Below are 56,003 nucleotides of genomic sequence, written 5' to 3'. Positions count from 1 at the left end.
CAGCCGGCCGGCGCCGGACAGCAGGGTCAGCGGCAGCCCGTCGCGCAGCCGCAGGCCGAGCATGACGGCCTCCAGCGCGCGGTCGTCGACGTCGAGCAGCTCGGACCCGGCGGCCGGGCTCTCGCCCGCGGCGACCCGGGCGGCGTGCGCGGCCGGGTGCTTGAGGTTCCACCAGCGCAGCCCGCCGACGTGGCTGTGCGCGCCCGGGCCGATCCCCCACCAGTTGGCGTTCGCCCAGTACAGCTCGTTGTGCCGGCAGCGCGCCGCCGGGCCGGCCGCCCAGTTGGACACCTCGTACCACTCCAGGCCGGCGCGGCGCAGGGCCGCGTCGGCCTGCTCGTAGCGGTCGGCGAGGACGTCGTCATCGGGCATCGGCAGCTCGCCGCGGGCGATCCGGCGGGCCAGCCGGGTGCCCTCCTCCACGATGAGCGCGTAGGCGCTGACGTGGTCGACCGGCGCGGCCAGGACGGCGTCGAGCGAGGCCGCCCAGTCGGCGTCGGTCTCCCCCGGCGTGCCGTAGATCAGGTCGAGGTTGACGTGCCCGAAGCCCGCCACCCGGGCCTCGCGGGCGGCCTCGACCGCGCGCCCGGGGGTGTGCCGGCGGTCCAGCACGGCGAGCACGTGCTCGGCCGCGGACTGCATGCCGAGGCTGAGCCGGGTGAAGCCGCCCTCCCGCAGCCGGGCCAGCGACCGCGGCGTCACCGACTCGGGGTTGGCCTCGGTGGTCACCTCGACGTCGGCGGCCACCGGGAACAGCTCGCGGACGGCGGCGAGGACGGCGGCCAGGTCCTCGGCCGGCAGCAGGGTCGGGGTGCCGCCGCCGACGAACACGGTGGACACCTCCGGCCGGTCCGGGCCCAGCACCTCGGCGGCCCGCCGCAGCTCGGCGACCACGGTGCCGGCGTACTCGGCGCGGTTGGCCCCGGGGCCGAGCTCGTCGGAGGTGTAGGTGTTGAAGTCGCAGTAGCCGCACCGCGTCGCGCAGAACGGCACGTGGACGTAGAGGCCGAACGGGGTCGTCGTCAGCCCCTCGCGCGCCGCCTCGGGCAGCTCGAAGGGGGCGGCCGGCGGGGCGGGCAGCAGGGGCAGGGCGGCGTCCATCTGCTCCCAGTGTGCCGCGCCGCCGGCGGGTGACCGGCAGGATCGCGCTGTGACTCCCGACCCCGTGCTGCAGGTGTCGGTCGACCGGGGCGTCGCCCGGCTGACCCTGGACTCCCCCGCCAACCGCAACGCGCTGTCCCGGGCGATGCTCGCCGGCCTGCGCCGCGCGGTCGACGACGCCCTGGCCGACGACGAGGTGCGGGTGCTCGTGCTCGACCACACCGGCCGGGTGTTCTGCTCGGGGATGGACCTGTCGGAGGCCGCGGGCGCCGGCGCGGAGGACCAGGGCGTGCTCGCCTTCCCCGAGCTGCTGACCGCGCTGTGGGAGGCCCCGAAGCCGGTGCTCGCCGCCGTCCGGGGGCCCGCGCGGGCCGGCGGCATCGGCCTGATGGCGGCCTGCGACGTCGTCGTCGCCGGGGCCTCGGCGACGTTTGCGATCAGCGAGGTGCGGGTCGGACTGGTGCCGGCGGTCATCTCGGCGGTGCTCGCGCCGCGGATGGCGCCGCACCGGCTGCACCGGCTGGCGCTGACCGGGGAGGTGTTCGGCCCCGACCTCGCGGTGGACGCCGGGCTGGTCGACCTCGCGGTGCCCGACGAGGAGGTCGACGCGACCGTGGACGCGCAGGTGGCGGCGCTGGCGTCGGGAGCTCCGGCGGCGCTGGCCGAGACCAAGCGCCTGCTGCGCTCGGGCGGGATGCGGGGCTCGTTCGAGGAGCTCCAGCGGGTCTCGGCCCGCTTCTTCGCCGGCGAGGAGGGGCAGGAGGGCATCGCCGCGTTCCGCGAGAAGCGCCCGGCCCGCTGGGTGCCCTGAGCGCCGGACGGGCAGCGACCACGTCGTCCGCTCACGGCCGCCACGCAGGTCTTGCCCGGTCGCCGGGCGGCGCGGACCCTGCGGGCATGACCGACCCGGAGGACCCGCGCGCCCGGTTCCGGACGCTGCCCGAGCCGGTGTCCCCCGAGGACACCGTCGAGTCCCTCGACACCTCGACGCTGCCCGAGTCCGATGAGTCGGAGGACCGCGCCCGCATGCTGCGCGAGGCCGGCGGCGCGTAGGCCGGCGGGTCCATCGACCCTGCCGACCCGGGGACGACGCAACTAGGTTGCGCGACATGGGTGCCCGGCTGGCGGCGTATCTCAGCTACCGCGACGCACCCGCCGCCCTGGGGTGGCTGCAGGCGCTCGGCTTCGACGTGGTCCGCCGGGCCGACGGTCCGGACGGCGGGGTGGCGCACGCCGAGCTGCGCTGGGACGACGTCGTCCTGATGGTGGCCGGCTACGACGCCGACTACCGCCGCCCGCCGCTGGTGGGCCGCTCGACCGGGGGCGGGCTCTACCTCGTCCTCGACGACGCCGCCGCGGTGGACGACGGCTACCGGCGCGGGATCGAGGCCGGCGGGCGACCGGTGATCGCGCCCGAGGATACCGAGTGGGGGACCCGCCGGGCCCGGCTGCTCGACCCCGAGGGCGGCGAGTGGAGCCTGGGCAGCTACGCCCCGGGTCTCCCCGGCGAGGGCTGGTAGCCGCCCTCCCCCGCGGTGCTGCGCCGGTGCCCACCCGGGGTGGGCACCGGCGCGGCGCTCACGGGGAGGGACGCAGCCGGCGGGTGGCGTCGGGCAGCCGCTCGGTGACCCCCCGCGCGTCCAGCCACTCCATGAGCGGGACGGCGACCCGGCGGCTGGTCCCCCACGCGCCGCGGGCCTGGCTGAGCGTGAACGGCGCCGGGAGCCCGGCGAGCCGGCGGCGGGCCTCCGCCTCGACCCCCGGCGCGAGCACGACGCCGTCCGCCACGCGCACCAGCTGACCGGCCCGCACCGCGGCGGCGAGCTCGCGCGGACCGAGCCCCGCGGCGGCGAGGTCCCCGGCCTCGGGGGCGGCGAAGGGGTCCGCGGCGAGGCGGGCGCGCACCGCGTCCACGGCGCGCTGCACCGCCGGCGGCAGCCCGGCCGCCGCCTCGGCGACCCGGCCGCCGGCCAGGGTCAGCGGCGGCCGCACCACCGCCCGCACCAGCTCGTCGTCGGGCAGGTCCAGCTCCCGCCGGACGACGGCCACCGGCGGGCCGGGCTCCAGCGGGTGCGCCGACCGGTACGCCGCGACCACCGCGGGCAGCGCCACGGCCAGCTCGTCGAGCAGGCCGGGCGCGACCAGCCACGGCCCGAGCCGGTCCGCGCCGGGCGGCGCCGGCCAGCCCATCGCGGCGGCGTCGGCCGCCCGCACGACCCGGCGGCGGGCGAGGTCGGCCGCGGCCCCCGCCGGCCCGGCCGGCTGGGCGGCCAGGTCCGCGGCCCGCCGCCGCGCGGCGCCCCGCCGGCGCAGCTCGGGCGGGGCCACGTCGCGCACGTCGGCGCCGGCGACCCGGCGGGCACCGGGGTCGCGCAGCAGCAGGCGGTCGCCGATCCGCAGCGGCAGCGGCGCGGCCAGCCGCAGCCGCACCGCCGTGCCCCCGAGGGGCCGCACGCGGGCCGGCACCGCCGCCGACCCGACGTGGGCCACCAGTTCGGCGGGCAGCCGGTCCTCCGGCTCGGCGGCCAGCGAGACGTCGACGACGTCGGTGGGCCAGAAGGCGCCGGGGGTGAGCAGCGCGTCGCCGCGGGCGAGGTCCTCCACGGCCACGCCCCGCAGGTTCAGCGCCACCCGCGCCGTCGCGGTCGCCCGCTCCACCGGCTCCCCCAGCGACTGCAGCCCGCGCACGCCGACCTCCCGGTCGCCGAGCAGCAGCCGGTCGCCGGTGGCGATGCTGCCCGCGGCCAGGGTGCCGGTGACCACGGTGCCGGCGCCGCGGATCGGGAAGGCGCGGTCGATCCACAGCCGCACCGGCGCGGCCGGGTCGGGGGTGGGCAGGCCGGCCAGCAGGGTCTGCAGCCCGGCGGTGAGCTCCGGGACGCCGGCGCCGGTCAGCCCGCTGACCGCCACCCCGGGGACGGCGCCCATCGAGGTGCCGGCCAGCCGCGCGGCGGCGTCGGCGAGCACCGGCGCGGGGTCGGCGGCGTCGGCCTTGGTGACCGCCAGCAGCGCGTGCCGCACGCCGAGGGCGTCGAGGACGGCGACGTGCTCGGCGGTCTGCGCCGACCAGCCGTCGTCGGCGGCGACGACCACGAGCGCGGCCGGGACCGACCCGACGCCGGCCAGCATGTTGCCGACGAACCGCTCGTGGCCCGGCACGTCGACCACCGCGAGCCGGCGGCCCGAGGGCAGCGTCGTCCAGGCGAAGCCCAGGTCGATCGTCAGCCCGCGGCGGCGCTCCTCGGCCCAGCGGTCGGGCTCCATCCCGGTCAGCGCGCGGACCAGCGTGGACTTGCCGTGGTCGACGTGCCCGGCGGTGGCGACGACGTCCATGCGCGCGTCCCCCCGCGCGGCTCCGCGGGTCACCGGGCGGCCGCCGCGAGCACCGCGGCGGCCAGCGCGTCGTCGTCCCCGGGCGGGACGCTACGCAGGTCGAGCAGCGTGCGGCCGGCCTCGACGTACCCGACGACGGGCGGCGAGCCGGCGCGCAGCGGCGCGGCCAGGCCCTCGGGCAGCGAGACGGCGGCGCTGGGCAGCGGGTGCTCGGGCGCCCCGCCCCCGCCGACCCGGGCCGCGCTGTCGACCGCCACGGCGTCGAGGCCGGCGCCGGCCAGCCGCGCGGCCAGCGCCGCCGCCCGCGCCCGCAGCCCGGCGACGTCGGCGGCGAGCATCGCGCGGACCGGCGGCAGCGGGCCGCGCAGCGTGGCCTCCAGCGCGGCCAGGGTCGTCTTGTCCACCCGCAGCGCGCGGTAGAGCGGGTGCCGGCGCAGCCGCTGCACCAGGTCGGCCCGGCCGAGCACCAGCCCGGCCTGGGGGCCGCCGAGCAGCTTGTCCCCGGACGCCAGCGCCAGGTCGGCGCCGCCGGCGAGGGTGGTCTGCAGGTCGGGCTCGCCGGGCAGCGCGGGGTCGGGGGCGGGCAGGCCGGAGCCGACGTCGGCCACCAGCGGGACGCCGGTGCCGGCCAGCGCCGCGGCCAGCTCGCCGACCGGCACCGCACGGGTGAACCCGCGGACGACGAAGTTCGAGGGGTGCACCTTGAGCACCGCGCCGGTGTCCGAGCCGAGGGCGCGGGTGTAGTCCTCGGCGGTCACCCGGTTGGTCGTCCCCACCTCGCGCAGCCGCGCGCCGGTGGCCTCCAGGAGCTCGGGGATGCGGAAGCCGTCGCCGATCTCCACCAGCTCGCCGCGGGCGATGACCAGCTCGCGGCCCTGCCCGAGGGCGGTGGCGACCAGGGCCAGCGCGGCGGCGCAGTTGTTCACCACGAGCGCGGCCTCCGCGGCGGGGACGGCGGCGCGCAGGGCGGCGAGCGCGGCCTCCCCCCGGGGCCCGCGGCGGCCGGTGGCCAGGTCGAGCTCGACGTCGGTGGTGCCGGCGGCGGCGGCCACCGCGGCGACCGCGGCCGCCGACAGCGGGGCTCGGCCCAGGTTGGTGTGCACCAGCACGCCGGTCGCGTTGAGCACCGGCCGCAGGCTCGCCGCGGTGTCGGGCAGCGCGGCCAGGACGGCGGCCACCGCGTCGGCGGGCGCCACCTCGCCGGCGCGGACCCGGTCCTGCACGCTGCGTATCGCGTCCTTCACCAGGGGGCGGCCCAGCCGCGCGATCACCGGCACGAGTTGCCCGTCGGCGAGCAGCGCGTCGGTGCGGGGCACCTGCCGGCGCGGGTCGGCACTCATCGACTGCGGAGCGTAGGCGCCGGGCCGGGGATCGGCCCGGCGCCGGGACGTTGGCGGAGGCGGACGGGAATCGAACCCGCCTGACCGAGCTGCTCGGCCACGTCGGCTTTAGAGGCCGCGGGGGCCACCAGGCGCCCTGACGCCTCCGTCGACCACACTACTTGCCAACGCCTCTCCGGCGTGTCGCACGGCGTGTCGCAGACTTTCTGCGGCCACTCGGCGTCGCGCCGCGGGAACTGTCGGTGGCCGGTGTCAGCATCCCCGATGTGAGCCGCCGCACCCAGTCCCGCCACGCCGCGTCGCTGCCGCCGGTCACCCTGGCCCCCGAGGAGGCCGCCGCCGTCGCCGTCGCCCTCGCCGCCCAGCCCGACGGCGCCTACGCCGAGGCCGGGCGCGCCGCGCTGGAGAAGGTGCTCGCCGCGCTCGAGCCGGATCCGCAGCGCCGCGCGCAGATGCTGGCCACCAGCCTGTGGGTGAGCGCCGAGGCGTCGCGGTCGGCGGAGCTGCGGGCGGCGGCCGAGCAGGCGGTCACCCAGCGGCGGGTCGTCGTCGTGCACTACCGGGACGGCCGGGGCCGCGCCAGCCGCCGGGAGGTCGAGCCGCAGCTGGTGACCCGCAGCGCCGACCACTGGTACCTGGTGGGCTGGTGCCGGGAGCGGCAGGCGCCGCGCTGGTTCCGGGAGGACCGCATCGAGTCGGTGGAGCTGACCGGCGAGACCGCGCCGCGGCGCGACCCCGGGCTGTTCGGTGCCCCGTCGACCACCCACCCCGCCGGCCGCGCCCTGGGCCGGGGCGCCGCCACGGGCATCCCGGCGAGCCGGGTGCCGGCCGAGGCGCACCCGCCGCGGCTGACGGTGCTGCGGGGCGGCCGGGAGGACTGAGGGAGGACCTCCCTGCCCCCCACCGCTCGCACGCTCGCGGCGGGCCCCTGCAGGGAGGCCGTCCGACCGGCGGAGACCTAGGTTGGGGCGGTGACCAGCGCGCCCACCCGGATCCGGCTCACCCAGTACGCGCACGGCGGGGGCTGCGCCTGCAAGATCCCGCCCGGCGAGCTCGAGCAGGTGGTCGCCGGGCTGACCCTGGGCAGGCCCGCCGCCCCGGCGGCCGAGCTGGTGGTGGGCCTGGACGACGGGGACGACGCCGCCGTGGTCCGCATCCCCGGCGGCCAGGGGCTGGTGCTCACCACGGACTTCTTCACCCCCGTCGTCGACGACGCGTACACGTTCGGCCGGATCGCGGCGGCCAACGCGCTGTCCGACGTCTACGCCATGGGCGGCACCCCGGTGGTCGCCGTCAACCTGCTCGGCTGGCCGCGGGACGTGCTGCCGGCCGAGCTCGCCGCCGAGGTGCTGCGCGGCGGGCTCGAGGTGGCGCAGGAGGCCGGCTGCCACGTGGGCGGCGGGCACTCGATCGACGACCCGGAGCCCAAGTACGGCATGGCGGTCACCGGCCTGGTCGACGTCGACCGGCTGGTCACCAACGCCGCCGCCGTCCCGGGGACGGCGCTGTCGCTGTCCAAGCCGCTGGGCGTGGGCGTCCTCAACAGCCGGATGAAGGCCACCGGCGAGGCGTCGGAGGAGGCCGTCGCCTCGATGACGGCGCTCAACCGCGAGGCCGGCGCCGCCGCGGTCGCCGCCGGCATCCGCGCGGGCACCGACGTGACCGGCTTCGGGCTGCTCGGGCACCTCTACAAGATGGCCCGGGCCAGCGGGGTCACCGCGGTGGTCGACGCCGCCGCCGTCCCCTACCTGGCCGGCGCCCGCGAGGCGCTGGCCGCCGGGTTCGTCTCCGGCGGCACCCGCCGCAACCTGGACTGGGTGCGCCCGCACGCCGACCTGTCCGCGGTGTCCGAGGACGAGGCGCTGCTGCTCGCCGACGCGCAGACCTCCGGCGGCCTGCTGCTGGGCGGTGAGGTGCCGGGCGCACCGGTGATCGGCGAGTTCGTGCCGCGCGGCGAGCACGTCGTCGTCGTCCGCTGACTCCTCGGCGAGATCTGCACACTCGTCACCATCAGCGGCTGATGCCGTCGAGTGTGCAGATCTCGCCGGAGAGGGCGGAACCCCGTCGGCTAGGTTCCGGACCCATGCTGGCTGCCTTCGTCTCGACCCCGTCCCCGGAGGACCCGCTCTCCGTGCTGGAGATCGGCGACCGTCCCGAGCCCGAGCCGAAGGAGGGCTGGACGACGGTGCAGGTGAAGGCCGTCTCGCTGAACCACCACGACCTGTTCAGCCTGCGCGGCGTCGGCCTGCCGCAGGAGCGGATGCCGATGGTCCTGGGCACCGACGCGGCCGGGCTGGACGAGGACGGCAACGAGGTCGTCGTGCACGGCGTCGTCGTCGGCACCCCGGGCTGGACCGGCGACGAGACGCTGGACCCCAAGCGGACGCTGTTCTCCGAGCTGCACCAGGGCACGATGGCCGAGCGGGTCGCGGTGCCGCGGCGCAACCTGCTGCCGAAGCCGGCCGAGCTGTCGTTCGCCGAGGCCGCCTGCCTGCCCACCGCCTGGCTGACCGCCTACCGGATGCTCTTCGTGCGGTCCGGCCTGCGACCTGGCCAGACCGTGCTGGTGCAGGGCGCCAGCGGCGGGGTGGCCACCGCGCTGGTGGTGCTCGGCAAGGCCGCCGGCTTCCGGATGTGGGTGACCGGCCGCAGCGAGGACAAGCGCGCCGCCGCGCTGGCGCTCGGCGCCGACCAGGCCTTCGAGTCCGGCGCCCGGCTGCCCGAGCGGGTCGACGGCGTCATGGAGACCGTCGGCGCGGCGACCTGGTCGCACAGCGTCAAGTCGCTCAAGCCCGGCGGGGTCATCGTCACCTCCGGCGCGACCACCGGCTACGACCCCGGCGCCGAGCTCAACCGGGTGTTCTTCACCCAGCTGTCGGTGATCGGCTCGACGATGGGCACCCGCGACGAGCTGGCCGACCTCATCACCATGTGCCGGACGACCGGCATCCGGCCGCAGATCGACGTCGAGCTGCCGCTGGCCGAGGCCCGGGAGGGCTTCGCCCGCATGCTCGAGGGCCGCACCAACGGGAAGATCGTCTTCACGCTCTGACGAAGGCCCCCGTCCTCCTCCCGCCCCGCTCCGCGCGGCGCGAGCCTCGGGACGGGGCCTGAGCGGGCCGGGCTCCCCTCGGGGGGGCCCGGCCCGTCGCGCGTCCGGGATCAGCTGGCGGCCCGGGTGTAGTGGCCGGCCTGCAGCACGCCCTGCGGGTCGTAGGTGCGCACCACCTCGGCCAGCCGGGCCAGCGTCTGCGGGTCGTAGGACCGGCGGGCCGAGACCGCGTCGTGCGGGATGCCGAAGTTCGGCCACACCCCGCCGGTGTCCCAGTCGGCGAGCGCGGCGAACAACCGGTCGGCGTGGGCCAGCGCCGCGGCGGCCGCGTCGGCGTCCGCGGCGACCCCGACCGCCAGCACGCTGAACCGCGCGTCGCGGTGGCTGAACGCGTTCGGGTGCCGCGGCGGGCGGGCGTAGGCGCCGCCGAGGTGCCGGACCTCGACCATGACCTGCGGCGAGCCGGACCCCGGCCCGGCGACGGCGAACAGCCGCTGCGCCGCCTCCGCCGGGAACGCGTCCAGCAGGATCGCCGGGTCGGTGACCGGCATGGGGTCGACCGGGTCGGCGTGCACGTGGTCGATCTCCGGGTAGGGCCGCAGCATCGCGTCGTCCAGCACGACCGGCGCGAGGGCGCGGATCTCGTCGAGCAGCCGCTCCCCCTCGGCCGGGTCGCCGGTCCACAGGAAGCGGACGCCGAGGGTCATCCGGCCGGCCAGCGGCGGGGGCACCTCGGGCAGCGGCGGCAGCTGGAAGAGGACGAACGACGTCGTCGCCTGCTCGGGCAGCGCGTCGGCCCACCCCCGCCAGCGGTCGACCACGGCGGCGGCGTCGGCGCCGTCGAAGTACACCGCGCCGCCGTAGAACTCCGGCAGCCGGATCAGGTCGAACTCGATCGCGGTGACGATGCCGGCCGCGCCCTTCCCGCCGCGCAGGGCGAAGAACAGGTCGGGGTGCTCGCTGGCGGTGACCCGGCGGAACTCGCCGTCGCCGGTGACGACCTCGAAGGCGCGGACCCGGTCGGCGGCCAGCCCGTACGTGCGGGCCAGCGGGCCGACCCCGCCGCCGGTGGTGTAGCCGACGATGCCCACGTCGGTGGTGGAGCCGTTGAGCGCGGCCAGGCCGTGCGGCGCCGCCTGGGCGACCAGGGCCGACCACTTCACCCCGGCACCCACCCGCGCCCAGCCCTCGGGGTGCACGGTGATCTCGTCCAGGCCCCGGGTGGCGATCAGCAGGTGCCCGGCCAGAGAGGCCTCCGCGCCGTGCCCGGTGGCCTGCACGCCCGCGGTGAGCCCGTGCTCGCCGGCGAACCGGACGGCGGCCACGACGTCGGCGGCGGTGCGGGCCTCGACCACGGCGGCGGGCCGCATGGGCACGGCCAGGTTCCACGGGGTGGCCAGGGCGTCGTAGCCGGGGTCGCCGGGCGAGTGCACGGAGCCGGTCAGCCGCTGCGCGAGCAGCTCGTAGGGGGCGCCGGCGAGGACGGGGGCGTCGAGGGTGGTGGTCACGGTGTCCTCCGGAGGTCCGGGACGTCGGGGTGACGTCGCTGGAGGAACGGTGCGACCGGGGCCTTGCCGGGGTGTTGAGCCCGCCCTGAGCCCGGACCTTGAGGACCGCTTGACGCCTCAGGCGGCGGGGTGCGGGCTGACGAACAGGCCGGTGGGGTCGACGCGGCGCCGGATCGCCGACAGCCGGGCGTGGACGCCCGGCGGGAAGACCTTCCGGGTGTCGGTGCGGTCGTCGAGCATCGGCAGGTAGCGGCGGCCGGTCGCCCACGGCTCGAGCGCCGCGAGGAACCGCGCGGCGGCCTCCCGCTGGCGGGCCCAGTCGTCGGGCCCGCCCTCGAAGCCGAGGCCGAGGGCGAGGAACTGCCCGTCGAGGGAGGCGAGCGCGCCCCCGTCCGGGTCCGGGCGGGCCAGCACGCCGCCGAGCTGGCGCAGCTCGGCCGCGGCCAGGCCGCTGCCCGGGCCCACGGCCGCGACCACGGCGGCCAGGGCGGCGTCGGGCAGCCCGCCGAGCAGGGTGCTGCTGGCGTAGGCCGGGGTCGGCCCCTCCGGCTCCAGGTGCAGCCGGACGAGCGACGCGGCCGGCACCCGCGCGACGGTGTCGACCTCGGGGCGCAGCGCCCGCAGCGGGGCGAGGACCTCGGCGGCGGTGGCGTCGTCGCCGAGCACCGCCCCGTCGACCATCGCCAGCCGGCGGCCGCGCAGCTGCGCCGGCACGGCGTCGGAGGCGGGCAGGTCCAGCACCCGGAACGACGTCGTCGCCGCGACCGGTGCCTGCGCGCACCACCGCACCCAGGCGGGCAGCACCCGCTCGACCTCCGCGGCGTCCCAGGTCAGGTGGCCGGCGACCACGGTCTCCAGCGGGAGCAGGTCGAACTCCAGCGCCGTGACCACGCCGAGGGGGGCCGCGCCGCCGCGCAGGGCCCAGAACAGGTCGGCCTCGCGATCGGCGGTGGCACGGACCCAGGTGCCGTCGGCGAGGACCAGCTCGACCGCGGTGACGGCGTTGCACTGCAGGCCCAGCGCGCGGGCGTACCAGCCGATGCCGCCGCCCAGGCTGTAGCCGACGACGCCGACGTCCGGCGAGGACGGGTGGCGGGCGGCCAGCCCCTCCCGGCCGGCGGCGTCGGCGACGTCGCCCCAGAGCACCCCGGCGCCGACGCGGGCCGTGCGCCGCCCGTCGTCCACCGACAGCTCGGTCATCGCCGCGGTGCGCAGCAGCACGGCCTCGGCCAGGTGCCCCTGCAGCGGCGGCGCGCCGTGCCCGGTGCCCTGCGGGGCCACGGACAGGCCCGCGGCGGCGGCGGTGCGCAGCACCTCGGCGACCTCGTCGGGGAAGGCCGGGTAGGCGACGGCCGCCGGGCGGTCGGCCCCCTGCAGGTTCCACGGCGAGCGGGCCAGGTCGTAGGCCGGGTCGCCGGGCAGGTGCACCGATCCGCCGCACAGCCCGCGCAGCGCCTCGGCGCGCACGGCGGCGGGGGTGGGCATCTGCTGGGCGGTCACCGGTCGCCTCCCCTCAGCGGTGTCCCACGGTCCGTCGGCGGACTTGAGGAGAACCTGAGACGGTCCCCCTCGGCGCCGGCCAGCACGGCGTGCACGGTGCCCGGCTCCAGGAACAGCCGCTGGGCGACCTCGCGGGCGCCGAGCCCCCCGGCGGCCAGGTCGAGGATGCGCCGCTCGGTGGCCGACAGCCGCGGGCACTCCCCCGCCGGCTCGTCGGCCAGCCCGCGCGCGGTGAGCGCCGCGCGGACGCGGGCCCCGACGCCCGCGGCGCCGGCCTCGGCGGCCGCCGCGGCGGCCGCGCGCAGCAGCGGGACGGCCTCGTCGTCGGGCAGCGCCGGGTCGGCGCCCAGCGCGCAGCGGGCGCGGGCGAGCTCCACCGCCGCGGACGTCGGCGCCAGCAGCTCCACCGCCTCGCGCAGGTCGTCCAGGCCCGGCCGGCCGCGCAGCCCGCCGCGCAGCCGGAGGGCGGCGCCGAGCGCGACCGGCGCGCCCCAGCGGCGCAGCAGCCGCACCTCCTCGTCCATCAGCGCCACCGCCTCGTCCGGGCGGCCGAGGCCGGCCAGCGCCCGGGCCCCGGTGCTCCGCCACGGGTGCCAGGCCGGGTTGGGCACCGGCACCGGCGCGGGGATCCGGACGACGGCGGCCAGCGCCTCCTCGTACCGCCCCTCGGCGACCAGCAGCCGGGCGGCGGCGTGCTCGAGCAGGCGCCCGCCCTCGCCCGGGTGCGGCGCGGCCAGCCCGGCGTCGGCGCTCCGGCGCGCGGCGGCGAGGTCTCCCCGGTCGAGGTGGCAGGCGACCGCGAAGGCCCGCGTGTAGGGGTCGCCGATGTGGCCGTGGCCCCAGATCCGGCCCTGGTCGAACGCCACCCGCAGCGAGGACAGCGCCTCGTCGAGCTCGCCGCGCCGCCAGTGCCAGAAGCCCTGCCACAGGTTCACCGCGTGGACGGCGAACACCGAACCGCGCTGGTGGGCGAAGGTGCGCGCCCGCTGCCAGAAGTCCCCGAGGTCCTCGTCGGCGACGACCAGGGTGACGGCGGCGACCACCCAGAGCAGCCCGCTGTCGGCCTCCCACAGCCGGTCGCCGGCCAGCGCGGCGCGGGCGAGCGCGACGGCGCGCTCCCGGTCGTGGCCGGCCAGCATGGTCTCGAAGGCCAGCGTGGCGGCCAGCATGCGGGCGCCGTCGCCGTCCCCGGCCGGCAGCGGGTGCGGGTCGGACAGCCAGGTCGACGGGTCGATGCCGTGCATGAAGCCGCTCATCCGCTCGAGCGCGGTGAGGGCCTGCCGGCAGTCGGTCAGCTCCGGGGGCACCGCGCGGCCGGCCGCGCGGGCGAAGGCCGTGGCCACCCCGGGCGGCGCGGCGAAGATCTGGATGTGCGCGATGAGCACCGCCAGCCGGGCCCGCTCCGCCGGGTCCTCGAGCAGCGCGTGGGCCTGCAGCAGGTGCTCGCTGCTCGCGGCGCCGTCCACCCGTGACTCCACCGTGCCGAGCTCGACGAGCACCTCGGCCCGGGCGGCGGCCGGCGGCGGCTCGGCCAGCGCCCGGCGCAGCAGGGTGACGGCGCTGTCGGCGTCGCCGCGGTCGGCGGCGACGCGCGCGGCCCGGCGCAGCACGCCGGTCGTCGCCGGGTCGCCGCGCGGCGGGGCGAGCAGCAGGTGCGCGGCGACCTGCTCGTCGCCGGCGCCGGCCGCGCGCAGCAGCCGCGCCGCCTCCTCGTGCTGCAGGCCGCGCGCGGCGGCCGGCACGTCGTGGTGGACGGCGTCGCGGACCAGCGGGTGGACGAACGCCACGGGATGCGCGTCGGCGAGGACCTCGGCGCGGGCGAGCACCGCCAGGGCCGCCGCGGTGCGCCCCTCCGGCAGCCCGGCCAGCCCGGCGAGGACCGGCAGCGGCGCGCCGTCGCCGAGCACCGCGGCGGCGCGGGCCACGGTCCGCACCTCCTCGGGGAGCCGGCGCAGCCGCAGCAGCACCATGCTCGACACCGCGCGGGAGCCGACCGCCACGACGGTGTCCGCGTGCGCGGCGTCCGGCCGGACGCCGTCGACCTCCAGCCCCCGGAGCAGCTGGCGCAGCAGCAGCGGGTTGCCTGCCGTGGTGCGCTCGCAGGCGCGGGCGAACAGCGGCGAGACCGGCTGCGCCAGCCGCTGCTCCACCAGCCGGGCGACCGCCTCCGCCGACAGCGGCGCGGGGCGCAGCACGACGGCCGCCGGGTCCAGCGCCAGCTCGGCGAGCAGCTCGTCGTCCCCGGTCGGGTCGCCGGTGCGGACGGTGGCCGCGACCAGCACCGGGACGGCGTCCATGTGGCGGACCAGGTAGGCCAGGGCGCGCAGCGAGGCGGGGTCGCACCACTGCAGGTCGTCGACGGCCAGGACCAGCGGGCCGGCGGCGCTGAGCTCGACCGCCAGCCAGTACAGGCCGTGCAGGACGGCGAAGGTGCCGTCGGGGCACTCCCCCGGCGCGAGGTCGAACACCGCCCGGGCCGGTGCGGCCGCACCGCCGAGCAGCGCCTTCCGCCGCTCGGGCGCGGTCAGCAGCGGCTCGAACAGCTGCCGGACCACCCCGAACCCGAACGACCGCTCGAGCTGGCTGCCCCGCGCCGAGAGCACCCGCACCGAGCGGTCCGCGGCCAGCCGGCGGACCTCGGCCAGCAGCCGGCTCTTGCCGATGCCGGCCGGGCCCTCGACGAGCAGCAGCCCCGGCCGGCCGTCGGCGAGGTCGTCGAGGACCCCGCGGACGGCGGCCAGCTCCCGGTCCCGCTCGGCCAGGTCGTCGCCGCCCGAGCCGGTCGGCCGGGGCGCGGCGGCCGGCTGTGGCGGGGCGGGTGCCGGCGCGCGTGGCGGGGCGGTTACGGCCGCGGCCCGCGGGGCGGCGGGGAGGTCGTCGGCCGGCGGGCGCGGGGCCGGCGGCGCCCGCAGGGACGGCGCCTGGGCCAGCACGTCGTCCTCGAGCGCGCGCAGCGCGGGCCCGGGGTCGATCCCCAGCTCCTCGGCCAGCACGGCGCGGGCCCGGCGCAGCGCGGCGAGCGCGTCGGCCTGCCGGCCGCAGCGGTAGAGGGCCAGGGCCAGCAGCCGCCAGCGCTCCTCGCGCAGCGGCTCGTCGGCGACCAGCGCCTCCAGGTCCGGCACGAGCATCGCCGCCTCGCCGAGGTCCAGCCGGGCGGCGACCAGCCGCTCCCGGGCGGTGGCCCGCAGCCCGGCGAGGCGGGCGGCCTCCGGCTGGGCCCACGCCGCGTCGGCGTACTCGGCCAGCGCCGGGCCGCGCCACAGCGCCAACGCGTCCGCCAGCAGCGCGGCCGCCCGCTCCGGCGGCGCCCCGGACGCCTGCTGCAGCAGCCGCTCGAACCGCCAGGAGTCCACGGCCTCGGGCGGCAGCCGGACGGCGTACCCGGGCCGCTCCCGCACGATCACCGCCGACCGGGTGCGGGCGGCGCTGCCCGGCTCCAGGCGGCGGCGCAGGTGGGAGACGTAGGACTGCAGCGCGCCCGCCGCGTCGCCCGGCGGCCGCTCGCCCCACACGGACTCCACCAGCCGGTCGGCCGGCACGACCTCGCCGCGGGCCAGGACGAGCAGGGCGAGGACGGCGCGCTGCCGGGGCCCGCCCAGGTCGAGGGGCTCGCCGTCGCAGGTGGCGGTGAGCTGTCCCAGGAGACCGATCCGGAGCTGTGCGGTCACCACCCCTCCTCGCCGACGGCGAACGTAGACGAGCCGCGGCCCCGGGGACACCCCCACGGCCGTCAACCGGTGTTGACACGACCCGGCGACGCAACTTAGGTTGACGGCATGGCTGACACGGCAGCGGTGGCCACGGCGGCCGCCGACGACGACCCCGCGGTGGGCCTGCGCGCCGTCCGGTCGCTCCGCGTGCTGGTGGAGCGGCTGGAGGCCCTGCAGGTGGGCAAGGCCCGCGACCGCGGCTGGACCTGGGAGCAGATCGCCCAGTTGCTGGGCGTGAGCCGGCAGGCCGTCCACAAGAAGCACGCGCGCGGCCGCGGGCCGCTCCGGCGGAGGGACTGACCGATGTTCGAGCGATTCACCGCCGAGGCGCGGGAGACCGTGGTGCAGGCGCAGGCCGAGGCCCGGCGGCTGCACAGCGGCCGGATCGGCACCGAGCACCTGCTGCTGGCCCTGCTCGGGCGGCAGACGCCGACCGCCGCGGTGCTGGCGCGGCACGGGCTGACCCGGGAGACCGTCACCGCGGCGGTGACCGCGTTGGTCGGCGACGAGCTGGACGCCGACGCGCTCGGCACGCTGGGCATCGACCTCGACGCCGTGCGGGCGCGGGTCGAGGCGGCGTTCGGGGCGGGCGCGCTGGACGGCGGCCCCGCGCCCGGCCGGCCGGGTCGGCACGTCCCGTTCGGCCCGCGGGCGAAGAAGGTGCTGGAGCTGTCGCTGCGGGAGACGCTGGCGATGCGGCAGAAGACGATCACCGACGGCCACATCGCCCTCGGCCTCGTCCGCGAGGGTCAGGGGGTGGCCATGAAGGTGGTCGCCGACCTCGGCATCGACCCGGCGGCGCTGCGGCGGGACGTCACGGCGGCGATCGGCGGCTGATCCGCCCCGTTCCGTCCCCCGCCGCTGGCACGGTGGGCGGATGGAGATCCTGTTCGTCGCGAGCGTGAGCGTCATCGCGCCGGATCCACCGGCCAGCCGGCGCCTGTACGTCGACGCCCTGGGTCTGCCGCTGGAGCGGCTGGAGGGCGACTACTGGGCCAGCGAGCACGTCGAGGGCAGCCGGCACTTCGGCGTGTGGCCGCTGTCCGAGGCGGCCACGGCCTGCTTCGGGTCGGCGGCCTGGCCGGCCGGGCGCCCGGTCCCGCAGGCGAGCGTGGAGTTCGAGGTCGCCGACGCCGAGGCGGTGGCGGCCGGGGCCGAGGCGGTGGCGGCCGGGGCCGCGGAGCTGGAGGCGGCCGGCCACGCGCTGCTGCACGGGGCGCGCACCGAGCCGTGGGGGCAGACGGTGGCCCGGCTGCAGTCCCCGGAGGGGCTGGTCGTCGGGCTGTCGTACGCGCCCTGGCTGCACTGAGGCCCCGGCGTCAGCCGGCGGTGGTGAGCCGCCGCTCGATGCGGGCGGCGATCCGCGCGCGGGTCCGTTCCGGCAGGGTGGCCAGGGCCGGCGCCAGCTCGGGCAGCCGGTGCTTCTGGGTCGTGTAGGCGCGGAACGCCGTCCCCACCGTCACGCCGTGCTCGGGGCGGTCGACGACCTCGACGAGGTCGGCGGCGCCGACGTCCCCGGCCTCCAGGACCCGCAGGTAGGCCCCCGGCGCGCCCTGCACCGTGAAGCGCCGGACCAGCCGCGGCACGCCCCAGAACCGCTCGAAGTTGGCGCAGGGGATGCGGCAGTCGGTCACCTGCAGCAGCGCCGTGCCGACCCGCCAGCGCTCCCCCAGGACGGCGCCGGTGAGGTCCAGCCCGGCGGTGCGCAGGTTCTCCCCGAACCGGCCGGCGGGCAGGTCACGGTCGAGCTCGGCGGCCCACCAGTCGGCGTCCTCCTGCGCGTAGGCGTAGACCGCCTGCCCCTCGCCGCCGTGGTAGCGGCGGTTGACCTGCACGTCGCCGTCCAGGCCGAGGGCGTGGACGGCGACCCGACCGGTGGCCGGGCGCTTGTCGATGCCGGTGCGCTGCGGCTTGCGGTCGGGGACGGACGGGAGGTCGGTGCCGGACACGCAGACGGCCTCGAGCCGGCCCGTCACTTCTTGGAGGCGGTGGACTCGTTGGTGGAGAGCGCGGCGACGAAGGCCTCCTGGGGGACCTCGACGCGGCCCACCATCTTCATCCGCTTCTTGCCCTCCTTCTGCTTCTCCAGCAGCTTCCGCTTGCGGGTGATGTCACCGCCGTAGCACTTGGCGAGGACGTCCTTGCGGATGGCGCGCACCGTCTCGCGGGCGATGACCCGGGAGCCGACGGCCGCCTGGATGGGCACCTCGAACTGCTGCCGCGGGATGAGCTCGCGCAGCTTGCCGGCCATCATCACGCCGTAGCTGTACGCCTTGTCCTTGTGGACGATCGCGCTGAACGCGTCCACCGCCTCGCCCTGCAGCAGGATGTCCACCTTGACCAGCGAGGACTCCTGCTCGCCGGCCTCGGCGTAGTCGAGGCTGGCGTAGCCGCGGGTGCGCGACTTCAGGGCGTCGAAGAAGTCGAAGATGATCTCGCCGAGCGGCAGCTTGTAGCGCAGTTCGACCCGGGACTCGCTGAGGTAGTCCATGCCGCCGAGCTGACCTCGGCGGCCCTGGCAGAGCTCCATGATCGTGCCGGTGTAGTCGCTGGGCGCGATGATCGTCGCGTTGACGACGGGCTCGTAGACCGTGTCGATCTTGCCCTCGGGCCAGTCGCTGGGGTTGGTCACGGTGATCTCCGAGCGGTCCTCCATGACCACCCGGTAGACGACGTTCGGCGCGGTGGAGATGAGGCTGATCCCGGCCTCGCGCTCGAGCCGCTCGCGGACGATCTCCAGGTGCAGGAGGCCGAGGAAGCCGACGCGGAAGCCGAAACCCAGCGCCGCGGAGGTCTCCGGCTCGTAGGTCAGGGCGGCGTCGTTGAGCAGCAGCTTGTCCAGCGCCTCCCGCAGCAGCGGGTACTCGCTGCCGTCGATCGGGTACAGGCCGGAGTAGACCATCGGCTTGGGGTCGCTGTAGCCGCCGATCGGCTCGCCGGCCGGCTTGTGCTGCAGGGTGACGGTGTCGCCGACCCGGGACTGGCGGACGTCCTTCACCCCGGTGATGAAGTAGCCGACCTCGCCGACGCCGAGGCTGTCGACGGGCTTGGGCTCCGGGGAGATGACGCCGATCTCGAGCAGCTCGTGGGTGGCGCCGGTGGACATCATCTTGATCCGCTCGCGGGCGGAGATCCGGCCGTCGACGACCCGCACGTAGGTGATGACGCCGCGGTAGATGTCGTAGACCGAGTCGAAGATCATCGCCCGCGCGGGGGCCTCCGCCTCGCCCTCGGGCGCCGGGATCTGGGCGACGATGGCGTCGAGCAGGGCCGGCACGCCCTCGCCGGTCTTCCCGCTGACCCTGAGGACGTCCTCGGGCTCGCAGCCGATGATGTGCGCCAGCTCCGCGGCGTACTTCTCCGGCTGCGCGGCGGGCAGGTCGATCTTGTTGAGCACCGGGATGATCGTGAGGTCGTTCTCCAGCGCCAGGTACAGGTTGGCCAGCGTCTGGGCCTCGATGCCCTGGGCGGCGTCGACCAGCAGGACGGCGCCCTCGCAGGCGGCCAGCGAGCGGGACACCTCGTAGGTGAAGTCGACGTGGCCGGGGGTGTCGATCATGTCGAGCACGTACTCGGTGCCGTCGACGGTCCACGGCAGCCGCACGTTCTGGGCCTTGATCGTGATGCCGCGCTCGCGCTCGATGTCCATGCGGTCGAGGTACTGGGCGCGCATCTGCCGTGCCTCGATGATCCCGGTGACCTCGAGCATCCGGTCGGCCAACGTCGACTTGCCGTGGTCGATGTGGGCGATGATGCAGAAGTTCCGGATGCGGGCCGGGTCGGTGGCAGCAGGAGTCGTCACAGTGCTGCCCATCGTCCCATGCCCGGGCGGGGTCGCGAGCGCCTTCCCGGGGCGCGCCGTCCGGCGGGGCCGGTCAGCGACGTCGACCACGTGGTGTGGGACCGGCTCGTCGACGCTGGTATCTTGATAGGCCGGTCCGTGATCGCAGGCTGTGGAGCCCGTGTCCGGACGCACTGTCAGAACTCCCTCCAGCGAGACACCGAGGCTCACGCGTGGCGAACATCAAGTCCCAGATGAAGCGGATCAAGACCAACGAGAAGGCGCGGCAGCGCAACGTCGCGGTCAAGTCCGCCCTCAAGACGGCCGTCCGGCGCTTCCGCACCGCTGCCGACGCCGGGGACGCGGCGGCGGCCTCCGCGGCGCTGCAGAACGCCAGCAAGCTGCTGGACAAGGCCGCCAGCAAGGGCGTCATCCACAAGAACCAGGCCGCCAACCGGAAGTCCGGCATGGCCAAGCAGGTGGCCGGCCTCCAGGGCTGACCCGCACGCTCCCGACGAGCCCTCTCCCGCCGCGCGGGAGGGGGCTCGTCGCATGTGGGGGATGCCGGCGCCGCGCCGGGGTCCTCGCCCGGGTCCTCGCCCGGGTCCTCGCCCGGGTCCTCGCCGCCGCGCCGCAGGCCGTGGGAGGGCGCCCGGTGCCCCTGCCCGGCGGGCTCAGCGGCGGCCGGCGGTGGCGGCGCGGATGCCCACCAGGCGGCGCACCGCACGCTCCAGCGCGTAGTCCGCGCTGGCCGCCGCGCCCTTGACGTCGGCGTTGAGCGCGGCGGTGACCGCGACGGCCTGCTGCAGCCCGTCGATCGACCAGCCACGGGCGTGCTTGAGCCCGTCCTCGGCCTTCCGCTTGGGCCACTTGAAGGTCCGCATGAGCTCGCCGTAGGACCGCACGTTGACCGCCTTCGCGCGTGCCGCGGTCCGCACGGCCTCCGCCAGGGCATCGGCGATGAGGACGTGCGGCACGCCGCCGTCCAGCGCCCAACGCAGCACCTCGATCGAGCCGGCGCTGTCACCGGACATGGCCCGGTCCGCCACCGCGAACCCGTTGGCCTCCGCCTGGCCCCGGTGGAAGCGGGCGACGGCGTCGGCGTCGACGTTGCCCTCGAAGTCGGACACCAACTGGCTGGCCGCGGACGACAGCTCCCGCAGGTCGTTGCCCACCGCCTCGACCAGCGCCGTCACCGCGTCCGGCGTGATGCGCCCGCCGGCGCGCCGGACCTCGTTCCGGACGAAACCGCCGAGCTCGTTCGGCCACACCTTGGGGCACTCGTCGACGGCGGCGCCCGCCGCCTTGAACGTCTTGAGCAGCGCCTCGTTGCGCTTGCCGCCGTGGTGCACGACGACCAGCGTCAGGTCGGGATCGGGGTCCTTGGCGTAGCCGGTGAGCGCGTCGCACAGCGCCGCGGCTGCCTCGTGCACGCCGGTGACGACCACGAGCCGGTGACCGCCGAACAGCGAGGGCGCCAACACGTCGGCGAGCTCGCCCAGCGCCAACCCGGCGGCGGCGAGCTCGTGCGCCTCGACGTCGGGGTGGCGGGCGAGGACGGCGCCGCGCACGGCGGACAGTGCGCGCCCACGCAGGAGCTCCTCCTCGCCGACCACGACCCGCAGCCGGGAGGTCGGTTCGGGGGGTCGGGCGGCCACACCGGCATGGTGTCACGCCCCGCCGACCGTTCCGGCGCGCCACCGGGACCGCGCCGGTGAGCCCTGTCGCGGGCGGTCCGCTCACCGTCCCCACCCCGGCCGCCGCCCCCTCGCTGTCGACGCCGCGCGGGACCACGGCCCAGTCCTCCGCCGTCCCGGTCACCGCGACGTCGCCGGAGCGGTCGGTGCGGTAGACCCGCATGCCCTCGCGCGCGAGCCAGGTGAGCAGCCGCCGGGTGGGGTGGCCGTAGGTGTTGTCAGCGCCGACGGACACGATGGCGACCCGGGCGCCGCTGGCCGCGAGGAAGTCCGGGTCGTTGTCCGCGCTGCCGTGGTGGGGCACCTTCAGCACGTCGGCCCGCAGGTCCACGCCGCGGCCCAGGAGCCGCTGCTCCGCCTCGGCGCCGAGGTCGCCGGTGAGCAGGATCCGCAGGCCCCGCACCGTGATGCGCGCGACCACTGACAGGTCGTTCGGCTCGGCGGCGCGGGTGGCGATCTCCGGTGCCGGCGCCAGCACGTCGACCGTCGCGGGCCCGACCCGGCGCCGGTCGCCCGGCGCCAGCACCACCTGCTGGGCGCCCGTGCCGCGCAGCGTCCGCGTCAGCGTCCGGACGCGGTCGTCGGCGGGCGAGAGGGTGCCGGTCGCCACCACGCCGATCTCCCGGCCGCTGAGCGCTCCCGCCAGCCCGCCCACGTGGTCGGCGTCGAGGTGGGAGAGCAGGACCAACGGCAGCCGGTCGATGCCCAGGCGGTCCAGGCAGCGGTCCACGGGGCCGACGTCGGGGCCGGCGTCGACGAGCACCCCCTCCCCCGGTCCGGTCGGGACGACCAGCGCGTCCCCCTGCCCCACGTCGCAGGCGACCAGCACGGCGCCGCCCGGCGGCCAGCCGCGGGTGACCTGGCGCAGCGGCCAGCCGAGCACCACCACGCCCACGGCCAGCGCCAGCGCCAGGGCGCGCAGCCGCGGCCAGCGCCACAGCGCCAGGGCCCCGGCGACCAGCAGCGCCGTCAGGACCAGGGCACCGCCCGTGCCGGCCGGCCAGGCGGCGCCCGCGTCGGGCAGGCCGGCCGCCGACCGCGCCACGAGCACCAGCCACCGGACCGGCCAGCCCGCCAGCCAGGTGAGGCCGTCGGCCAGCGGCGCCGCCACCGGACCGGCCACGGCCGCCAGCAGCCCGAGCACCGTCACCGGCGCGACTGCGGGGGCCGCCACCAGGTTCGCGGGCAACGACACCAGGCTCACCAGGCCGGAGAGACCGGCGACCAGCGGCGCGGTCGCCAGGCCGGCGGCGGCGCTCACGGCGACCGCCTCGGCGAGCAGCCGGGGCCAGCCCCGGGCGCGCAGGCGCCGCGCCCACCCGGGTGCCGCCAGCACGATGGCCGCGGTGGCCGCGACGGACAGGGCGAAGCCGGCGTCCCGCGCCAGCCGCGGGTCCATGAGGACCAGTACGACCACGGACCCGCACAGCGCCGGCACGGCCGCCCGTGTCCGGCCCGACGCGAGGGCGAGCAGCGAGACCGCCCCCATCGCCGCGGCGCGCAGCACGCTAGCCGTGGGCCGGGCCAGCAGGACGAAGCCGACGAGCGCGACCACGGCGACCAGCGCCTGGATGCGGCGGTCCACGGCGCGGCGGCGCAGTGGCGCGAGCACGCCGCTGAGCAGGATCGCCACGTTGGCGCCAGACACCGCCGTCAGGTGCGCGAGACCGGCCCGCCGGAAGTCCTCCTCCAGCACCGGGTCCATCCCGCTGGTGTCGCCGACGACCAGGCCTGGCAGGAGCCCGGCCGGCAGGGGGTCCAGCACCCGCTGCGCCGACGCGGCCAGCGCCGCACGCAGGTCGCCGGCGGCGCGCTGGGTCCACGGCGGCTCGCCGCGCACGTCGGGCGGCCCGCGGGCCGACACCCGGGCCACGACCCCGTCGGCCGGATCCGCCGCGGACACGACGGCACGGACGCGGACGGCCTGACCGGGGAGCAACCGCTCCCAACCCTCCGCCGGGGCGAAGACGACCACCCGGTCGTCGACCGCGACCGTCGCCGGTCCGACGGTCAGCCGCGTGGCCGTCGCATCGAGCACCACCCGCGGTGCACCGACCCCGGGGATCCGCCGGGGATCGCTGTCGGCCTCGAGCTCGAGCTCGACGGTCCGACCGGCGAGTGCTGCCCCGGTGAGGGGCGAGCCCTCGCGGGTCCAGGACCGCACGGCTGCCGTGGCCGCCGCCAGCACCAGGGCCGCCAGGACCGCGGCGAGCACCAGCGCGCGTCCCGACCGGGACCGGCGTGCCAGGGCGACGGCCGCCGCGGCGGCCGTGCAGGCGACCGCGGCGAGCAGGGGCCACGGGACGAACGGCGCGGCCAGGGTCGTAGCCCAGACGACCACCGCGGCCGGGGCCAGCCGCAGGTCGGTCCACGTCCACCGGCGGTCGATCCGGACGGGCGCCCGGCTCACACCGCCACCAGGTCGGCGAGCTCGTCGAAGGTGGCCGGTCCGATGCCCGGGACGTCGTCCAGCTGCTCCACGGCGGTGAACGGTCCGTTGCGCGTGCGGTGGTCGACGATGCGCTGGGCCAGCACGGGGCCGATGCCGGGCAGCGCGTCCAGTTCGGCGACGGTCGCGCTGTTCAGCAGCACCCGGCCGCCCGCCGCCGGGGTGGAGCCGCCGACCGCCGCGCCTCCGGCCGACGCGCCCGCACCCGGGATGCCGACCGCGATCTGCTGCCCGTCGGTCACGACCGCCGCCAGGTTGACCGCGGCCGGGTCGGCGCCGGGCAGCAACCCGCCGGCGGCGGCCACGGCGTCGGCCACGCGGGAGCCCTCGGGCAGCGCGACGAGACCGGGCCGGGCGACCTGGCCCACCACCGACACCGTGACGGTGGGCGCGGTGTCGGCGGCGGTGCCCACCGACGGCGAGGCCGGAGCCGGAGCGCTCGTGCCCGCCGGCACGGGCTCCACCGGCTGCGCGCGGGGCCGGTCCACCCAGGTCCAGCCGACCAGGAGCAGGGCACCGAGCACCCCGGCCAGCACGAGGGCCCGGACGCTGCTCCGCCCGGGGACGACCCGCACCGCCTGTCCGGGTGCCCGGTGCCGCCCGATGCCGGTGGGGAGCCCGCCGTCGTCCTCGCGGGCCGGCTCGACGGGCAGCTGCGGTGGACGGCGGGGCACCGGGGTGCGCCCGAGGTCCTCGTCCCGCTCCTCGTCCGGGGCGTCCAGCGCGTCCGGCAGGTCGTCGGGTAGCCAGCCGCTGCCGCGTCGTCCCTCGTCGAGGAGCGCCCGCAGGCGGGCGCGGATCACGTCGGCGTCGTCGACACGACGGGAGGAGAGGCGCACCCGGCGGACGCTAGGAAGCGCTCGGCAGCGGGGACCCCGCCGCGACGGATCTGTGGATCCACCCGCTGCCTGTGGACGGCCGGCCCGGTGCCGTCGGCCGGCGGGTGCAGGGTCACGCCGTGCCGATCACCCGCTCAGCGCGTCGCGTCCTCGCCGTCCCCGTCCGTGCCGTCGTCCGTGTCCTCGGCGTCCCCGCGGCCGTCGTCCGCGGGGTCCTCGGTCTCGGGTCGCGGCGAGACGACGACGCCCACCGCGCCGGGTCCGACGTGGGCGCCGATCGCCGCGCCGAGCTCGCTCACCAGCAGGTCCCCCACCTGCGGCACGGCCTCGCGCAGGTCGGTCGCGAGCCGCTGGGCCCGGTCGGGCGCGGCCAGGTGGTGGACGGCGAGGTCGACCGGCCGCCCGGCGGCGGTCTCGGCCACCCGCTGGACGAGGCGGGACAGTGCCCGCGCCGAGGTGCGGACCTTCTCCAGCGGCAGGACCCGGCCGTCGGCGACGTGCAGGACGGGCTTCACCGCGAGCGCGGTCCCCAGCACGGAGGCCGCGGAGCCGATCCGGCCCCCGCGGCGCAGGTGCTCGAGGGTGTCGACCACGAACAGGGTGCGCGTGCCGGCCGCGGTGGTCCGGGCGGCGTCGGCGACGGCCGCCGCGTCCTCTCCCGCCTGCGCCGCGCGGACGGCGGCGAGCACGGCGAAGCCGGTCCCCATCGCGGCCGAGCGGGAGTCGATGACGGTGACCAGGTGCTCGCCCACCTGCGCAGCGGCCAGCCGGGCGGCGTCCCAGGTGCCCGACAGCTCGGCGGACAGGTGGACGGAGACGACCCGGTCGGCGCCGGCGTCCAGGCACCGCCGGTAGGCGGCGACGAAGTCTCCGGTGGTGGGCCGCGACGTCGAGACCTGCTGCCGGCGGGTGGTCAGGGCGCGCGCCACGTCCTGCGGCGAGATGTCGGCGCCCTCGCGACCGGAGCGCCCGGCCAGCACGACGTACAGCGGGACGACCTCGATGCCGTGTCGCTGCACCAGCTCGGTCGGCAGGTAGGCCGTGGAGTCGGTGACCACGGCGACTGGCATCCCGCGAGGCTAGCCCGCCCGGCGGGCAGCTCCTCCGGGTCACCGCGCGGAGCACGCGATCAGGCGACGGCGTCGGCGTCCTCGGCCGGAGGCGGCGCGTCGTCCGGGGTACCGCTGCCCGCGGCACCCGCCTGCCGCAGCACCGACTCGTCCGCGGGCGGAGTCCAGTTGTGCCGGAGCACCCGCCACCGGGGCCCCTGCGGAGCGAGCTCGCTCCAGGCACAGTTGCCCAGCGGCCCGAACACCCGGCGGTTCTCCGGGCCGAGCTCGAGCAGCGCCTCCAGCAGCCGGCCGCTCGTCCCGCCGTGGGTCACCAGCACGGCGACCCGGGCCGGCGGCAGCTCGCGCACCAGCGACAGGGCGCGGGCCGCCACCGCCGCCGGCTCCTCGCCGCCCCGGTCGCGCACCGGGCGGCCGGCGAGCCAGTCGGCGTACTGCTCGGGGTGCCGTGCGGCCACCTCGTCCCGGGTGAGCCCCTCCCAGCGCCCCAGGCCGTGCTCGCGCAGCCGGACGTCCACCGCCGGGGTCAGCCCCAGCAGCCCGGTCAGCGCGGTGGCGGTCTGCACCGCACGGCTGAGGTCGCTGGAGACCACCACCGTGTCCTCGGCGGTCAGGCCGAGGGCGGCCACGAGGTGGACGGCGGCCACGGCGGCCTGGTGCCGGCCCCGGGCGTCCAGCGGCGGGTCCTGCTGGCCCTGGAACCGTCCCTCGGCGTTCCACTCGGTGCGCCCGTGCCGCCAGAGGACGAGCCGGTCGACTTGCGCCGGCAACGCGGGCGCGGCGCTCACCGGCCGGGAGCCGCGGGCGACGCGGGGTCCTCCCCGTCGGCCGCCGGGGGCTCGGGGGCCAGCGAGGCCGGGTCGGCGCTGCCGGGGTCGACGTCGTCGGCGGAGAGCGTCCCGCCGCCCCTCGCCGCAGGCGGGGACGCCCCGTCGGGCTGCGGGGGTGCGTCGCGGTCGACGAAGGGGATCGTCGGGCAGTCCTTCCAGAGCCGCTCGAGGGCGTAGTAGGCGCGCTCCTCGGTGTGCTGGACGTGCACGACGACGTCGACGAAGTCCAGCAGCACCCAGCGCGACTCGGCCACGCCCTCGCGGCGGACGGGCTTGACGCCGTGCCGGCGCAGCCGCTCCTCGACCTCGTCGACGATCGCCTGCACCTGCCGCTCGTTCGGCGCCGACGCGAGCACGAACGCGTCGGTGATGGCCAACCGGTCGCTGACGTCGACGATGGAGACATCGGTGGCGAGCTTGTCCGCCGCGGCCTGTGCGGCCAGCTGAGCGGTCTCCCGCGCCTCGACCGAGGCGGTCATCGGGGTACCTCCTGAGTTCCGGGTGCCGGCGCTGCGCCGGCGGCAGGGGCGGCAGGTGTGCCGCCGGGTGGGGGCCGGTCGTAGGTCGGCCGGTCCCCCGACGCGGTCGGCCGCCCGTCGCCGGCCGTCCTGGCCCGCGGGGACGACCGGTACAGGCCGCGCTTCTCGATGTACTGGACGACGCCGTCGGGGACGAGGTACCAGACGGGCATGCCGCGGCCGACCCGGTCGCGGCAGTCGGTGGAGCTGATCGCCAGCGCCGGCACCTCGACCAGGCTGACGGTGCCCTGCGGCAGGTGGCCGTCGGCGAGCTGGAACCCCGGGCGGGTGACCCCGATGAAGTGGGCCAGCTCGAGGAACCGGTCGCTGTCGCGCCAGCTGAGGATCTGGGCGAGCGCGTCCGCGCCGGTGATGAAGAACAGCTCGGCGTCGGGCCGCTGCGCCTTCAGGTCGGTCAGCGTGTCGATGGTGTAGGTCGGGCCGCCGCGGTCGACGTCGACCCGGCTCACCGAGAACCGGGGATTGGAGGCGGTGGCGATGACGGTCATGAGATAGCGGTCCTCGGCGGGACTGACGACGCGCTCGCTCTTCTGCCACGGCTGCCCGGTGGGGACGAAGACGACCTCGTCCAGGCCGAAGAGTCCGGCGACCTCGCTCGCCGCCACCAGGTGACCGTGGTGGATGGGATCGAACGTCCCACCCATGACACCGACCCGACCACCCGCCACCCGATCGAGCCTAACCGGGCGCCGCCAGCCGGCGGCGTCGAGGCAGGGGAACCGGCGCGAGGAGCTGGACGGAGAGGGCGGAGCGCGGTGCCGAGGAACGACACCGGCGGCGCCGCTCGGCGGGCCGGCCGCCGGAATCGGAGGCGTCCCCCGGCGGTCCGGCCGTGGCGTCCAGCGGGTCCCGCGCGGCGGCCGGGAGGGGAGGCGGCCCGGAGGCGGGGCGGACGCGGGCGGCGTCCGGGGAGGACACGGTGCCGTCCGGAGAGGACACGGTGCCGTCCCGGGGCCGGCCGGACCCGGCCGGCCCCGGACGGAGGTGCCGGGGACCGTCCCCGGCGGGGTCGGGTCACCGCGCGACCGGCTCCCCCGTGCAGCCGGTCACGGCCGGTCCGGCCGCCGTCGCCGGCGGTGGACCGGAGCCGGGACGTCCCCGGCACCCGTGCTGCTCCAACGGCGCCCGGCGGCTGCGGTTACGGCCCGTCGGCGTGTCGTGCGGCACCCGGCACGAGCGGCCGGGTGCGGGTGTCGGGCCCCGCCGTCCGCCGCGGCGGAGCGGGGGCGCGACGGCCGGGGAGGAGTCGGGATGTCGACACGGCGACCGGTCGGCGCATCGCCAGGTCGCCAGGTCGCCAGGTCGCCACGTCGCCAGATCGCCACGTCGACACGGCACGCAACCGTCCCGCACCCCGGCCGCGGCGTACCGGCGGCGGGGGTCAGAGCGTCGTGACGAAGTCCGCCAGCTGGGCGGCGTTGCGGCACTCGACCATGTCGACGACCTCGGCGTACTTCAGCGCCGCCGAGTCCCCGCTGCCCCACAGCCGCCGCGGCTCGGGGTTGAGCCAGTGCGCCGACCGCGCCCGCTGCACCAGGTCGGCCAGCACCGGCAGGCCCGGCGGCCGGTAGTTGGTCCGGCCGTCGCCGAGCAGGATCAGCGAGGTCTTGGGCCCCACGACGGTCGGCCAGCGGTCGGCGAACACCTCGAGGGCGTTGCCGTAGTCGCTGTGCCCCTCGAAGGCCACGACGTCGGCCTCGCGGCCGATGCGGCGGATCGCGTCCGCGACATCGGCGCCCGGGGAGAAGAACCGGGTGACCTCGTCGGTGGAGTCGACGAACGCGAACGCCCGCACGCCGGAGAAGTGCTCGCGCAGCGCCTGGGTCAGCATCAGCGTGAAGTGGCTGAACCCGGCCACCGAGCCGCTGATGTCGCACAGCACGACGAGCTCGGGCTTGTGGACCTTCCGCGGCCGGTGGTGGGTCACCACGGGCACCCCGCCGGTGCCCAGCGACGCGCGCACCGTCTTGCGGAAGTCCAGCCGCCCCTCGCGGCCCATCCGCCGGCGGGCCGACAGCCGCACCGCCAGCCGCCGGGCCAGCGGCGCGACCATCCGCCGCAGCTCGGCGAGGTCGCCCTGCTGCGCGCGGAGGAAGTCGATCTGGTCGGCCAGCGGCTTCACCGCGCTCCTGGCGATCCGCTCCCGGCCCCGCTCCTCGGCCTGCCGGCGCCGGACCTCGGTGTCCACCGCCTCCTTGAACGCCGCCAGCCGCCGCTTCACCTCGCCGCGGGCGATCTGCTCGGCCATCCCGCCGTGCTCCTCGCCGCGCAGCAGCCCCTCGAGCAGCGAGGTGGTCAGCGAGTCCGGCGACAGGGCCCGCATCACCCGGTAGCTGAACCAGGACTGCCCCGACGGCGAGGGCGTCGTCTGGCCCAGCAGGGCCACGGCCCGGCGCGCGAAGCGGGCGAGCTCGGCCTCGTCGCCCTCGGCGAGCAGCCGGGCCAGCTCCTCGCGCAACCGCGCGGCCGGGTCGAGGTCGCCCTCGCCGTCCGGCGCGTCCAGCACGACCGCCTCGCCGTCGGCGTCGTCGCCGCCCTCCTCGGCCACCACGACCGGCCGGTCCCCCAGCGGCCACCACAGGTCGAACAGCGTGTCGTAGATCTGCCGCTGGTTGCCGCGCTGCAGCAGCACCGCGGCCAGCCCGTGCCGCAGCTGCTCCCGGTCGAGCAGGTCGACCACGGTGAGGATCTCGGCGGCGTCCACGGCCTGGCTGATGCCGACCGGGATGCCGGCGTCGCGCACCGCGCGGACGAACCCGTCGAGGTGCCCGGCCAGCCCCCCGGGGGCGGCCGGCGACGGGGCGGCCGGCGCCGGCGGAGGCGCGGCCATCAGTTCAGCCGCAGCTCGGCCGCGGCCCGCTCCTGGTCGCTGGCGTGCTTGAGCACCACGCCGAGCGTCTCGCCGATCGCCGCCTCGTCGAGGGTGTCCAGCCCCAGCTCCAGCAGCGTCTGCGCCCAGTCGAGCGTCTCGGAGATCGACGGCGACTTCTTCAGCTCCAGCGCCCGCAGCGCGCGGATGGTGCGCACCAGTTGCTCGGCCAGCCCGGGCGCCAGGTCGGGCACGCGGGAGAGCACGATCTCCCGCTCCCGCTCCGCGCTCGGGTAGTCCAGCGCCAGGTAGAGGCAACGGCGCTTGAGCGCCTCGGACAGCTCGCGGGTCGCGTTGGAGGTGAGCACCACGGTCGGCCGCCGGGTGGCCACCACGGTGCCGAGCTCCGGGATCGTCACCTGGAAGTCGCTGAGCACCTCCAGCAGCAGGCCCTCGACCTCGACGTCGGCCTTGTCGGTCTCGTCCACCAGCAGCACGGTCGGCTCGGTCCGCCGGATCGCGGTCAGCAGCGGCCGCGACAGGAGGAACTCCTCGCCGAAGATGTCGTCGTGGACGGACTCCCAGTCCGCGCCGTCGGGGGAGGCCTGCGACGCCTGGATCCGCAGCAGCTGCTTCTTGTAGTTCCACTCGTACAGCGCCCGGGCCTCGTCGAGCCCCTCGTAGCACTGCAGCCGGATCAGCTCCGCGTCGGTCGCGGCCGCCAGCGCCTTGGCCAGCTCGGTCTTGCCGGTGCCGGCCGGCCCCTCCACCAGCAGCGGCTTGCCCAGCCGGTCGGCGAGGAAGACGGTCGTGGCGATCTGCTTGTCCGGCAGGTAGCCCGCCGCCGACAGCCGCTTGGCGACGTCGGAGACCGAGGAGAACTGCGGCAGCTGCGTCGGCGGGCGGGGCATGGGGCTCCTGACGGGACGGGCCGGGCGGTCAGCGGGTGTGACCGTCGCCGGTGACGACGTAGGTGGTCGAGGTGAGCTCCGGCAGGCCGAGGGGCCCGCGGGCGTGCAGCTTCTGCGTGGAGATGCCGATCTCGGCGCCGAAGCCGAACTCGCCGCCGTCGGTGAACCGGGTCGAGGCGTTCACCATCACCGCGGCCGCGTCGACCCCGGCGGTGAAGTCCGCGATCGCGCGGGCGGAGTCGGCGACGATCGCCTCGGTGTGCCCGCTCCCCCACCGCGCGATGTGCTCCAGCGCGGCGGGCAGGTCGTCGACCACGCGGACGGCCATGTCCATCGACAGGTACTCGGCGGCCCAGTCCTCGTCGGTGGCGGGGACGACGGTGCCGAACGACGCCTGCACCGCGTCGTCCCCGTGCATCGTCACCCCGGCCTGCCCGAGCGCGGACAGCAGCCGCGGCAGCGCCGGGAAGTCCCGGTGCACCAGCAGCGTCTCCGCGGAGTTGCAGACGCTGACCCGGTGGGTCTTGGAGTTCAGCACGATCGCCTCGGCCATCGCCGGGTCGGCGGAGGCGTCCACGTACACGTGGCAGTTGCCGACGCCGGTCTCGATCACCGGCACCTTTGCCTCGAGCACCACCCGCTGGATCAGCGACGCGCCGCCGCGCGGGATGACCACGTCGACGAAGCCGCGGGCGGACAGCAGCTCCCCCACCGACGCCCGGTCGGCCGGCAGCAGCTCGATCGAGCCGGCCGGCAGGCCGGCCTTCTCCGCCGCCTCGGTGAGGACGGCGACCAGCGCGGTGTTGGTCCGGAACGCCGACGCCGACCCGCGCAGCAGCACCGCGTTCCCGCTCTTCAGGCACAGCCCGGCGGCGTCCACGGTCACGTTCGGGCGGGCCTCGTACACGATGCCGACCACGCCGAACGGCACCCGCACCTGGCGCAGCTGCAGGCCGTTGGGCAGCCGCGACCCGCGGACGACGTCGCCGACGGGGTCGGGCAGCGCCACCAGCTCGCGCAGGGCGGCGGCCACCCCGGCGACCCGCCCGGCGTCCAGCCGCAGCCGGTCCAGCGTGGAGTCCGGTGTCCCCTCGGCGGCCGCGGCCTCCACGTCGGCCGCGTTGGCGGCCAGGACCTCGTCGGTCCGCTCGACCAGCGCGTCGGCCATCGCGGTCAGCGCCGCGTCCTTGACGTCGGTCGGCAGCGTGCGCAGCACCCGGGAGGCGGCGCGGGCGCGCAGCGCGGCGGCCCCGATCAGCGGCAGGGAGGCGACGTCGGACACGCCCGCGAGGGTAGCGCGCAGCCGACCGCCGCCCGGCGGCTCAGCGCCACGGATCGGTGACCTCGCGCAACCGGGTGAGCGCCTCCCGCAGGTCCTTGGCGACGCCCTCGCCGAGGTGGGCGGTCCACTCCGCCTCGACCTCGGCCTCCACCCGACGCGCCACGGCGACGGCGGCCCGGCCACGCTCGGCGAAGCAGATCAGCCGGGCCCGCCCGTCGGTCGGGTCGGGCACCCGGCGCACGTACCCGGCCTTCTCCAGCTGGTCGACGAGGAAGCCCGCCGTCTGCTTGGTGACCTGCGCCTGCTCGGCCAGGTCGGTGAGGCGGGTGCCGTGCTCGCCGATCCGGGCCGCGACCCGGCCCTGCGCCAGGGTGATGTCGTCGAAGCCGGCCGCCGCGAGGGCCTCCAGGACCCGCGCCTCCATGGCCCGGTGGGGGAAGAAGCAGAGCAGCCCCAGGTTGAGCTCGGCGGTCACGCACACCCCTTGACGATGGTCAGCTTCTCTGACGAGACTGTCAGAACATCTTACCAATTCGTCCGAGGAGCGGTCATGGACGTCGACACCGTCTGGCGCACCATCGACGCCGAGCGCACGAGCCTGGCCGACCTCGTCGAGGACCTCGCGCCGGCCGAGTGGCAGACCCCGTCGCTGTGCGACGCCTGGCGGGTGGGCGACGTCGCGGTGCACCTGACCCAGGCCCACATGGGGATGTGGGACGCCACGGTGGCCGCCGTCCGCGCCCGGGGCAGCTTCGACCGGATGATCCGGGACTCCGCGCTCCGCGCGGCCGGCCTGCCGCGCGAGGAGTGCGCGCGGCGGCTGCGCGCCATGGCGGGCTCGCGGAAGATGGCGCCGTTCCTCACCCCCGCGCAGCCGCTGATCGACGTCCTCGTCCACGGGCAGGACATGGCGATCCCGCTGGGGCGCAGCCGTCCGATGCCGCCGGCGGCGGCCGCCGTCGCGGCCGAGACCGTCTGGCGGCTCAGCTTCCCCTTCCGCGCCCGCCGGAGGCTGGCGGGCTACCGGCTGACCGCGGACGACGCCGACCTCGCGCTCGGGGCCGGCGCCCCGGTGCACGGCCCCGCCGCCGCCGTCCTGCTCCTCGTGACCGGGCGGACGGCGGCGGCCCTGGAGCAGCTCGAGGGCGACGGGGCCCGCGAGCTCGAGGCGGTCGCCGGCCGCCGCGACGGGACGAGGAGGACGACATGACGTACGCAGTGACCACGGACGCCCCCGGACTGCCGGCGGAGGTCTACGACGACGTGCACCGCAGGATGCTCGAGCGGTTCGGGGACTCCCTGGACGGCCTGCTGATGCACCTGGCCCGGCAGACCGCCGACGGCATGCAGGTGATCGAGGTGTGGCGGTCGCAGGAGGACTACGAGCGCGCCGGCCGCGAGATCGTCGGGCCGGTGGTGGCCGAGGTCCTGGCCGGAGCCCAGCCGCCGGAGGTCGTCGTCACCCCGTTCGAGGTCCGCGGGCTGGTCCTCCCGGCCGCCGGGGTCACCGTCTGACGGGGCTCAGTTCAGGTTCCGCGTGCCGGGCGGGAGGACGCCGCCGGCGACGATCGCGGCGGTGGCGTCCTGCAGCGCGGTCAGGGCCACACGCTGGGTGAACGGTCCGGTGGAGACCCGGGCGACCCCCAGCTCCTGCATCTCGGCGGCGGGCAGCGAGGCGCCGGGCACGCTGATCAGCGACAGCCGCCCCCGGCCCAGGCCCTCCACGACCGCGGCGATCTCCTCGTGGGCGACCAGCCCCGGCACGAACACCACCGGGGCGCCGGCCTCCAGGTAGGCCCGGCCGCGGCGGACGGCCTCGGCGACCAGCGCGCCGCGGTCGGCGTCCCGCGGGGCGCGCAGGAACGCGTCGGTGCGGGCGTTGAGCACGAAGTCGATCCCGGCGTCGCGGCCGGCGCGCAGCACCGCCTCGACGGCGGCCACGGCCTCGTCGAGCGGCCGCATCTGGTCCTCGAGGTTGCCCCCGACCGCGCCCGCGGCGATCGCGCGGCGGGCCGTCTCCCCCGGGTCGCCGTAGCCGGCCTCCATGTCCATGCTGACCGGCAGGTCGACCGCCGAGGTGATCAGCTCGAGCATGTCCAGGTGCAGGGCCAGCGGGATGTTCTCGCCGTCCTCGTAGCCGAAGGTGGCGGCGATGCTGTGGCTGGCGGTGGCCAGGGCGCGCACGCCCGCGGTGGCGGCGACCACCCGGGCGGAGACGACGTCCCACACGTTGGCCAGGACGAGGATCTCCGGCGCGGTGTGCAGCTCGAGCAGCGTGCGGGCGCGGGTGGCGAGATCGGTCACCCGGGCCACGCTAGCGAGCGGCGCTACCGGGCGTTGAGCGCGCGGAGGGCGGCCTTGCGGGCGTCGCCGGTCAGCCGGTCGAGGAAGACCTTGCCGTCCAGGTGGTCGACCTCGTGCTGCAGGCAGCGCGCCATCAGGCCGCTGCCGGGCACCCGCACCGGCTCGCCGTGCACGTCGAAGCCCTCGACGACGGCGTGCATCGCCCGCACCGTCGGCGCCCAGATGCCGGGGACCGACAGGCAGCCCTCGTCGCCGTCCTGGGTCTCCTCCGACACCTCGACCAGCCGCGGGTTCACCACGTGGCCGATCACGCCGTCGATGTTGTAGCTGAACACCCGGGCGCTCACGCCGATCTGCGGCGCGGCCAGCCCGGCGCGGCCGGGGTGGTCCACGGTCTCCTCGAGGTCGCGGACGAGGGCGGCGAGCTCGCGGTCGAAGGCGCGCACCTCGTCGGACGGGGTGCGCAGCACCGGGTCACCGAGTTCGCGGATCGGGCGGATCGTCACGCGGTGCAGTCTCTCAGGCCGGCGCGACCGGCCTCGGGGCCCGGGGCCCGACCAGCACCATCTCGTCGCGGTGCACGACCTCGCGCCGGTACTCGGGGTCGAGCTCGCTGGTCTTGCGGCCGAACAGCGCCGGCAGCTCCCGGGCGTCGTAGGCGACCAGGCCCCGCGCGACGACGGCGCCGTCCGGTCCGACCAGCTCGACCGGGTCGTCGGCGAGGAAGTCCCCGGTCAGTCCCGTGATGCCGGCGGCCAGCAGGGACGCGTGCCGCTCGCGGACCGCCCGCACCGCGCCCTCGTCGAGGACCAGCCGGCCGCGGGGCCGGCTGGCGTAGCGCAGCCAGAACTGGCGGGCCGACGGCCGGCGGCCCGACGGCAGGAACAGCGTGCCCACCCGCTCCCCGGCCAGCGCGGCCGCGGCCTGCAGGGTGGAGGTGACGACGACCGGGACGCCGGCGCGCGCGGCGATCAGCGCGGCCTCCACCTTGGTCGCCATGCCGCCGGTGCCCACGCCGTTGCGCGACGCGGAGCCGAGGGTCACCGCGGCCAGGTCGGCGGGGTCGGTGACCGTGTCGATGAGCTGCGCGGGGCCGGTGCGCGGGTCGCCGTCGTAGACGCCGTCGACGTCGGAGAGCAGCAGCAGCGCGTCGGCCTGGGCGACGTGGGCGACCAGCGCGGCCAGCCGGTCGTTGTCGCCGAAGCGGATCTCCTCGGTGGCCACCGTGTCGTTCTCGTTGACGATCGGCAGCACGCCGAGGGTGAGCAGCCGGTCGACGGTGCGGTGGGCGTTGCGGTAGTGGCTGCGCCGGGTCAGGTCGTCGGCGGTCAGCAGCACCTGGCCCACGGTCACGCCGTGCCGGCCGAAGGCGTCGGCGTAGGTCTGCACCAGCCGCAGCTGCCCGACGCTGGCCGCCGCCTGCGCGGTGGCCAGGTCGCGGGGCCGGCCCTCCACGCCCAGCGGCGCCAGCCCGGCGGCGATCGCGCCGGAGGAGACGAGCACGACCTCGCGGCCGGCGGCCCGGACGGCGCCCAGCACGTCGACCAGCGCGGAGAGCTTGGCCGCGTCCAGCCCGCCGGGCAGCGTGGTCAGCGAGGAGGAGCCGACCTTGACCACGACCCGGCGGGCGCCGGCGATCTGCGCGCGCGCCGTCATGCGTCGTCCTCGGGCAGGTCGTCGTCCGACCACGTCTCGGTGAGCTCGTACGGCACCCGGCGGGCCTTCTTCGCGGCCAGCCGCTCGGCGGCGCGGACGCGGTGCGGCGCGTCGATGCGCGCGTCGGTGCCCCGGCCACCGAGGCCGGCGGTCTCCTCGACGGTCAGCGTGCCGGCGGGCAGGGTCGGCACGAAGTCGAAGGTGACGTCGCCGATGGTGACCGCGTCGCCCTCGACCGCGCCGGCCTCGGCGAGCGCGTCCTCCACGCCCAGCCGGTTGAGCCGGTCGGCCAGGAAGCCGACGGCCTCGTCGTTGGTGAAGTCGGTCTGGCGCACCCAGCGCTCGGGCTTGACGCCGCGCACCACGAACCCGTCCTCGTCGTCGCGCTCGACGGTGAAGCCGGAGTCGTCCACGGCCCGCGGTGCGATCGTCACCCGCACCGGCTCGGGGGCGGGCAGGGAGGCGCGGTGCTGCTCGACGGCGGCGGCCAGGGCGTAGCCGAGCTCGGGCAGCCCCTCGCCGGTGGCGGCGCTGACCGGGAAGACCTGCAGCCCGCGCTCCTCCAGGGTCGCCCGGACGAGGTCGACCAGCTCCCGGGCGTCCGGGACGTCGATCTTGTTCAGGACGGCGATCCGCAGCCGGCCCACCAGGTCGAGCTCCTCGCCGCTGTACTCCGCGAGCTCGTGCTCGAGCGCCTCGATGTCGCTCTCGGGGTCCCGGCCGGGCTCCAGCGTGGCCATGTCGACGACGTGGACCAGCACGGCGCAGCGCTCGATGTGCCGGAGGAACTCCAGGCCCAGGCCCTTGCCGGCCGAGGCGCCGGGGATGAGCCCGGGGACGTCGGCCATGGTGAACGCGACGTCGCCGGCGCGGACGACGCCCAGGTTCGGCACCAGCGTGGTGAACGGGTAGTCGGCGATCTTCGGCCGCGCCGCGGACATGGCCGCGATCAACGAGGACTTGCCGGCGGAGGGGAACCCGACCAGGCCGACGTCGGCGATGCTCTTGAGCTCGATGACGGCGTCGAAGGCCTCGCCCGGCTCGCCGAGCAGCGCGAAGCCGGGCGCCTTGCGGCGGGCATTGGCCAGCGCGGCGTTGCCGAGCCCGCCCTTGCCGCCCTGCGCCAGGACGACGCGGGTGCCGGCGCCGACCAGGTCGGCGATCACCCGGCCGTCGGGGGTGCTGACGACGCTGCCGGCCGGGACGCGCAGCACGCGGTCCTCGCCGCGGGCGCCGTGCCGGTTGCTGCCCTCGCCCGGGCGGCCGTTGCCGGCCTTCTGGTGCGGCCGGTGGTGGAAGTCCAGCAGCGTGTGCACGTTGGGGTCGACCTCGAGGACGACGTCGCCCCCGTTGCCGCCGTTGCCGCCGTCCGGGCCGCCCAGCGGCTTGAACTTCTCCCGGTGGATCGACGCCACGCCGTGCCCGCCGTTGCCGGCGGCGACGTGGACGACCACGCGGTCGACGAAAGCGGCCATGTCCGCGCCGCCTCCCCTATCTGCCTGTCAAGCGCCACGAGCGCACGGGCCGACCGGCCCGTGCGCTCGTGAGCGGAGAACTGTCGACTCAGGCCGCTGATCAGGCTTCGGTGGCCGTGATCGACACGGTCTTGCGCCCGCGCCGCGTGCCGAAGGTCACGGCGCCCGGCTCGAGGGCGAACAGCGTGTCGTCGCCGCCGCGGCCGACGCCCAGGCCCGGGTGGAAGTGGGTGCCGCGCTGGCGGACGATGATCTCGCCGGCCTTGACGACCTGGCCACCGAAGCGCTTCACGCCGAGGCGCTGGGCGTTCGAGTCGCGGCCGTTGCGGGAGGACGAGGCGCCCTTCTTGTGTGCCATGTCGTCGTCAGCCCTTCGTGATGTCGCGGACGACCACGTCGGTCAGCGGCTGACGGTGCCCCTGGCGCTTGTGGTAGCCGGTCTTGTTCTTGAACTTGTGGATGCGGATCTTCGGGCCCTTGCCGTGGCCGACGATCTCGCCGGTCACCGTGACGCCGGCCAGCGCGGCCGCGTCGGTGGTGACGGTGTCGCCGTCGACGAGCAGGACCGCGGGCAGCGTGACCTGGTCGCCCGCCTCACCGGCCAGGCGGTTGACCGTGAACCGGTCGCCCACGGCCACCTTGTGCTGCCGGCCACCGGCCTTGACGACTGCGTACACCACTGACTCCTCGATCGCGTGCTCGTGTCTGTCCTGGGCGCACCTCCGCGGGGGACGCGGGGTGCGGGACGGGCTGCGCGCCTCGTGGGCGGCACCGGATCGGCGCGCCACCCATGGCGTTGCAACCCGACCAGCGTACCCGAGCCGCCGGGACGGGGTCGAACGCGCCCCGGCGACTCGGACCGGCTAGGAGGCCGGGGGTCCGGCCGGTCGGCTGGCGGCCCGGCGGCGGCGCGGGCGGCCACCGGCGATCACCGCGGGCGCGACGGGCTCGTCGGGGCCGGCGCCGGGCGGGACGTCGTCCTCGTCGGGCTCGTCCTCCGGCGTCGCGGCCGGGCCGTCCTCCGGCGTCGCGGCCGGGCCGTCCCCCGCCGGCGCGGCCGGGCCGTCCCCCGCCGGAGCGGCCGGCGGCGGACCGTCGGGCGCCTGGGCGGCGGCGTCCTGACCGTCCGGGGACACGGCCACGACCGGTGCCCCGATCGCGGTGGGCACCTGCACGGTGTCGTCGTCCGCGGCCGCCTCGGTGACGGGGGCGGCGACGGCGGGCTCCGTCGGCTCCTCGGCGGGCGCCTCGGTCGGCGCCTCGGTGGGGACCTCGGCGGGGACCTCTCCGGCGGCCTCGCCGGCGGCGGGCGCCTCGGCGTCCTCCGGACCGGCACCGGCGAGCACCGCGGCGTCCTCGGCGGCGCGCTCCTCGCCGGCCTGCCCCCGGTTGCGCCGGCCGCGGTTGCGGCGGCCGCCCGAGCGGGCCTCGCCGCCCTCGGCGGCGGGCTCCCCCGCCGGCTCCGCGAGGGTCTCCGCGGTCGCCTCGGCGGACTCCCGGCGCTCGGCGCGGGTGTCCGGCCGGGCCTCCGAGCGGTCCTGGCCCCGGTTCTGCTCGCGCCGGCCGCCCCCGGAGCCGCTGCCGGAGCCGTTCCCGCCGCCGTTGCCGCTGCGGCGCTTCTCGTCGACCGGGTCGGTGTGCACGAGGACGCCGCGGCCCCGGCAGTGCTCGCACGGCTCGGAGAAGACCTCGAGCAGGCCCTGCCCGACGCGCTTGCGGGTCATCTGCACGAGACCCAGCGAGGTCACCTCGGCGACCTGGTGCTTGGTCCGGTCGCGGCCCAGGCACTCGGTGAGCCGGCGCAGCACCAGGTCGCGGTTGCTCTCCAGGACCATGTCGATGAAGTCGATGACGATGATCCCGCCGATGTCGCGCAGCCGGAGCTGGCGGACGATCTCCTCGGCCGCCTCCATGTTGTTGCGCGTCACCGTCTGCTCGAGGTTGCCGCCCGAGCCGGTGAACTTGCCGGTGTTGACGTCGACGACGGTCATCGCCTCGGTGCGGTCGATGACCAGCGAGCCGCCCGAGGGCAGCCACACCTTGCGGTCCAGCGCCTTGGTCAGCTGCTCGTCGATGCGCTTGTCCCGGAAGACGTCGCCCTCGCCGGTGTAGCGGGACAGCCGGCCGACCAGCTCCGGGGAGACGTGCGCGACGTAGGCCTCGACGGTGTCCCAGGCGTCGTCGCCCTGGACGACCAGCGAGGTGAAGTCCTCGTTGAAGACGTCGCGGATGACCCGGATGGCCAGGTCGGGCTCCCCGTACAGCAGCGTGGGCGCGTTCGAGGAGGTCTCGGCCTTCTTCTGGATGACGTCCCACTGCGCCTGCAGGCGGGCGACGTCGCGGGTGAGCTCCTCCTCCGAGGCGCCCTCCGCGGCGGTCCGGATGATCACGCCGGCGTCGTCGGGGACGATCTTCTTGAGGATGTCCTTGAGCCGCTGCCGCTCGGTGTCGGGCAGCTTGCGGCTGATCCCGGTCATCGAGCCGCCGGGCACGTAGACCAGGAAGCGCCCGGGCAGGTTGATCTGCTGGGTCAGGCGCGCGCCCTTGTGCCCGATCGGGTCCTTGGTGACCTGCACCAGCACCTTGTCACCGGACTTCAGGGCCTGCTCGATGGAGCGCTGCTTGCCGGACAGGCCGGCGGCGTCCCAGTTGACCTCGCCGGCGTAGAGGACGGCGTTGCGGCCCTTGCCGATGTCGACGAACGCCGCCTCCATGCTGGGCAGCACGTTCTGCACCCGGCCGAGGTAGACGTTGCCCGCGAACGAGGTGGCCGAGGCCTGGGTGACGTAGTGCTCGACGAGGACGTCGTCCTCGAGGACGGCGATCTGGGTCCGCTCGCCGCGCTGGCGGATGACCATCGCGCGGTCGACGGCCTCGCGGCGGGCGAGGAACTCGGCCTCGGTGAGGATCGGCACCCGCCGGCGGCCGCTGTCGCGCCCGTCTCGGCGGCGCTGCCGCTTGGCCTCCAGCCGGGTGGAGCCGGTGACGCCCTTGACGTCGTCGTCGCTGGTGGTGCGCCCGTCCCGGCCGGCCCGCTCCGGGCGGTCGGCGTCCGTGCTCGCCTCGGCGCCGGACTCCCCGCCGCCCCGGCGGCGCCGCCGGCGACGGCGACGGGTGCTCGACCCGGTCTCGCCCTCGTCGCCGCCTTCGTCGCCCTCGCCCTCGTCGCCGTCCTCGGCGTCGTCGGACTCGTCGGTGTCCTCGTCGTCGGCCTCGTCGGCGGCGCCGTCGCGGGGCTCCTCGCGGCGCGGCTCGTCGGCCTCGCCGTCCTCGACGGAGTCGTCGGCCTCGTCGGCGTCCTCGCCGCTGCGGCCCCGGCCGCGGCCGCGGCGGCCGCGGCGGCGCCGGCGGCTGCCGCCGGTCTCGTCGCGGTCCTCGCGGTCGTCGGTGTCGGGCTCGTCGCCGTCCTCGGCGCCGTCGGTGTCCTCGGTGTCGACCGCCGCGTCGGCCGCGGCCTCGGCGGCGCCGTCCCCGCCGCCGCGCCGCCGCGAGCGGCTCCGGCGGGAGCGGGGCGCGGGGGTCTCGTCGTCCTCGTCGGGAGCCGGGGCGCCGGTGTCCTCGGGCTCCTCCGGCGACTCGGCCAGCGGGCGGCGGCTGCGCCGCCGCGGGGCCGGGGCCTCGGCCTCGGCCGGGGCCACGAAGCTGATGAACGCGGGCACGGCCGGCGGGGCGGCCGGAGCGGCCGGGGCCGGCGCGTAGTCGCCGGGGTCGGCCGGCGCCGCCGGGCGGGTGGCCCGCCGGCGCGGCCGCGCGATCACCGCGGTGGGCTCCGGCGAGCTGAACTGGGCGCCGAACCGGGAGAACGGCTCCTCGGGCTCCGCCTCGGCGGCCGGGTCCTCCGGCGCGGGCTCGGGCTCGGCGCCCGGGGCCTCGGGTTCCTCGGCGGCGGGCTCCTCGGGCTCGGGCTCCCCGGCGTCGGGCTCCTCGGCCGGCAGCTCGGCGGCGCCGGGGGCGACCGCCGCGACGGCGTCGTCCTCGTCGCCGGCGAGCCCGGCCACCGGCTCGGCGGCCTGGGCCTGCACGCCCGGGTCGGCGCCGTGCGGCGCCTCCCCCGCACCGGCGGCGGTGTCCCCGGCGCCGGCCTCCTCGTTCGTCGTCGCGGTCGTGTCGTCGTCGTGGTCGGCCACCGAGGGCTCGCCTCCTGTGTGGTGCCCCCGGGCGCCGATCGCTACGGCGGCCGCGCAGGGGCACGGGTTGGGCGGGTCGGACGTCCCCACGGGTCTGACGCGGATCGCCCGTCCTGCGAAGTCTGTGGACGGCTCCCGCGCGACGGTTGCCGCGACGGGGAGCCGGTGGTGCGGTGGTACCGGGTGGTGCGGGTACTGGTCGTGCTGGCTCTCGGTGCGTCACGCCTGGCAGCCGTGTCGCGCGACGGCGCGGGCGCTCCGCGACTCAGACGGTCGCGCGCTCCCCCTGGCAGCGGGTTCGCGCGAGCCGGTCGGGCCCGAGCGGATCGGCCACGTTCCCGGTGTCGTCGAGCCGGCCCTGCGCCTCACGCACGGCCCGGGGGGGCGACGGCGGGCGCAGGTCGGCGACGGCAGCCAGGGCGGCCACCACGTCGTCTGGTCGAACGGCGGGCGTCACCTGCCGGACGACCACGGTCAGTATGGCACAGCCCGCCTCGCCGGCCGCCGTCGCCGCGGCCACGGCGGCGCGTGCGTCGACGTCGCGCAGGCCGTTCTTGGTGCGCCGCGCGACCTCGACGACGTCACGGGCCAGGAACGCCGCCACGGCGCTCGCCAGCTCGGCCGGCTCGACACCGGGCAGCTCCAGCCGCCACACGGCCGCGTCGATCCGGTCGGCCAGCGAGCCGGTCCCCGCCCCCGCCTCGACGCACTCCACGACGTCGATCCCCGGGGGCAGCGCGGCGTCCAGCGCCGCCCGCACCTCCTCGGGATCGCGCGCCTCGGCCAGCCCGATCTCGACGTACTCGGCCTCGCTGGCCGCGCCGGTCGGCGCCGCGCCCACGTAGCTGATCTTGGGGTGCGGGCTGAAGCCGGCGGAGAACGCCATCGGCACCGCGGCCCGGCGCAGCGCCCGCTCCAGGGCGCGGGCCAGGTCGCGGTGCGAGGCGAAGCGCAGCGGCCCGCGCTTGGTGTAGCGCAGCCGCAGCTTCTGCACCGTGGGCGGCGGGGGCGGCCCGTCCGGCTGGCGGGCCACCCTCAGCGACCCACGACGGTCAGCGGCAGCAGGCTGCGCCCGGTCGGCCCGATCTGGATCTCGGTGCCGTTGGTCGGGCAGACGCCGCAGTCGTAGCAGGGGGTCCAGCGGCAGTCGCTGACCTCCTGCTCGGCCAACGCCTCCTGCCAGTCCTCCCAGAGCCACTCCTTGTCCAGCCCGGAGTCCAGGTGGTCCCAGGGCAGCACCTCGGCCTCGCCGCGCTCGCGGGTGGTGAACCAGTCCAGGTCGACGCCGAACGGGGCGAGCTCCGCCGCCGCGGCCGCCGTCCACCGGTCGTAGGAGAAGTGCTCGCTCCAGCCGTCGAACCGCCCGCCGTCGCGCCACACCCGCTCGATGACCCGGCCGACCCGGCGGTCGCCGCGGGAGAGCAGCCCCTCGATCACGCCGGGCTTGCCGTCGTGGTAGCGCATGCCGATCGACCGGCCGATCCGCCGGTCGGCGTTGATCGCCTGGCGGAGCACCCTCAACCGGTGGTCGATGGTCTCGGCGCTGGCCTGGCCGGCCCACTGGAACGGCGTGTGCGGCTTGGGCACGAACCCGCCGATGGAGACGGTGCAGCGGATGTCCTTGCGGCCGCTGGCCTCCCGGCCGGCCCGGATCACCTCGGCGGCGAGCTCGGCGATCTCCAGCACGTCCTCGTCGGTCTCCGTGGGGAGCCCGCACATGAAGTAGAGCTTCACCTGCGTCCAGCCGTTGGCGTACGCGGTGGTGACGGTGCGGACGAGGTCCTCCTTGGACACCGTCTTGTTGATCACCCGCCGGATCCGCTCGCTGCCGCCCTCGGGGGCGAAGGTGAGGCCGCTGCGCCGGCCGTTGCGGGACAGCTCGTTGGCCAGCGTGACGTTGAAGGCGTCGACGCGGGTGCTGGGCAGCGACAGGCCGGTGTTGGTGCCCTCGTAGCGGTCGGCGAGCTCGGTGGCGAGCTGGCCGATCTCCGAGTGGTCGGCGCTGGACAGCGACAGCAGCCCGACCTCCTGGTAGCCGGTGGCGCGCAGCCCCTGGTCGACCATCGAGCCGATGCCGGTGATCGTCCGCTCGCGCACCGGGCGGGTGATCATCCCGGCCTGGCAGAAGCGGCAGCCGCGGGTGCAGCCGCGGAAGATCTCCACGCTCATCCGCTCGTGCACGCTCTCGGCGAGCGGCACCAGCGGGGTCTTCGGGTAGGGCCACTCGTCGAGGTCCATGACGGTGCGCTTGCCGACCCGCGCCGGGACGTCGTCCCGGGTGCGGGCGACCGACGCGATCGCGCCGTCGGGGCCGTAGGAGACGGCGTAGAAGCGGGGCACGTAGACGCCCTCGACGCGGGCGAGGCGGGCCAGCAGCTCGACCCGGCCGCCGGGGCGGCCCTGCTCCTTCCACGCCTTCACGACGTCGGTGATGTCGCCGACGACCTGCTCGCCGTCGCCGAGGACGGCGCAGTCGACGAAGTCGGCGATCGGCTCGGGGTTGAACGCGGCGTGCCCGCCGGCGACGACGACGGGGTGGGTCTCGTCCCGGTCGCGGGCGTGCAGCGGGACGCCGGCGAGGTCGAGCGCCTCGAGCAGGTTCGTGTAGCCCAACTCGGTGGCGAAGCTGACGCCGAGCAGGTCGAAGTCGGCGACCGCGCGGTGGCTGTCGACGGTGAACTGGCCGACGCCGTGCTCGCGCATCAGGGCGGCGAGGTCGGGCCAGACGGCGTAGGTGCGCTCGGCCAGGGCGTCGGGGCGCTCGTTGAGCACCTCGTACAGGATCATCAGGCCCTGGTTGGGCAGCCCCACCTCGTAGGCGTCGGGGTACATCAGCGCCCAGTGGACGGCGACGTCGTCCCAGGGCTTGACCTGGGCGTTGAGCTCACCGCCGACGTACTGGATGGGCTTCTGGACCTGGGCCAGCAGGGGCTCCAGGCGGGGGTACAGCGTCTTCCCAGTCATGACCCGTCCAGGGTAGACGGGGCACCCAAGCCCCCTCCCCTCGGCGAGATCTGCACAGTCGTCGGCCTCAGCAGCTGATGGTGACGAGTGTGCAGATCTCGCCGAGGACGGGGGCGGACGGGGTCAGCGGACGAGCTGCTTGTCGCCGGGCAGCCGCAGCCGGGGCAGGCCGAGCACGTGCTGGGCGATGATGTTCTTGAAGACGTCGGTCGTGCCGCCGTAGGTCGCCGTCCCCTGCGCGAACCGGTGCTGGGCCTCGATGACGCCGTCCTCGATCGCCCCCTCGCCGCCGTGCGCGACCAGCGCCTCCGGCCCGACCAGGTCGACGAGCTCGGCGACGCCGTCGATGAACGACAGCGAGGCCTTGACCCGGCCCATCGGGTCGGGGGTGACGATCGCCGCCTCCGTCTGCACGAGCAGCCGGCCGAACCGGTCGAGGAACGCCGGGTCCTCGGCCACGGGGGTGCCGTCGGGCCGGCGGGCCTGCCGGGCCCAGCGGGCGGCGGCGTCCAGGGCCCGCTCGAAGGCGCGCGTGTACCCGCGGCCCATCGAGACGTCGGACAGCCCGTCGCCGCGGCCGGCGCCGTGCTCCTCGTCGAGCGGGCCGCGCAGCACCGCCCACCCGCCGTCCACCGGACCCAGCCGGTAGCGGTCGGAGACGTGCACGTCGGTGTAGAAGACGGCGTTCGTGCGCTCGCCGCCGTAGGTGCGGATCGCCTGGATCTCCACGCCCGGGGAGTGCAGCGGCACGAGGAACATCGTCAGGCCCTTGTGCTTGGGCGCCTCGGGGTCGGTGCGGGTGATCAGGAACGCGTACTGGCAGTTGTGCGCCCCGGTGGTCCACAGCTTGGAGCCGTTGAGCACCCACTCGTCGCCGTCCCGGACCGCCCGCAGGGTCGTGCCGGCGATGTCCGAGCCGCCCTCGGGGTCGCTGTAGCCCAGGCAGAACCGCACCCGCCCCGCGGCGACCTCCGGCCGCAGCTCGGCGACCAGCGCCGGGTCGCCGTGCTGCTCGACCGACGGCCACACGCCCGCCGTGGTCCCGGACGTCACGAACGGCACCCGGTGCCGGGCCAACTCGAGGGAGAGGATCCGCTCCTCGACCCGACCGAGCCCGGCGCCGCCGTGCTCGACCGGCCAGGAGGGGAACAGCCAGCCCCGCTCCCCCAGCGCCAGGTGCACGTCCTCGTCGAAGCCGTCGCCGGTGCGCCGCTCCCGCTCGTGCACCTCCTCGGTGACGATCGCGTCGAGGACGGCGCGGACCTCCGCCTGGAAGCGCTGCTGCTCCGGCGTCAGCTCGAGGGGCGCGAAGTCCACCTCAGCGCACCCACTGCTTGCTGCCGGGCAGGGTGAGCCGCGGCAGGCCGAGGACGTGCTGGGCGATCATGCCCTTGAAGACCTCGGTCGTCCCGCCGTACGTGGCGGTGCCCTGCGCGAACCGGTGCGCCTCCTCGATGACGCCGTCCTCGATCGCGCCGTCGGCGCCGTGGGCGAGCAGCGCCTCCGGGCCGACCAGGTCGATGAGCTGCGCGATGCCGTCGATGTAGGCCAGCGACCCCTTGTTGCGGCCCATCAGGCCGGGGGTCACGTGGCTGGCCTCGGTCTCCACGACCAGCCGGCCGAGCGCGTCGAGGAAGGCCGGGTCGTCGGCGACGAGCGTCCCGTCGGGGCGGGTGGTCCGCTTGGCCCAGCGGGCGGCGGCGTCGATGGCCCGCTCGAAGAAGCGCGTGTAGCCGACCCCCTGGGCGATGTCGGCCAGGCCGTCGTCCGGGCGGCCGGCGCCGTGCTCGGCCGACAGCGGCCCCTGCAGCGTCGCCCAGCCCGCGTTGACGTCGCCCATCCGGTACAGGTCGGAGACGTGCACGTCGGTGTAGTAGACGGCGTTGGTGCGCTCGCCGCCGTAGGTGCGGATCGCCTGGATCTCCACGCCCGGGGAGTCCAGCGGCACGAGGAACATCGTCAGGCCCTTGTGCTTGGGCGCCTCGGGGTCGGTGCGGGTGATCAGGAACGCGTACTGGCAGTTGTGCGCCCCGGTGGTCCACAGCTTGGAGCCGTTGAGCACCCACTCGTCGCCGTCCCGGACCGCCCGCAGGGTCGCCCCGGCGATGTCCGAGCCACCCTCGGGATCGCTGTAGCCCAGGCAGAACCGCACCCGCCCCGCGGCCACCTCCGGCTTGAGCCGCGCCGCCAGCTCCGGGTCGGCGGACAGCTCGACGGCGGCCCACACCAGGCCGGTCGTGCTGTGGGTGACGTAGGGGACCCGGCGGCGGGCGATCTCCAGGGCGAGGATCCGCTGGCAGACGCGGTCCAGGCCGGCGCCACCCTCCTCCACCGGCCAGGCGGGGAAGAGCCAGCCCCGCTCGCCCAGCGCGAGGTGCACCCCCTCGTGGAAGCCGTCGCCGGTGACGCGCTCGTGCTCGTGCACCTCCTCGGTGACGATCTCGTCGAGGAAGGTGCGCACCTCCTTCTGGAACTGCTCCTGCTCGGGCGTCAGCTCGACGGTGCCGAAGTCCATGTCGTCGTCCCCTCTCAGACCGCGGCCAGCAGGGCGGCGGCGACGGCGCGGCGGTCCTGGCCGGGGTCTCCCCCGAGGACGCTCCAGCCCTTCGCGCGCAGGAAGAACAGGCTGATGTCGGCCTCGATCGTGAAGCCGAGACCGCCCTGGACGTGGGCGCCGATCCAGGCGGCCTCGGTGGCGGCGTGCGCGGCGTGCACGAAGGCCGCCAGCGGCAGCTCCGGCCGGGTCTGCGGCTCGTGGGTGGCGTACCAGGCGGCCTTGAGCACCAGGTTGCGGGCGCCGGCGATCTCGGTGACGACGTCGGCCAGCGGGAAGGCGACGCCCTGCAGCGCGCCGATGGCCACCCCCAGGGTGCGCCGGGTCTTGGCGAACTCGACGCCCAGGTGCAGCGCCGAGTCGGCGATGCCGACGAGCGCGGCGGCGGTGAGCAGCTTCCACTCGGCGACGGCGGCCCGGAACAGCGCCTCGGCCTCGGGGCCGGTCGCCAGCACGGTGCGCTCGCCGGCCGCGGGGTCGAACCAGGCCAGCGGCGTGGAGCCCTGGTTGGGCACGTGCGCGGCGGGCTCGGCGAGGGTGTGCAGGGCCAGGCCGTCGACCGACCAGGCCAGCACGTCGCGGGAGATCGCCGCGTCGGGCACGAGCTGCCGGTTGCCGCCGACGACGGGCTGCAGGGCGAGGGTGACGACCCGCTCGCCCTCGGCCGCCGCGGTCAGCAGCTCGCCGGCCCCCCCGGCGCGGGCGAGCAGCCGCGAGGCGACGACGTGCGAGACCAGCGGGACCGGCGCGACGACCTTGCCCAGCTCCTCGGCGACCAGCACGACATCGACGAGCGTCGCGTCGTCGCCGCCGACCGCCTCGGGCAGCGCCATCGAGGTCGCGCCCATGGCGACCAGCCGCTGCCACAGGTCGGCGTCGAAGCCGAGCGGCTCCGCGTCGCGCACCAGCGAGGAGGGGACCTCCTTGGTGAAGAAGTCGCCGAACCCCTCGCGCACCGCCTGCTGGTCCTCGTTCAGGCGGAAGTCCTGGCGCCGCAGCTCGAATCGTTCCATGTCTGTAAATGCATCACACGAGCGGCGCGGCGGACAAGAGTCCCGCGGCGGGTCGCGCGAACGACGAGGGCCCGCGTCCCGCCGGGCGGCGGGGCGCGGGCCCTCGGGGACGGTCGGGGGCTACAGGCCGGGGAAGAAGAGCGCGACCTCGCGCGCGGCCGACTCCGGGGAGTCCGAACCGTGCACGATGTTGCTCTGCACCTCGAGGGCGAAGTCGCCGCGGATGGTGCCCGGCGCGGCCTTGACCGGGTCCGTCGCGCCGGCCAGCGCGCGGAACGCCTCGATGGCCCGCGGCCCCTCGACGACCAGGGCCAGCAGCGGGCCGCCGGTGATGAACTCGACCAGCGAGGGGAAGAAGGGCCGCTCGCGGTGCTCGCCGTAGTGCTCCTCGGCGGTCTCCCGGGACAGCGTGCGCAGCTCGGCGGCGACCAGGCGCAGGCCCTTGGCCTCCAGGCGGCTGATCACCTCGCCGACCAGGCCGCGGGCGACGCCGTCGGGCTTGACGAGGACGAGGGTGCGTTCGGTCACGGAGCGGGAGCCTAGCGGGGCGCCCCCCACCGGCCCGGACGACGGCCGCCGGCACCGCCGGGGCCGTGCACATCGACGACGAGCTCGTCGCGCCGGCGAGCGAGGGCGCGGTCACCTCTTCCCGCTACGGTCGGGCCCGCCGCCGTCCGGTGGCGCCCGACGCACGTCCCGCCCCGGCCTCACGGAGGGAACCCCGCGTGCCCGTCGACCTCGCGCTCACCACCGACTCCCGCTGGACCGACGACACCGCGGACCTCGCGGCCGCCGCCGGGAAGGCCGGGTTCGCCGGGATCGGGCTGCCGCCCGACCGCGTGCTGGCCCCCGGGGTCCCGGACGCCCTGGCGGCCGCCGGGGTCCGCTGCACGGAGCTGATGGCGCTCATGGTGTCCCGCAACGCGGAGCGCACGCTGGCCTCCGCCCGGCGCCTGGCCGAGGCCGCGGCCGCGGTGGGCGCCCCCTGGGTGCTCACCGTCCCGGCCGCGCCGCCGTCGGCCGAGGCCGCGGCGCTGCTGGGGAGGTGCGCCGACGTCGTCGCCGAGGCCGGGGCCCGGCTGGCGATCGAGTTCAGCCCGCTGGGCGTCGTCACCTCGATCGCCGCGGCCCGCGAGCTCGCCGCCGCGGGCGACCCCGGGCGCACCGCCGTCATGATCGACACCTGGCACTTCTCCCGCGGCGACAGCACCTGGGCGCAGCTGGAGCGGATCCCGCTCGAGGAGATCGCCTACCTGCAGTTCAGTGACGCCCCGGAACCGGTCGGCGACGACGGATTCGCCGAGACGATGGACCGCCGCGCCTGGCCCGGCGAGGGCACCTTCGAGCTCGAGCGGTTCGCGGCCACGCTGCTCGACCGCGGCTGGGCCGGGACGGTGAGCGTCGAGGTGCTCAACGCCGAATACGCCCGGCTGCCGGTGGCCGAGTTCGCGCGCGCCGCCCACGACACCACCGCCCGGTACTGGAGCTGAGGACCCATGCTGTTCGGAGTGCACCTGGGCTCGGTCAACCCCGGGCTCTGGACCGCCGTCGCCGAGGAGGCCGACCGGCTGGGCTTCGAGTCGGTGTGGGTGCCCGAGCACCTGGTCATCCCCGTCGGCTCCACCGGCAGCCCGCACGCCGGCGCCGAGCACCCGCCGATCCCGGCCACGGTGCCGGTGTTCGACGCGATGGGCGTGCTGTGCCACCTGGCCGCCCGCACCGAGCGGATCCGGCTCGGCACGAACGTCTACAACATCGGCCTGCGGCACCCGTTCGTCACCGCCCGCGCGGCGGCGACCGTGGACGTGCTCTCCGGCGGCCGGCTGGCCTTCGGCATCGGGGCCAGCTGGCTGCGCGAGGAGTGGGAGGCCGTCGGCCTGGACTTCGACCGCCGCGGTCCCCGCGTCGACGAGGCCATCGCGGTGTGCCGCCGGCTGTGGAGCGAGGACGTCGTCGAGCACTCCGGCGAGTTCTTCTCCTTCCCGCCGGTCGCCTTCGAGCCCAAGCCGGTGCAGCGGCCCGGCCCGGCGCTGCACATCGGCGGGGACGGCGCCGCGGCGCTGCGCCGGGCGGCGACCGTGGGCACCGGGTGGATGCCGATGAACCACGCCCTCGCCGACCTGCCCGCCTCGCTCGCCCGGCTGACCGAGCTGGCCGACCGCGCCGGCCGGGAGACCCCCGTGGAGGTCACCCTCAACGGCGACCCGGCCACGCCCGCGGACGTCGAGCCCTACGCGGCGGCGGGCGGAACCCGGCTGATCGTGCGGCCGTGGCGGCGCTCCAGCCAGGCGATCGACGGGCTGCGCCGGTTCGCCGACGAGGTGCTCGGCCCCTGCGCCGACCTGTAGCGGAGTCGCTGGGGAACGGTTTCCGTTCCCGAGCGACTCCGCTCAGCCCGCGGGCGGGGCCTCGCCGTCGTCCCCGCCGGGCACCGCCGGCTCGGCGAACGGCGAGCCCAGCAGCTCCTTGCGCACCTGCAGCAGGTAGAGCCAGATCAGCAGGAAGACCCCGCCGACGACGAACATCACGCTGTTGAACAGGCCGGTGAGCAGCAGCGGGACCTGCAGCACCGTGCCGGCGACCAGTCCCCACGGCCGGCGCTGCACGCCGCTGGCCAGGATCAGCACCACGGCCAGCACCAGCAGCACGGTGAGCCGGAAGCCGGTCAGCCCCTCGCCGCTCTGCGCGATGCCGCGCGGCACGAACAGGACGGCGATGCCCTCCAGCAGCAGCACCGCCGCGGCGGACCCGCGCAGCGCCTTCGCCGCCCGGACCGGGTCGGGGGCCGTCACGACCGGCCGCCGAGCAGCGTGCGCGCCTCGCCGGCGGTGATCACGCTCCCGGTGACCAGGACGCCGGAGCCGCCGAGGGCGTCGTCCGGCCCAGCCTCGGCCAGCTCGATCGCCTCGGTGATCGCGTCGGGCAGCCGCGGCGAGACGCTCACCCGGTCGGCGCCGAAGACGTCGACGGCCAGCGCGCCGAGCTCGTCGGCCGGCATCGCCCGCGGCGAGGTGTGCTGGGTGACCACGAGCTCGGCGCACAGCGGCTCCAGCGCGGCCAGCATCCCGGCGACGTCCTTGCCGCGGACGCAGGCCACGACGCCGACCAGCCGGGTGAAGTCGAAGGACTCCCGGATCGCCTCGACCGTGGCGGCCATGCCGGCCGGGTTGTGCGCGGCGTCGACCAGCACCGTCGGCGAGGTGCGCACCCGCTCCAGCCGGCCGGGAGAGCGGACGGTGGAGAAGGCGCCGCGCACCGTCTCGACGTCGATCGGGCCGGTGCCGGCGCCCGCGCCGAGGAACGCCTCGACGGCGGCCAGCGCGGTGGCGGCGTTCTGCGCCTGGTGCGCCCCGAACAGCGGCAGGTACACGTGGTCGTACTCGCCGCCGAGGCCCTGCAGCCGCAGCTGCTGCCCGCCGACGGCGACCTTGCGCTCGAGCACCCCGAACTCGGTGCCCTCGCGGGCGACCACGGCCTCGACCTCGACCGCGCGGCGGACCAGCGCGTCGAGCGCGCCCGGCTGCTGCGCCGAGAGGACGGCGATCGAGTCCGGCTTGATGATCCCGGCCTTCTCCCCCGCGATCGTCGCGACGTCGGGGCCGAGGTACTCGGCGTGGTCCAGCGCCACCGGCGTGACGACGGCGACCCGCGCGTCGACGACGTTCGTGGCGTCCCACCGGCCGCCCATGCCCACCTCGACGACGGCGACGTCGACCGGCGCGTCGGCGAACAGCGCGTAGGCCAGGCCGACCATCACCTCGAAGAACGACATCGGGTGCTCGCTGCCGGCGTCGACCATCTGCACGTAGGGCGCGATGTCCTCGTAGGTCTCCACGAAGCGCTCGGCGCTCACCGGCTCGCCGTCGAGCACGACCCGCTCGCGCATCGACTGCAGGTGCGGGCTGGTGAACCGGCCCACCCGCAGCCCGAACCCGCGCAGCAGCTCGTCGACCATCCGCGCCGTCGTCGTCTTGCCGTTCGTGCCGGCCACCTGGACCACCGGGAACGCCCGGTGCGGCGACCCGAGCAGGTCGACGAGGGCGTTGATGCGCGTCAGGGAGGGCTCGAGCCGGGTCTCGGGCCACCGCGCGAGCAGGGCCTCCTCGACGCGGGCGAGCGCGGCTGCTGCTGCGGGTGGCACGGCGCTGCTCATCCGTCCCAGGATGCCAGCCGGGCGGTTCCTAGACTGAGCCCCATGGCCCTCGACTCCGCGATCCCCGACACCCCTGCCGCGGGAGCGACCGTCGACGTACCCGAGAAGCCGACGCTGGACGGACTCGAGGAGAAGTGGACCGCCCGCTGGGCCGCCGAGGACACCTACGCCTTCGACCGCGCGGCCGCCCTGGCCGCGCCCCGCGAGCAGGTCTACTCGATCGACACCCCGCCGCCGACCGCGAGCGGGTCGCTGCACGTGGGGCACGTGTTCAGCTACACCCACACCGACATCGTCGCCCGCTACCAGCGGATGCGCGGCAAGCACGTCTTCTACCCGATGGGCTGGGACGACAACGGCCTGCCCACCGAGCGGCGGGTGCAGAACTACTACGGCGTCCGCTGCGACCCGTCGCTGCACTACGACCCCGACTTCACCCCGCCGGAGAAGCCCGGCAAGGACCAGCGGCCGATCTCCCGGGGCAACTTCGTCGAGCTGTGCGAGCGGCTGACGGAGGAGGACGAGAAGGCCTACGAGCAGCTGTGGCGGCGGGTGGGCCTGTCGGTGGACTGGAACATCGTCTACCGGACGATCTCGGCGTCGTCCCGGGCCACCGCCCAGCGGGCGTTCCTGCACAACCTCGAGCGCGGCGAGGCCTACGCGCAGGAGGCGCCGACCCTCTGGGACATCACCTTCCGCACCGCCGTCGCCCAGGCCGAGCTCGAGGACCGGGAGCGGCCCGGCGCCTACCACCGCGTCTCCTTCTCCGGCCCCGAGGGCCCGGTGTTCATCGAGACCACCCGGCCCGAGCTGCTGCCGGCCTGCGTCGCGCTGGTCGCCCACCCCGACGACGAGCGCTACCAGCCGCTGTTCGGCCGGACCGTGCGGACGCCGCTGTTCGGCGTCGAGGTGCCCGTGGTCGCCCACCGCCTGGCCGAGCCGGACAAGGGCTCGGGCATCGCGATGATCTGCACGTTCGGCGACCTCAACGACGTCACCTGGTGGCGGGAGCTGCAGCTGCCCACCCGCGCGGTGATCGGCTGGGACGGCCGGTTCGTGGCCGAGGCGCCGGACGGCGTCCCCGCCGACGTGTACGCCGAGCTCGCCGGCAAGACGTCGTTCAGCGCCCAGCAGCGGATCGTGGAGCTGCTGCGCGAGTCCGGCGACCTGCACGGCGAGCCGAAGACGATCACCCACCCGGTGAAGTTCTACGAGAAGGGCGACCGCCCGCTCGAGATCGTGACCACGCGGCAGTGGTACATCCGCAACGGTGGCCGGGACGCCTCCCTCCGCGACGCCCTGATCGCGCGCGGCCGGGAGATCCAGTGGGTGCCCGACCACATGCGGCACCGCTACGAGAACTGGGTCGAGGGCCTCAACGGCGACTGGCTGATCAGCCGCCAGCGGTTCTTCGGTGTGCCGTTCCCGGTCTGGTACCGGCTGGACTCCGAGGGCGAGCCGGACTACTCGGCGCCGCTGCTGGCGCCCGAGTCGGCGCTGCCGGTGGACCCGACCTCGGACGTGCCGGAGGGCTTCGACGAGTCCCAGCGCGGCGTGCCCGGCGGGTTCATGGCCGACCCCGACGTGATGGACACCTGGGCGACGTCGTCGCTGTCGCCGCAGGTGGCCTCCGGCTGGGACACCGACCCCGAGCTGTTCGCGCACGTCTTCCCGATGGACCAGCGGCCGCAGGCGCACGACATCATCCGCACCTGGCTGTTCTCCACCGTGGTCCGCTCGCACTTCGAGTTCGACGCGGCGCCGTGGTCGCACGCGACGATCTCCGGCTTCGTCGTCGACCCCGACCGCAAGAAGATGTCGAAGTCCAAGGGCAACGTCGTCACGCCGATCGACGTGCTCGAGCGCTACGGCACCGACGCCGTCCGCTGGCGGGCCGCCGGTGCGCGACCGGGCGCGGACTCGCCGTTCGACGAGGCGCAGATGAAGGTCGGCCGCCGGCTGGCCATGAAGATCCTCAACGTCGGCCGGTTCGTGCTGGGCCTGGGCGCCTCGTCCGCGCAGACCGCGGACGCCGTCACCGAGCCGATCGACCGCGGGCTGCTGGCCGGCCTCGCGGCGGTGGTCGAGGAGGCCACCGCGGCGATGGAGGCCTACAACTACACCCGCGCGCTGGAGGTCAGCGAGGCCTTCTTCTGGTCGTTCTGCGACGACTACGTGGAGCTGGTGAAGTCCCGCGCCTACGGCGACGACGACGCCGCCCGGTCGGCGCAGGCCGCGCTGGCGGTGGCGCTGTCGGTGCAGCTGCGGCTGTTCGCGCCGGTGCTGCCGTTCGTCACCGAGGAGGTCTGGTCCTGGTGGCAGGCCGGCTCGGTGCACCGCGCCGCGTGGCCGGCCGCGGCGGAGCTGCCGGCCGGCGGCGACCCGGCCGTGGTCACCGTGGTCGCCGAGGCGCTGGCCGCGGTGCGCAAGGCGAAGTCGGAGGCCAAGCAGTCGATGCGCGCCGACGTCGAGTCCGCGACGGTGACCGCCCCGGCCGAGCAGGTCGAGCTCGTCGAGGCCGGCCGCGCGGACCTGGCGGCGGCGGGGCGGATCGCGTCGCTGTCGGTGGTCGCCGGCGAGGAGCCGCTGTCGGTCGACGTCGTCCTGGCCCCGGCCGCCGAGGGCTGATCCCGGGCTACCGGGAGAGGGCCCGCCCGGCCCTCTCCCGGGCCCTGCGCCCGACGCGGGAGAGGCGTCGGTGGCCGCGCTCCACGGCGCGCTCGGTCCTGTGCTTGAGGCGCCAGAACCTGTGGACGCCGAAGACGAGCAGTCCCAGCGGCGCGAGCAGGAGCAGGACCGGCGAGACGAGGACGGCCAGCAGCAGGAGGACCAGGGCGAGGAGCACGCCGACGGTCCCCGCGAGGGAACGAGCAGCGTTCATGCCGGCAGGGTGCGCCCGGACCGGCCGGTCCGCTCAGGCGGCGTCGTCGCGCGCCCAGGACGGCGCCGGGCCCATCCCGAGCCGCCAGCGCGCCGCCTCCTCCGAGGGGCTGTACCGGCCGAGGGTCAGGCGGAGCACGCGCAGCTGCGCGCGGGTGAGGGCGAGCTGCCCGGCGCTCAGGCTGGTGGTGCTCCGGCCCGGGACGCCGGCGCAGCCCGCGACCGCCGGGGAGACGACGTGGGCCGCGGCGGCCGCGAGGCCGCGGTAGACCAGCCGCTCGGGCGGGCTCAGGCCGGGCGGGGCGGCGAGGAACTGCCGCAGCTCCGCCGGCACGGGCTCGAGCTGCGGGCGGTAGGCGGCCAGGGCGTCGGCGAGCTCGGCCGCCGTCCCCGGCAGGTCGGTGGCGCCCAGCGCGGTGGCGGCGCGGGCCCACTCCCCCACGTAGGCGTCCGGCCAGTTGCGGCCGAACCGCGGGGTGAGGTCGGTGCCGACGGCCTGCTGGGCGGCGAGGAACGCGTCGGTGAAGGCCAGGTGCACCCAGCGCAGCAGCGCCGGGTCGGACGCCGAGTAGGGCCGGCCGCCGACCCGGCCGCGGACCCGCGTGTGCATGCCACGCACCCGCGCCGCCTCCCGCTCGGCCAGCTCCGCCGAGCCGAAGGTGCTCACCACCAGCCAGCGGGCGGTGCCGGCCAGCCGCTTCCACGGGTCCTCGCGGTAGGCCGAGTGCCGCTGCACGCCGGCCAGCGCGAGCGGGTGCGCGGCCTGGCCCAGCAGGGCGGCGACCCCGCCGACGAGCGTCGACAGGTCGCCGTGCACCCGCCAGACGACACCGTCGGGCTCGAACCAGCCGGGTCCGGTGCCGACGCGGGCGATGTCGCGCACCCACTCCGGCGCGCCGGTCGGGTCGCCGGAGACGCGGGCCCGGAAGGCCTCCCGCGCCTGCTCGGGCAGCGAGGTGAGCACGCGCACGTCCCCGACTGTGCCACGCCGGGTTGCACCCCGCCGGTCGTCAGCGTGGCGCTGTGTCCGGCTCTGCCAGCCGCCGTGGCGGTGGTGCCGCCCCGGCGAGCCCGGGGCGTTGTCCCCGTACCGGCCACTCCTGGCGCGCAGGTGGCCGGAACAGGG

General features: G+C 76.5%; 51 protein-coding genes, 1 tRNA gene and 1 pseudogene (1 of these 53 only partly in view). 16 read left to right on the top strand and 37 right to left on the bottom strand.

Annotation, left to right across the window (positions count from 1 at the left end):
- A protein-coding gene (gene hemW, locus ACI79F_RS05480; RefSeq protein WP_456543870.1) for a radical SAM family heme chaperone HemW crosses the window boundary here: on the bottom strand, positions 1 to 1,101 show its 5' portion. The gene continues 123 nt to the left of window position 1, outside the view; 1,101 of the gene's 1,224 nt are visible here — the first part of the coding sequence; it begins with the start codon at positions 1,099 to 1,101; its stop codon lies beyond the left edge, outside the window.
- A 49-nt stretch (positions 1,102 to 1,150) separates the two neighbouring features.
- Here hemW and ACI79F_RS05475 point away from each other — a divergent pair, with 49 nt between their 5' ends.
- The 3 genes from ACI79F_RS05475 to ACI79F_RS05465 all read left to right on the top strand — a co-directional run bounded on the left by ACI79F_RS05475 (position 1,151) and on the right by ACI79F_RS05465 (position 2,621).
- Entirely contained in the window at positions 1,151 to 1,912 is a 762-nt protein-coding gene (locus tag ACI79F_RS05475) for an enoyl-CoA hydratase-related protein (RefSeq protein ID WP_456543871.1), read from the top strand.
- An 86-nt stretch (positions 1,913 to 1,998) separates the two neighbouring features.
- Positions 1,999 to 2,154: a hypothetical protein gene (locus ACI79F_RS05470; RefSeq protein ID WP_456543872.1), complete on the top strand. Its 156-nt coding sequence runs from the start codon at positions 1,999 to 2,001 to the stop codon at positions 2,152 to 2,154.
- A gap of 56 nt (positions 2,155 to 2,210) precedes the next feature.
- Positions 2,211 to 2,621 carry a VOC family protein gene (locus ACI79F_RS05465; RefSeq protein WP_456543873.1) on the top strand — a complete coding sequence of 137 codons (411 nt, stop codon included), beginning with the start codon at positions 2,211 to 2,213 and terminating at the stop codon, positions 2,619 to 2,621.
- 58 nt (positions 2,622 to 2,679) lie between these two features.
- Here the strand turns inward: ACI79F_RS05465 and selB are convergent, their stop codons facing one another.
- The 3 genes from selB to ACI79F_RS05450 form a co-directional block, all read right to left on the bottom strand.
- Positions 2,680 to 4,434 (bottom strand): selenocysteine-specific translation elongation factor, encoded by a 1,755-nt coding sequence (gene selB, locus ACI79F_RS05460; protein ID WP_456543874.1) that lies wholly within the window; start codon positions 4,432 to 4,434, stop codon positions 2,680 to 2,682.
- A gap of 29 nt (positions 4,435 to 4,463) precedes the next feature.
- Positions 4,464 to 5,774, bottom strand: a complete 1,311-nt coding sequence (selA, locus tag ACI79F_RS05455; RefSeq protein WP_456543875.1) for an L-seryl-tRNA(Sec) selenium transferase — start codon at positions 5,772 to 5,774, stop codon at positions 4,464 to 4,466.
- Between the two features lie 51 nt (positions 5,775 to 5,825).
- Positions 5,826 to 5,921, bottom strand: a tRNA-OTHER gene (locus ACI79F_RS05450).
- Between the two features lie 119 nt (positions 5,922 to 6,040).
- Here ACI79F_RS05450 and ACI79F_RS05445 point away from each other — a divergent pair.
- From ACI79F_RS05445 to ACI79F_RS05435, 3 genes are all read left to right on the top strand, one after another.
- Positions 6,041 to 6,655 carry a helix-turn-helix transcriptional regulator gene (locus ACI79F_RS05445; RefSeq protein WP_456543876.1) on the top strand — a complete coding sequence of 205 codons (615 nt, stop codon included), beginning with the start codon at positions 6,041 to 6,043 and terminating at the stop codon, positions 6,653 to 6,655.
- Between the two features lie 90 nt (positions 6,656 to 6,745).
- Positions 6,746 to 7,753: a selenide, water dikinase SelD gene (gene selD / locus ACI79F_RS05440; protein WP_456543877.1), complete on the top strand. Its 1,008-nt coding sequence runs from the start codon at positions 6,746 to 6,748 to the stop codon at positions 7,751 to 7,753.
- 104 nt (positions 7,754 to 7,857) lie between these two features.
- Positions 7,858 to 8,826: a zinc-binding dehydrogenase gene (locus tag ACI79F_RS05435; protein ID WP_456543878.1), complete on the top strand. Its 969-nt coding sequence runs from the start codon at positions 7,858 to 7,860 to the stop codon at positions 8,824 to 8,826.
- Between the two features lie 110 nt (positions 8,827 to 8,936).
- On the opposite strand, the gene ACI79F_RS05430 is transcribed toward ACI79F_RS05435, so the two are convergent.
- From ACI79F_RS05430 to ACI79F_RS05420, 3 genes are all read right to left on the bottom strand, one after another.
- A complete protein-coding gene (locus ACI79F_RS05430; RefSeq protein WP_456543879.1) occupies positions 8,937 to 10,334 on the bottom strand; it encodes an FAD-binding oxidoreductase in 1,398 nt (465 codons plus the stop codon).
- Between the two features lie 117 nt (positions 10,335 to 10,451).
- A complete protein-coding gene (locus tag ACI79F_RS05425) occupies positions 10,452 to 11,834 on the bottom strand; it encodes an FAD-binding oxidoreductase (RefSeq protein ID WP_456543880.1) in 1,383 nt (460 codons plus the stop codon).
- Positions 11,831 to 15,502, bottom strand: a complete 3,672-nt coding sequence (locus ACI79F_RS05420) for a BTAD domain-containing putative transcriptional regulator (protein ID WP_456543881.1) — start codon at positions 15,500 to 15,502, stop codon at positions 11,831 to 11,833. Before ACI79F_RS05420 ends, ACI79F_RS05425 begins: the two co-directional genes overlap by 4 nt.
- 108 nt (positions 15,503 to 15,610) lie before the next feature.
- Between ACI79F_RS05420 and ACI79F_RS05415 the strand changes: the two genes are divergently transcribed.
- The 3 genes from ACI79F_RS05415 to ACI79F_RS05405 are packed head-to-tail and all read left to right on the top strand — an operon-like array spanning position 15,611 to position 16,853.
- A complete protein-coding gene (locus tag ACI79F_RS05415; RefSeq protein WP_456543882.1) occupies positions 15,611 to 15,844 on the top strand; it encodes a helix-turn-helix domain-containing protein in 234 nt (77 codons plus the stop codon).
- 3 nt (positions 15,845 to 15,847) lie between these two features.
- Positions 15,848 to 16,381 carry a Clp protease N-terminal domain-containing protein gene (locus ACI79F_RS05410; protein ID WP_456543883.1) on the top strand — a complete coding sequence of 178 codons (534 nt, stop codon included), beginning with the start codon at positions 15,848 to 15,850 and terminating at the stop codon, positions 16,379 to 16,381.
- 40 nt (positions 16,382 to 16,421) lie between these two features.
- Positions 16,422 to 16,853, top strand: coding sequence for a VOC family protein (locus ACI79F_RS05405; RefSeq protein ID WP_456543884.1), 432 nt, complete (start codon positions 16,422 to 16,424; stop codon positions 16,851 to 16,853).
- A 10-nt stretch (positions 16,854 to 16,863) separates the two neighbouring features.
- On the opposite strand, the gene ACI79F_RS05400 is transcribed toward ACI79F_RS05405, so the two are convergent.
- Positions 16,864 to 17,493, bottom strand: coding sequence for an MOSC domain-containing protein (locus tag ACI79F_RS05400; protein ID WP_456543885.1), 630 nt, complete (start codon positions 17,491 to 17,493; stop codon positions 16,864 to 16,866).
- 23 nt (positions 17,494 to 17,516) lie between these two features.
- The gene (gene lepA, locus ACI79F_RS05395) at positions 17,517 to 19,358 is read right to left on the bottom strand and encodes a translation elongation factor 4 (RefSeq protein WP_456543886.1); all 1,842 of its coding nucleotides are present in this window, start codon (positions 19,356 to 19,358) and stop codon (positions 17,517 to 17,519) included.
- 200 nt (positions 19,359 to 19,558) lie between these two features.
- Between lepA and rpsT the strand changes: the two genes are divergently transcribed.
- On the top strand, positions 19,559 to 19,825 hold the full coding sequence (rpsT, locus tag ACI79F_RS05390; protein WP_456543887.1) for a 30S ribosomal protein S20: 267 nt from the start codon (positions 19,559 to 19,561) through the stop codon (positions 19,823 to 19,825).
- 174 nt (positions 19,826 to 19,999) lie between these two features.
- Here the strand turns inward: rpsT and holA are convergent, their stop codons facing one another.
- Positions 20,000 to 20,983: a DNA polymerase III subunit delta gene (gene holA, locus ACI79F_RS05385; RefSeq protein ID WP_456543888.1), complete on the bottom strand. Its 984-nt coding sequence runs from the start codon at positions 20,981 to 20,983 to the stop codon at positions 20,000 to 20,002.
- A gap of 56 nt (positions 20,984 to 21,039) precedes the next feature.
- Here holA and ACI79F_RS05380 point away from each other — a divergent pair, with 56 nt between their 5' ends.
- Entirely contained in the window at positions 21,040 to 21,177 is a 138-nt protein-coding gene (locus tag ACI79F_RS05380) for a hypothetical protein (protein ID WP_456543889.1), read from the top strand.
- 137 nt (positions 21,178 to 21,314) lie between these two features.
- On the opposite strand, the pseudogene ACI79F_RS05375 reads toward ACI79F_RS05380, so the two are convergent.
- From ACI79F_RS05375 to ACI79F_RS05330, 10 genes and pseudogenes are all read right to left on the bottom strand, one after another.
- Positions 21,315 to 23,363 (bottom strand): annotated as a pseudogene (locus ACI79F_RS05375) (ComEC/Rec2 family competence protein); the annotation flags it as partial.
- A gap of 65 nt (positions 23,364 to 23,428) precedes the next feature.
- Positions 23,429 to 24,310 (bottom strand): ComEA family DNA-binding protein, encoded by an 882-nt coding sequence (locus tag ACI79F_RS05370; RefSeq protein ID WP_456543890.1) that lies wholly within the window; start codon positions 24,308 to 24,310, stop codon positions 23,429 to 23,431.
- A gap of 134 nt (positions 24,311 to 24,444) precedes the next feature.
- Entirely contained in the window at positions 24,445 to 25,380 is a 936-nt protein-coding gene (locus ACI79F_RS05365; protein WP_456543891.1) for a DegV family protein, read from the bottom strand.
- A 59-nt stretch (positions 25,381 to 25,439) separates the two neighbouring features.
- The gene (locus tag ACI79F_RS05360; protein WP_456543892.1) at positions 25,440 to 26,168 is read right to left on the bottom strand and encodes a histidine phosphatase family protein; all 729 of its coding nucleotides are present in this window, start codon (positions 26,166 to 26,168) and stop codon (positions 25,440 to 25,442) included.
- A complete protein-coding gene (gene rsfS / locus ACI79F_RS05355; RefSeq protein ID WP_456543893.1) occupies positions 26,165 to 26,689 on the bottom strand; it encodes a ribosome silencing factor in 525 nt (174 codons plus the stop codon). The genes ACI79F_RS05360 and rsfS overlap by 4 nt, the downstream gene beginning before the upstream one ends.
- On the bottom strand, positions 26,686 to 27,354 hold the full coding sequence (gene nadD / locus ACI79F_RS05350) for a nicotinate-nucleotide adenylyltransferase (protein WP_456543894.1): 669 nt from the start codon (positions 27,352 to 27,354) through the stop codon (positions 26,686 to 26,688). Before nadD ends, rsfS begins: the two co-directional genes overlap by 4 nt.
- A 776-nt stretch (positions 27,355 to 28,130) precedes the next feature.
- Complete coding sequence (locus ACI79F_RS05345) at positions 28,131 to 29,579, bottom strand: vWA domain-containing protein (RefSeq protein ID WP_456543895.1); 1,449 nt, start codon at positions 29,577 to 29,579, stop codon at positions 28,131 to 28,133.
- Complete coding sequence (locus ACI79F_RS05340; RefSeq protein WP_456543896.1) at positions 29,579 to 30,469, bottom strand: AAA family ATPase; 891 nt, start codon at positions 30,467 to 30,469, stop codon at positions 29,579 to 29,581. Before ACI79F_RS05340 ends, ACI79F_RS05345 begins: the two co-directional genes overlap by 1 nt.
- A 28-nt stretch (positions 30,470 to 30,497) precedes the next feature.
- Positions 30,498 to 31,751, bottom strand: a complete 1,254-nt coding sequence (locus tag ACI79F_RS05335) for a glutamate-5-semialdehyde dehydrogenase (protein ID WP_456543897.1) — start codon at positions 31,749 to 31,751, stop codon at positions 30,498 to 30,500.
- Between the two features lie 40 nt (positions 31,752 to 31,791).
- Entirely contained in the window at positions 31,792 to 32,226 is a 435-nt protein-coding gene (locus tag ACI79F_RS05330; RefSeq protein ID WP_456543898.1) for a MarR family winged helix-turn-helix transcriptional regulator, read from the bottom strand.
- 75 nt (positions 32,227 to 32,301) lie between these two features.
- On the opposite strand from ACI79F_RS05330, the gene ACI79F_RS05325 reads away from it, so the two are divergent.
- Both ACI79F_RS05325 and ACI79F_RS05320 read left to right on the top strand, forming a co-directional pair.
- Positions 32,302 to 32,961, top strand: coding sequence for a maleylpyruvate isomerase family mycothiol-dependent enzyme (locus ACI79F_RS05325; protein WP_456543899.1), 660 nt, complete (start codon positions 32,302 to 32,304; stop codon positions 32,959 to 32,961).
- The gene (locus tag ACI79F_RS05320; protein WP_456543900.1) at positions 32,958 to 33,266 is read left to right on the top strand and encodes a hypothetical protein; all 309 of its coding nucleotides are present in this window, start codon (positions 32,958 to 32,960) and stop codon (positions 33,264 to 33,266) included. Before ACI79F_RS05325 ends, ACI79F_RS05320 begins: the two co-directional genes overlap by 4 nt.
- Before the next feature lie 6 nt (positions 33,267 to 33,272).
- Here ACI79F_RS05320 and ACI79F_RS05315 read toward each other — a convergent pair whose 3' ends face one another.
- From ACI79F_RS05315 to ndk, 13 genes are all read right to left on the bottom strand, one after another.
- Positions 33,273 to 34,055, bottom strand: coding sequence for an isocitrate lyase/PEP mutase family protein (locus tag ACI79F_RS05315; protein ID WP_456543901.1), 783 nt, complete (start codon positions 34,053 to 34,055; stop codon positions 33,273 to 33,275).
- A gap of 23 nt (positions 34,056 to 34,078) precedes the next feature.
- A complete protein-coding gene (gene def, locus ACI79F_RS05310) occupies positions 34,079 to 34,561 on the bottom strand; it encodes a peptide deformylase (RefSeq protein ID WP_456543902.1) in 483 nt (160 codons plus the stop codon).
- 13 nt (positions 34,562 to 34,574) lie between these two features.
- Positions 34,575 to 35,711 carry a glutamate 5-kinase gene (gene proB, locus ACI79F_RS05305; RefSeq protein ID WP_456543903.1) on the bottom strand — a complete coding sequence of 379 codons (1,137 nt, stop codon included), beginning with the start codon at positions 35,709 to 35,711 and terminating at the stop codon, positions 34,575 to 34,577.
- On the bottom strand, positions 35,708 to 37,186 hold the full coding sequence (gene obgE / locus ACI79F_RS05300) for a GTPase ObgE (RefSeq protein WP_456543904.1): 1,479 nt from the start codon (positions 37,184 to 37,186) through the stop codon (positions 35,708 to 35,710). Before obgE ends, proB begins: the two co-directional genes overlap by 4 nt.
- Positions 37,187 to 37,286: 100 nt before the next feature.
- The gene (gene rpmA / locus ACI79F_RS05295) at positions 37,287 to 37,544 is read right to left on the bottom strand and encodes a 50S ribosomal protein L27 (RefSeq protein ID WP_456543905.1); all 258 of its coding nucleotides are present in this window, start codon (positions 37,542 to 37,544) and stop codon (positions 37,287 to 37,289) included.
- Positions 37,545 to 37,551: 7 nt separating this feature from the next.
- Positions 37,552 to 37,863 carry a 50S ribosomal protein L21 gene (rplU, locus tag ACI79F_RS05290; RefSeq protein WP_456543906.1) on the bottom strand — a complete coding sequence of 104 codons (312 nt, stop codon included), beginning with the start codon at positions 37,861 to 37,863 and terminating at the stop codon, positions 37,552 to 37,554.
- A 186-nt stretch (positions 37,864 to 38,049) separates the two neighbouring features.
- Positions 38,050 to 41,313 carry an Rne/Rng family ribonuclease gene (locus tag ACI79F_RS05285; protein WP_456578884.1) on the bottom strand — a complete coding sequence of 1,088 codons (3,264 nt, stop codon included), beginning with the start codon at positions 41,311 to 41,313 and terminating at the stop codon, positions 38,050 to 38,052.
- 265 nt (positions 41,314 to 41,578) lie between these two features.
- Positions 41,579 to 42,346 (bottom strand): TIGR03936 family radical SAM-associated protein, encoded by a 768-nt coding sequence (locus ACI79F_RS05280; RefSeq protein WP_456543908.1) that lies wholly within the window; start codon positions 42,344 to 42,346, stop codon positions 41,579 to 41,581.
- Positions 42,347 to 42,348: 2 nt separating this feature from the next.
- Positions 42,349 to 44,277: a TIGR03960 family B12-binding radical SAM protein gene (locus ACI79F_RS05275; protein WP_456543909.1), complete on the bottom strand. Its 1,929-nt coding sequence runs from the start codon at positions 44,275 to 44,277 to the stop codon at positions 42,349 to 42,351.
- 123 nt (positions 44,278 to 44,400) lie between these two features.
- Positions 44,401 to 45,594, bottom strand: coding sequence for an acyl-CoA dehydrogenase family protein (locus ACI79F_RS05270; RefSeq protein ID WP_456543910.1), 1,194 nt, complete (start codon positions 45,592 to 45,594; stop codon positions 44,401 to 44,403).
- 1 nt (position 45,595) lies between these two features.
- Positions 45,596 to 46,792, bottom strand: coding sequence for an acyl-CoA dehydrogenase family protein (locus ACI79F_RS05265; protein WP_456543911.1), 1,197 nt, complete (start codon positions 46,790 to 46,792; stop codon positions 45,596 to 45,598).
- A gap of 14 nt (positions 46,793 to 46,806) precedes the next feature.
- Positions 46,807 to 47,844 carry an acyl-CoA dehydrogenase family protein gene (locus ACI79F_RS05260; protein WP_456543912.1) on the bottom strand — a complete coding sequence of 346 codons (1,038 nt, stop codon included), beginning with the start codon at positions 47,842 to 47,844 and terminating at the stop codon, positions 46,807 to 46,809.
- A 120-nt stretch (positions 47,845 to 47,964) separates the two neighbouring features.
- Entirely contained in the window at positions 47,965 to 48,372 is a 408-nt protein-coding gene (gene ndk, locus ACI79F_RS05255) for a nucleoside-diphosphate kinase (RefSeq protein WP_456543913.1), read from the bottom strand.
- A gap of 197 nt (positions 48,373 to 48,569) precedes the next feature.
- Here ndk and ACI79F_RS05250 point away from each other — a divergent pair, with 197 nt between their 5' ends.
- Together ACI79F_RS05250 and ACI79F_RS05245 are read left to right on the top strand one after the other, a co-directional pair.
- Positions 48,570 to 49,334 (top strand): sugar phosphate isomerase/epimerase family protein, encoded by a 765-nt coding sequence (locus ACI79F_RS05250; RefSeq protein WP_456543914.1) that lies wholly within the window; start codon positions 48,570 to 48,572, stop codon positions 49,332 to 49,334.
- Positions 49,335 to 49,340: 6 nt separating this feature from the next.
- A complete protein-coding gene (locus ACI79F_RS05245; protein WP_456543915.1) occupies positions 49,341 to 50,192 on the top strand; it encodes an LLM class F420-dependent oxidoreductase in 852 nt (283 codons plus the stop codon).
- 42 nt (positions 50,193 to 50,234) lie between these two features.
- On the opposite strand, the gene ACI79F_RS05240 is transcribed toward ACI79F_RS05245, so the two are convergent.
- Both ACI79F_RS05240 and folC read right to left on the bottom strand, forming a co-directional pair.
- Positions 50,235 to 50,636, bottom strand: coding sequence for a DUF4233 domain-containing protein (locus ACI79F_RS05240; RefSeq protein ID WP_456543916.1), 402 nt, complete (start codon positions 50,634 to 50,636; stop codon positions 50,235 to 50,237).
- Entirely contained in the window at positions 50,633 to 51,997 is a 1,365-nt protein-coding gene (gene folC, locus ACI79F_RS05235) for a bifunctional tetrahydrofolate synthase/dihydrofolate synthase (RefSeq protein WP_456543917.1), read from the bottom strand. Before folC ends, ACI79F_RS05240 begins: the two co-directional genes overlap by 4 nt.
- Positions 51,998 to 52,039: 42 nt before the next feature.
- Here folC and valS point away from each other — a divergent pair, with 42 nt between their 5' ends.
- The gene (valS, locus tag ACI79F_RS05230; protein ID WP_456543918.1) at positions 52,040 to 54,625 is read left to right on the top strand and encodes a valine--tRNA ligase; all 2,586 of its coding nucleotides are present in this window, start codon (positions 52,040 to 52,042) and stop codon (positions 54,623 to 54,625) included.
- Between the two features lie 7 nt (positions 54,626 to 54,632).
- Here valS and ACI79F_RS05225 read toward each other — a convergent pair whose 3' ends face one another.
- Together ACI79F_RS05225 and ACI79F_RS05220 are read right to left on the bottom strand one after the other, a co-directional pair.
- Entirely contained in the window at positions 54,633 to 54,878 is a 246-nt protein-coding gene (locus ACI79F_RS05225; RefSeq protein WP_456543919.1) for a hypothetical protein, read from the bottom strand.
- A 33-nt stretch (positions 54,879 to 54,911) separates the two neighbouring features.
- Positions 54,912 to 55,847 (bottom strand): oxygenase MpaB family protein, encoded by a 936-nt coding sequence (locus tag ACI79F_RS05220; RefSeq protein ID WP_456543920.1) that lies wholly within the window; start codon positions 55,845 to 55,847, stop codon positions 54,912 to 54,914.
- Positions 55,848 to 56,003: the final 156 nt, after the last annotated feature.

The organism is Blastococcus sp. SYSU D00868, assembly GCF_054050575.1.
Note: the sequence above shows the minus strand (reverse complement) of the source record. Positions and strands in the feature narration are given on the sequence as shown.

What these genes read in the sequence shown, in the direction of transcription:
- valS (WP_456543918.1), top strand. Translation starts at nt 52,040, where the DNA reads ATGGCCCTCGACTCCGCGATCCCCGACACCCCTGCCGCGGGAGCGACC.
- ACI79F_RS05405 (WP_456543884.1), top strand. Translation starts at nt 16,422, where the DNA reads ATGGAGATCCTGTTCGTCGCGAGCGTGAGCGTCATCGCGCCGGATCCA.
- ACI79F_RS05470 (WP_456543872.1), top strand. Translation starts at nt 1,999, where the DNA reads ATGACCGACCCGGAGGACCCGCGCGCCCGGTTCCGGACGCTGCCCGAG.
- ACI79F_RS05225 (WP_456543919.1), bottom strand. Translation starts at nt 54,878, where the DNA reads ATGAACGCTGCTCGTTCCCTCGCGGGGACCGTCGGCGTGCTCCTCGCC.
- ACI79F_RS05415 (WP_456543882.1), top strand. Translation starts at nt 15,611, where the DNA reads ATGGCTGACACGGCAGCGGTGGCCACGGCGGCCGCCGACGACGACCCC.
- folC (WP_456543917.1), bottom strand. Translation starts at nt 51,997, where the DNA reads ATGAGCAGCGCCGTGCCACCCGCAGCAGCAGCCGCGCTCGCCCGCGTC.
- obgE (WP_456543904.1), bottom strand. Translation starts at nt 37,186, where the DNA reads ATGGCCGCTTTCGTCGACCGCGTGGTCGTCCACGTCGCCGCCGGCAAC.
- lepA (WP_456543886.1), bottom strand. Translation starts at nt 19,358, where the DNA reads ATGGGCAGCACTGTGACGACTCCTGCTGCCACCGACCCGGCCCGCATC.
- proB (WP_456543903.1), bottom strand. Translation starts at nt 35,711, where the DNA reads ATGACGGCGCGCGCGCAGATCGCCGGCGCCCGCCGGGTCGTGGTCAAG.
- ACI79F_RS05435 (WP_456543878.1), top strand. Translation starts at nt 7,858, where the DNA reads ATGCTGGCTGCCTTCGTCTCGACCCCGTCCCCGGAGGACCCGCTCTCC.
- ACI79F_RS05345 (WP_456543895.1), bottom strand. Translation starts at nt 29,579, where the DNA reads ATGGCCGCGCCTCCGCCGGCGCCGGCCGCCCCGTCGCCGGCCGCCCCC.
- ACI79F_RS05265 (WP_456543911.1), bottom strand. Translation starts at nt 46,792, where the DNA reads ATGGACTTCGGCACCGTCGAGCTGACGCCCGAGCAGGAGCAGTTCCAG.
- selB (WP_456543874.1), bottom strand. Translation starts at nt 4,434, where the DNA reads ATGGACGTCGTCGCCACCGCCGGGCACGTCGACCACGGCAAGTCCACG.
- ACI79F_RS05260 (WP_456543912.1), bottom strand. Translation starts at nt 47,844, where the DNA reads ATGGAACGATTCGAGCTGCGGCGCCAGGACTTCCGCCTGAACGAGGAC.
- ACI79F_RS05320 (WP_456543900.1), top strand. Translation starts at nt 32,958, where the DNA reads ATGACGTACGCAGTGACCACGGACGCCCCCGGACTGCCGGCGGAGGTC.
- rsfS (WP_456543893.1), bottom strand. Translation starts at nt 26,689, where the DNA reads ATGACCGCCTCGGTCGAGGCGCGGGAGACCGCTCAGCTGGCCGCACAG.
- selA (WP_456543875.1), bottom strand. Translation starts at nt 5,774, where the DNA reads ATGAGTGCCGACCCGCGCCGGCAGGTGCCCCGCACCGACGCGCTGCTC.
- ACI79F_RS05465 (WP_456543873.1), top strand. Translation starts at nt 2,211, where the DNA reads ATGGGTGCCCGGCTGGCGGCGTATCTCAGCTACCGCGACGCACCCGCC.
- ACI79F_RS05325 (WP_456543899.1), top strand. Translation starts at nt 32,302, where the DNA reads ATGGACGTCGACACCGTCTGGCGCACCATCGACGCCGAGCGCACGAGC.
- ACI79F_RS05275 (WP_456543909.1), bottom strand. Translation starts at nt 44,277, where the DNA reads ATGACTGGGAAGACGCTGTACCCCCGCCTGGAGCCCCTGCTGGCCCAG.
- ACI79F_RS05340 (WP_456543896.1), bottom strand. Translation starts at nt 30,469, where the DNA reads ATGCCCCGCCCGCCGACGCAGCTGCCGCAGTTCTCCTCGGTCTCCGAC.
- ACI79F_RS05245 (WP_456543915.1), top strand. Translation starts at nt 49,341, where the DNA reads ATGCTGTTCGGAGTGCACCTGGGCTCGGTCAACCCCGGGCTCTGGACC.
- ACI79F_RS05410 (WP_456543883.1), top strand. Translation starts at nt 15,848, where the DNA reads ATGTTCGAGCGATTCACCGCCGAGGCGCGGGAGACCGTGGTGCAGGCG.
- rpmA (WP_456543905.1), bottom strand. Translation starts at nt 37,544, where the DNA reads ATGGCACACAAGAAGGGCGCCTCGTCCTCCCGCAACGGCCGCGACTCG.
- ACI79F_RS05365 (WP_456543891.1), bottom strand. Translation starts at nt 25,380, where the DNA reads ATGCCAGTCGCCGTGGTCACCGACTCCACGGCCTACCTGCCGACCGAG.